The sequence below is a fragment of the Microtetraspora malaysiensis genome, assembly GCF_050947145.1.
Lineage (GTDB): Bacteria > Actinomycetota > Actinomycetes > Streptosporangiales > Streptosporangiaceae > Microtetraspora_A > Microtetraspora_A malaysiensis.
The window spans coordinates 5,078,947-5,136,617 of the sequence record NZ_CP191998.1 but is presented as its reverse complement, the minus strand read 5'-3'; the positions used below and the strand labels follow the sequence as shown (position 1 = coordinate 5,136,617).

The window sequence follows — 57,671 nt, the reverse complement described above, 5'->3', positions numbered from 1 at the left end:
CATCGCGTCCGCCGCCGGACTGCTGGCCGCCGTCTCCACGTCGGCCGCCCTGGTCCTGTCCGGCCCGGCGCACGCCACACCGGACCGTCCCGTCCCCGCCGCGGCCGAGGAGAAGGCCGCCGTCGCCCCGTTCATCTACGGAGAGGACATCTCCAACCACGAGCCCGACCACGACTGGAGCGCCAGCCCCGCGCAGTTCGGCATCGTCAAGGCCACCGAGGGCCTGACCTTCCGCGACGGCACCTTCGCCCGGAACTGGCGGCAGATCGGCGAGAAGGGCATCGTGCGCGGCGCCTACCACTTCGCGCACCCCAGCAACGACCCGATCGCCGAGGCGAAGCACTTCCTCTCCGTGGTGAACGCGCAGCCCGGCAAGCAGGGCGACCTGCTCGTGCTCGACCTGGAGGCGACCGACGGCATGTCCGTCGCGCACGTCAACAAATGGGCCAAGACCTGGCTCGCGTACGTGAAGGCGAAGACGGGCGCCACGCCGCTGATCTACAGCGGGTGGAACTTCGCCGACACCTACGGCCGTGGCCTGGCCGAGTACCCGCTCTGGGTCGCCCACTACAGCAAGGCGAAGGGCACCGTGACCCCGCCCGCCGACTGGAAGAGCTGGGCCATCCACCAGTACACCGAGGACCCCATCGACGAGAACGTCTCGGCGCTGAGCGTCGACCAGCTGCGCGCCCTGGGCCGCCCCGCCGCCAAGGCGTAGGGGGTCGTCGCAACACTGTGATCAGTTACCGGCGGTGAGAAACATAGCGAGACGCTCGGCTGGGGGTATCCCAGCCGAGCGTCTCTTGTCTGGCGCCGCCCGGGAGCGCCCCGAGCATGCGGTAACGGAAGGTGTTGCCTGCGAGCGGGAGAGGGTTGACCCGGCCGGGCGTTCCAGCCGAAGCGCGCGGACCCCGTGCCAAGATCCACGCGCCTGCGGCCTAGGCTGTCGATCATGAGCTTTTCTCTCAGTGATTTCGCCAGGAAGATCCTCAACGCCCCCAACATCGGCATCCTCGCCACTCTCAATCCCGATGGCAGCCCTCAGACCTCGGCTGTCTGGGTCGGCATCGACGGTGAGGACGTGGTCATCTCGTCCCAGGCCGGCAGGCGCAAGGTCCTGAACCTGCAGCGCGATCCGCGCGCCAGTCTCAGCGTGGTCGACCGTTCGGATCCCGAGAGATACGTCGAGGTCCGCGGGGTGGCGGCGGTCACCGAGGATGAGGGAAGGCGGCTGGCGGTGGAGCTGGCTGAGAAGTACGAGGGCCCCGGCGCTGGAGAAGAGTATCTGCGGCTGCCCCCGGAAGACGTACGCGTGGCGATCCGGATCACGCCGAAACGCGTGGTGGGCAACGCGGCGTGACGGAGTCGGGTAGAAGAGCGGAGGAAGACGACGCCCCCGCCCTTCCCCCGCCTCCCTGGGTCGTGTCTGACAAATCAAGCCCTGCTGCGCGCGGCCCAGACGGCGCCTCGCTGCGTTGACGCCCCACCCCACCCACGAAAAGTCCTCGCAGGCTCGGACTTTCCGCGGGGCCCGGGATTGTCGGCCGTAGGCTCCGCTACGGCCTCCTCCTCCGCCCTGCGATGCATCCGTCTGGGATCGCGCTCGCTACGGGCAGCATTTGTCAGACACTCCTTAGTGCCCTGGGTGCGTGGGGAGGGCGAGGTTCACCTGGCTCTCGGTGCCGGGTTCGACGATCACGAACTGCCCCATCATCCCGGAGTCCTCGTGGCCCGACGGGGTGCTGCGCCGCTGTGCGGACCGGGCCGAAGGCACCGGCGTTCGCGTGTCATGGGAGCGCGCGCGGTACCCCCTTGTCGTGGGGCGGCCCATGGGATAGAAATGCGCTCACCCTGAGTAGGAAAGTTTCCGACCTACTCGGCACCGGGACGGAGGGTGAGCGTGGGCGGCGACTACCTCGCGGGGCCGCAGGGCCTGCTCCGGTCGATCAACGCGCGCGCCGTCTTCGACGTCATCGAGCGCGAGGGGCCGCTGGGCCGACCCGAGATCACCAGGGCGACCGGCCTGTCCAAGACCACCGTCGCCCAGGCGCTGCGCGAGCTCATCGCGCGCGAGGTCGTCGACGAGGCGGGCACCGACACCGCGCGCAGGGGACCCGCCGCGACGCTCTACCGGATCGCCCCCCGCTGCGCGTTCGGCCTCGGCGTCGACATCGGGCACCTGCGGGTCCGCGTCGCGGTCGTGGACGCAACCGGAGAGGTCCTCGCCCGCGCCGAGGCCCCCGCGCCGCGCCGGGACGCCGCCGCCCTGGCGGACACGGTGACCGCCCTCGCGTCCGAGTGCGCCGGACGGGCCGGCATCGGCGTGGCCGCCGTGGGCCAGGCCGTCATCGGAGTCCCCGCCATCGTCGGCCGCGACGGCCGCACCATCCGACGGGCGTACGGCCTGCCGCAGGGCGGCAAGGGGCTGGTCGAGGCGATCGAGCGCGACCTGCCCATGCCGCTGCTCCTGGAGAACGACGTCAACCTGGCCGCCGTCGCCGAGCAGCGGTTCGGCGCGTGCGCGGACGTCGGCGACTTCGTCCTGCTCGGCGTCGGCGTCGGCCTCGGCGCCGGGATCGTGCTCGGGGGCCGGTTGCACCGGGGGTTCGCCGGAGGAGCGGGCGAGGTCGGCTTCCTGCCCCACCCCGCGACCGAGCTCGGCACCGAGGTGCTCGGCGCCCGGCGCATCGCCGAGCAGGCCAGGGCGGCCGGCATCGCGGGCCGGCCGTCCCCCCGCGAGCTCTTCGAGCGCGCCAGGGGCGGCGACGAGAAGGCGCTCGCGGTCGTGGACGCCACCGCCCGCCGGATCGCCCATGTCGCGGCATCCATCGCCCTGGTGATCGAGCCGGAGTTGTTCGTGCTCGGCGGGGCGGTCGGCGCCAACGCCGACCTGCTGCTCGGCCGGGTCCGCCACCACCTCGCCAAGGACGCCGCTCCGCTGCCGATCAGGGTCATCGCGAGCGGTGTGCCCGACGACGCCGTCCTGCGCGGCGCGGCCTGGCTCGCCCGCCATCACGCCAGGGAACGCGCCTTCGCCGCCGCCACGGGCGCGCCCCCGCAGGACGCCGGCCCCGGAGGCCGGCCGAACGACACCGACTCCGCCGGGTGACCGCGCGGCTCCAGGAAAGCGGCTCCAGGAAAGGGGACACCACGTGAACCTCGCACGACGGCTCGGCGCCCGGGAGGACGACCGGCTGTTGATCGTCAACGCCGACGACTACGGCATGTGCCGGGCGGCCAACACCGGCATCACCTCGCTGCTCGCCGCCCGCGCCATCAGCTCGGCGACCGTCATGACCCCGTGCCCGTGGGCCCCCGAAGCGATCCGTACCGCCGTCGCCGGCGGCTACGACGTGGGCGTCCACCTGACCTTCACCAGCGAGTGGGAGGGCTACCGGTGGGGGCCGGTGACCCGTGACCGCGGGGTGTCCTCGCTGGTGGACGAGGCCGGCTACTTCCCGGCCGACTGCCGGGCGGTCGAGGAGCGGGCCGACCCGGACGAGGTCCACGCCGAGATCACCGCCCAGATCCGCAGGGCCGTGACCCTCGGCCTGGACCCCTCGCACGCCGACAACCACATGGGCAGCCTGTACGGCCTGGTGACCGGCCGGGACTTCCTGGACGTCGTGTTCAAGGCGTGCGCCGAGCACGGCCTGCCGTTCCGGCTGCCCAGGACCCTGGACGGCATGGGCCTGCCCGAGGAGCTGGAGCCGATCGCGGCGGCGCGGGCGGAGGCGGCGGACGCGGCTGGGGTGGTGATCCTCGACCGGCTCTGGACGCTGCCGTTCGAGCTGGCCGAGGGTGAGACGTACGAGAGCGTCAGGAACGACATGATCGGGCTGATCCGGGCGCTGCGACCCGGCGTGACGGAGCTCTACATCCACCCGTTCGAGGAGACCGGCGAGCTGCGGCAGATCATGCCGCACCACGCGAAGCGCGCCATGGAGCTGCGGCTCTTCACCGATCCGGAGGTCCGCCGGGCGGTCGACGAGGAGGGCGTCCGGCTGATCGGCTGGTCCGACCTGCGCGCCCTGCAGAGGTCGCGATGACCGGCCGCGGCCGGATGCTCGCCTACGGGTCGGGCAACCTGTCGGTCAACCTGCTGGCGCAGGCGTTCGCGACCTTCGCCACCTTCTACTACGTGGACCACCTCGGCGTCGATCCGGCGCTGATCGGCGTCGCCATGGTCATCCACGGCATCGTGAACGCGCTGCTCAACCCTTTGGTGGGGCACGTCTCGGACCGGACGCGCACCCGCTGGGGGAGGCGGGTGCCGTACATCGCGATCGGGATGGCGCCGCTGGCGGCGGCGTTCACCATGATCTGGATCCCGCTCGTGGACGGCGGAACCGCCCGCTTCTGGTACTTCCTGATCGCGGTCCTCGTCTACGACGTGCTGTTCGTCGTCGTGGTGCTGAACTACGTGGCGCTGTTCCCCGAGATGTTCACCACCATCGCCGAGCGGGCCGCCGCCGCGTCCTGGCGGCAGATGTTCGCCATCGTCGGCATGATCGTCGGCGTCGCCGCCGCGCCCGTGCTGTACGGGCTCATCGGATGGCCCGCGATGGGCATGGTCTTCGGCGTCGTCGCGCTGGCCTTCTTCGCGTTGTCGCTGCGCGGGTCGGTCGAGCGGGTCCGGGCCGAACGCGAGAGCTTCGGGTTCCTGACCGCGGTCCGCTACACGCTCGCCAACCGGGCGTTCGTCACATACGTCCTGGGCAGCTTCCTGCTGCAACTGACCTTCGCCCTGCTGCAGGCGGGCATCCCGTTCTTCACCAAGTACGCCCTGGGCGAGCCCGACTCCGCCAACACCGTCATCCTGGGCGCGGTGTTCGTCACCGCGATCCCGCTCGTCTACGTCTGGAGCCGGGTCACCACCCGGATCGGCCCGCGCCGCGCCGTCCTCGCCGCGATCATCGTGTACGGCGCGGCCCTCGTGCCGTTCCTCTTCGTCGGCGGTCTCGCCCTCGCGGCCGTCGCCGGGGCCGCGGTCGGCGTGGGGATCGCGGGCATGCTGGTCCTCCTGGAGATCCTGCTCGCCGAGGTGATCGACGACGACGAGCGCAGGACGGGCGCCCGCCGCGAGGGGATGTATTTCGGGATGAACGGGTTCATCGTCCGCTGGGCGGTGTCGCTCCAGGCGGTGATCATCAGTGTGGTGCTGTCCCGGTCCGGTTACCAGGCGGGGGCGGCCGTGCAGCCCGGCTCCGTCGTGACCGGCGTCCGGCTGATGCTGGGCGGGGTTCCCCTGATCGTGCTGGCGGTGGCGTTCGGCTGCTTCCTGCTTTACCCGCTGCGGGCGGGCGTCCGCCCGGCCGGCGAGAGCGACCCGGTCCCGATCCCCGGCCGACCCGCTCCTTGAGGACCGTCATCACGGGGCGAGGCGGCGGCCGGGCTCAGATCGTGACGAGCATCTTGCCGATGTTCTCGCCCCTCAGCATGCCGAGGAACGCGTCCGGGGCGTTGCGCAGGCCGTTCACGACCGTCTGACGCTCGCGCAGCCGGCCGTCGCGCAGCCAGCCGCCGACCTCGTGCAGCAGGTCGGGCATGCGCCGGGCGCTGTCCCCGACGATGAAACCCCGCAACGCCAGCCGCTTGGTGACGATCTTGAACATGTTGTGCGGCCCCGGCGGCGGATCCGGGACGTTGTACTGCGCCACCGCGCCGCAGCAGGCGACCCGGCCGTGCTCGTTCAGCAGGTCGATGGCGGCCTCCAGATGGTCGCCGCCGACGTTGTCGAAGTAGACGTCCACGCCGTCCGGCGCGGCCGCGCGGAGCTGCTCCACGACCGGGCCGTCCTTGTAGTTGAAGGCGGCGTCGAACCCCAGCTCCTCGTTCAGGTAGCGGACCTTCTCCGCCGACCCGGCGCTGCCGATGACGCGGGGGGAGCCGCGCAACCTGGCCATCTGCCCCACCAGCGAACCGACCGCCCCGGCCGCCGCGGACACGAAGACGATGTCGCGCGGGGTGAAGCCCGCGACGTCGAACAGGCCGACGTACGCGGTGAGGCCGACCATCCCCAGCACGCCCAGGTACGAGCCCAGCGGCGCGACGTCCGGATCGACCACGCGGGCCGACTTGGCGTCCAGCAGCGCGTACTCGCGCCAGCCCAGGGGGTGGACCACCTTCTGCCCGACCTGGAACCGGCCGGAGGCGTCCGCGACCACCTCGCCCACGGCGCCGCCCTCCAGCGGTTTGCCGACCTCGAAGGACGGGACGTAGGACGGGCCGGCGTTCATCCGGCCGCGCATGTACGGATCGACGCTCATGATCTCGTTGTGGACCAGGAGCTGCCCGGGGCCGGGAGGCTCTACCGGGGCCTCGGCGATGTCGAAGTTCTCCGGGATGGGCCATCCCCGGGGCCGGGACGCGAGCCGCACCTCGAGGCCCCGCTCGGGCAACGGCCGGTGTGGCTGGTTCACGTTGATCGTCCATCCGTGCTCGGGGCGCTTCCCTGCTCAGGGCGCTTTCCTGCTCCTCTTCCTCCGGCCCGCCGGTGCAAACGTCACGGCCGCGAAACCGCCCGTGTCCGCCCGTGTCCGCCCGTGCCCGCCCGTGCCCGCCTGAACGGGGACGACGCGCCGAGCGGCCTTGCTTTGCGCCTCCGTTCTCTTCTATGCTCCGCGATTTAGTAGGACGTCCTAATAAATTGGCGCTCGGTAGGAGTGTGGTCCATGCATGTGCCGGTTCATCCCACGAGGTTCGTGACGGCGGCGGCCCTGTTCGACGGACATGACGCGGCGATCAACATCATGCGGAGGATCCTGCAGTCACAGGGCGCCGAGGTGATCCACCTCGGGCACAACCGGTCGGTCGAGGAGGTCGTCACCGCGGCCATCCAGGAGGACGTCCAGGGTGTGGCGATCAGCTCCTACCAGGGCGGCCACGTGGAGTACTTCACGTACCTCGTGGACCTGCTGCGTGAGCGCGGCGCCGGCCACATCAAGGTGTACGGCGGGGGCGGCGGCGTGATCGTGCGGGAGGAGATCGAGCTGCTGCACGCGCGCGGCGTGGCCGGCATCTTCTCGCCCCAGGACGGCCAGCGGCTGGGCCTGGCAGGCATGATCAACAAACTTGTCGAGACGTGCGACGTCGATCTCGCCGCGGGCGACGCGCCCGACATCGCCAAGGTGGTGGCCGGCGACCACGGGGCGCTCGCGCGCGCGGTTACCTTCGTCGAGGCGGGCCGGGCCGGCGCGGAGTGGCTCGGTGAGCTGCGCGCCGCCGCGTCCACCCGGGAGATCCCCGTGCTCGGCATCACCGGGACCGGTGGCTCGGGCAAGTCCTCGCTCACGGACGAGCTGCTCCGCCGGATCAGGATCGACTACGAGGACAAGCTGCGGGTCGCGGTGATCGCCGTCGACCCGACCCGCCGGCGCGGCGGGGGAGCGCTGCTGGGCGACCGCATCCGGATGAACAGCCTGACCGGGGGCTCGGTCTACTTCCGCTCCCTGGCCACCCGGGGGGCGCAGGAGCTGCCCCCGCACCTGGGGGACGTCATCGCCGCCTGCCGGGCGGCCGGGCACGACCTGGTGATCGTGGAGACCCCCGGCATCGGCCAGGGTGACGCCGCCATCGTGCCGTTCTCGGATGTTTCGCTGTACGTGATGACGCCGGAGTTCGGCGCCGCCTCGCAGCTCGAGAAGATCGACATGCTCGACTTCGCCGACGTGGTGGCGATCAACAAGTACGAGCGGCGCGGCGCGGAGGACGCGCTGCGCGATGTGCGCCGCCAGATGGTGCGCAACCGCGAGGCGTTCGGTGTCCCCCCGGAGCAGATGCCGGTCTTCGGCACGATCGCCTCCCGCTTCAACGACGAGGGGGTGACCGCGCTCTACCAGCGGCTGCGCGCCCTGCTCGGCGAGAAGGGGCTGCCCGCCTCGCCCGGGCTGGTCCCCGAGGTGCGGGGCAGCGCCTCCGAGGTGACCTCCGCGATCGTCTCGCCGTCTCGCGTCCGCTACCTGGCCGAGATCGCCGAGCACGTCCGCGGCTATCACGCCCGCACCGCCGCCCAGGCGGACGCCGTACGCCGCCACCAGGCGCTGCTCACCGCGCGCGAGGCGGTCGCGGCCGACGGGGCGGCGACCGCCGACCTTGACCGGATCGCCGAGCGCGCCGCGGGCGCGGTCGACGCCGACAGCCGCGGGCTCCTCGACGGATGGGCCGCCACGCGGGAGGCGTACGAGGCCGACGAGCTGGTGGTCCGGGTCCGCGACCGCGAGCTGCGCACGCCGCTGTGGCGCGAGACGCTGTCGGGCAGCCGCGTCCGGAGGGTGGCCCTGCCCCGGTACAGCGACCGCGGCGACCTGCTGAGCTTCCTGCGCTCGGAGAACCTGCCGGGCAGCTTCCCGTTCACCGCGGGGGTCTTCCCGTTCAAGCGGGACGACGAGGAGCCGACCCGGATGTTCGCCGGCGAGGGCGACGCGTTCCGCACCAACCGGCGATTCAAGCTGCTGTCCGAGGGCCAGCCCGCGACGCGGCTGTCCACCGCGTTCGACTCGGTCACCCTGTACGGCAACGACCCCGACCTGCGTCCCGACATCTACGGAAAGGTCGGCACCTCCGGGGTGTCGATCGCCACACTGGACGACATGAAGGCGCTCTACGACGGGTTCGACCTGTCCGCGCCGAACACCTCGGTCTCCATGACCATCAACGGCCCGGCCCCCACCATCCTCGCGTTCTTCCTCAACGCCGCCGCCGACCAGGCGCTCGACCGGTTCGCGGGCGAGCACGGGCGGGCGCCCTCGGCGGAGGAGGCGGCCGACCTGCGGGCCCGCACGCTGGCCACCGTACGCGGGACCGTGCAGGCCGACATCCTGAAGGAGGACCAGGGGCAGAACACCTGCATCTTCTCCACCGAGTTCAGCCTGCGCATGATGGCCGACATCCAGGAGTGGTTCATCGCCAACAAGGTGCGGAACTTCTACTCGGTGTCGATCTCCGGTTACCACATCGCCGAGGCCGGGGCCAACCCCATCACCCAGCTCGCGTTCACCCTCGCCAACGGCTTCACCTACGTCGAGGCGTACCTGGCGCGCGGCATGAATGTGGACGACTTCGCCCCCAACCTGTCGTTCTTCTTCTCCAACGGCATGGACCCCGAGTACGCGGTGCTCGGCCGGGTCGCCCGCCGGATCTGGGCGGTCGCGATGCGCGATCGGTACGGCGCGGGCGAGCGGGCGCAGAAGCTCAAGTACCACATCCAGACCTCGGGCCGTTCCCTCCACGCCCAGGAGATGGACTTCAACGACATCCGCACCACCCTGCAGGCGTTGATCGCGATCTACGACAACTGCAACAGCCTGCACACCAACGCCTACGACGAGGCCGTCACCACCCCGTCGGCGGAGTCCGTACGGCGGGCCATGGCGATCCAGCTGATCATCAACCGCGAGTGGGGCATGGCCGTCAACGAGAACCCGCTGCAGGGCGCGTTCATCGTCGAGGAGCTCACCGACCTGGTCGAGGAGGCGGTGCTGCGGGAGTTCGAGCGCATCTCCGACCGCGGCGGCGTCCTCGGCGCGATGGAGACCGGCTACCAGCGCGGCAAGATCCAGGACGAGTCGATGCTGTACGAGACCCGCAAGCACGACGGCTCGCTCCCGATCATCGGCGTGAACACATTCCGGAACCCGAACGCCGCCGTCGACGACCACCGGGAGCTGGAGCTGGCCCGCGGCACCGAGGAGGAGAAGCAGGCCCAGCTCACCCGGCTGCGCGCCTTCCACGAGGCGCACGCCGAGGAGGCCCCGGCCGCGCTCGCCCGGCTGCGGGAGGCGGCGATGTCCCGGGAGAACGCCTTCGACGCCCTCATGGACGCCGCCCGCGTCTGCTCGCTCGGGCAGATCACCGAGGCTCTCTTCGAGATCGGAGGCCAGTACCGCCGCAACGTGTGACCCCGTCCCCGCCGTCCGCGAGGTCCTCCCTCCGCCGGTACGCGACGCACCGCCGGTGAGCGGTGCGTCGCGGGAACCGGCGGGGCGGTGGGCCGCGTCGAACCGATCAACGATCATGGTCGGAAAAAGGGGCGAGGATGGCGCGGGGGATGGCGTCCGGCGCGGCGGCGGCGCTGCTGCTGGCCGGGCTCGCGGGCTGCGGTGGCGCGGGACTGGACGGCGCGCAGACGGTCGTCGCAGTAGCCGCCGAAACGGGGGCGGCCGGCGAGATCGTGATGTGCCATTTCCAGGAGGTGTCGCTGCGGGTCCTGGGGGAGGGGCGGCCGGCCACCGAACTCGGCCCGGACGGCCGCGCCGCGCTGAAGGGAACGGAGGTGCGCCGGATCGACGACCTGGACACGTGGACGATCGTGGAGGAGAGCGCCACCCGGCTGGCACTCATCCGGGAGCTCACCCGCCCCCAGGACCAGGGCGGCGGCATGGTCTTCACGCACGAGTTCCTGGACGTCGAGCGGTTCGGCGAGCCGGACGCGGACGGCCGCCCGGGCTGGCACCTGCGGGCCTCGAGCCACTGCGACCTGCGCCGTGACCTCGGCGAGCTGGGAGTGGCCGACGTGACGCTCGACCCCGCGGCGCCGCCGCCCGGCCCGGACTCCCGGCGGATATCCGTACTCGTGCACGAGCGCGAGTGCGCGAGCGGGCGGCGGGCGGACGGCCGGATCCGCCTCCTCGGGGTGGAGCCGACCGCGGAGGAGGTGCGGGTGGTCCTCGGCGTACGGCGGGTGGACGCCGGAGGCGGGGTGGTGACCTGCCAGGGGAACCCGGCCACGCCGTTCACCGTCGAGCTGGACGAGCCGCTCGGCGAGCGGGTTCTCACCGACGCGTCGGTCTACCCGCCCCGGCCGATCTCGAGTCCGACCGCCGCCGGACGGCCATGAGGCCGCTCAGCGTCCCGGGTCGATGGCGTCCCGCTTGCCGTTGAGGTGCTCGGTGCCGGGGACGCGCGGATAACGCAGGTCGAAGACGGGACGCTCGGACCTGATGAGCGGGAGAGAGATGAAGTTGTGCCGCGGCGGCGGGCACGACGTGGCCCACTCCAGGCTGTTGCCGAACCCCCACGGGTCGTCCACCTCCACCCGCCTGCCGTGCCGGGACGTCCGCCAGACGTTGTAGAGGAACGGCAGCGTCGACATGCCGAGGAGGAAGGCGCCCGCGCTGGAGACGCTGTTCAGGACGGTGAAGCCGTCGACGGGGGAGTAGTCGGCGTAGCGGCGGGGGAAGCCGATCACGCCGAGCCAGTGCTGGACGAGGAACGTCATGTGGAAGCCGACGAACAGCGTCCAGAAGTGGATCTTCCCGAGGAGCTCGTCGAGCATCTTGCCGGTGATCTTGGGCCACCAGAAGTAGAAGCCGGCGAACATCGCGAAGACCACGGTCCCGAAGACCGTGTAGTGGAAGTGGGCGACCACGAAGTAGGTGTCGGTGACGTGGAAGTCCAGCGGCGGGGAGGCGAGGATGACGCCGGTCAGGCCGCCCAGGAGGAACGTCGCCAGGAAGCCGACCGAGAACAGCATGGGGGTCTCGAAGGTCAGGTGGCCGCGCCACATCGTGCCGGTCCAGTTGAAGAACTTGATGCCGGTTGGGATCGCGATCAGGAAGCTCATCAGCGAGAAGAACGGCAGCAGCACCTGGCCGGTGGCGAACATGTGGTGGGCCCACACGGTCATGGACAGACCCATGATCGAGATCGTCGCGCCGATCATGCCGACGTAGCCGAAGAGCGGCTTGCGGCTGAACACCGGGATGATCTCGGTGACGATCCCGAAGAACGGCAGCGCGATCACGTACACCTCGGGATGGCCGAAGAACCAGAACAGGTGCTGCCACAGGATCGGCCCGCCCGAGTCCGGACGGAAGACGTGGCTGCCCGTCTTGCGATCGATCTCCAGCACGAGGAGGGCCGCCGCGAGCACCGGGAACGCCAGGAGCACCATGAGCGAGGTGAGCAGGACGTTCCACGTGAAGATCGGCATCCGGAACAGGGTCATGCCGGGCGCGCGCAGCCCGATGATCGTGGTGACGAAGTTGACCGATCCGAGGATCGTGCCCAGCCCGGACAGCGCCAGGCCCATGATCCACAGGTCGGCGCCGGTGGACGGGCTGTACTGCGCGAGGGACAGCGGGGCGTACCCGGTCCAGCCGTACGCGGCGGCGCCCTGGGCGGTTCCGAAGCCGGCCAGCACGATGAGCCCGCCGAAGAGAAAGAGCCAGTAGCTGATCGCGTTGAGACGGGGGAACGCCACGTCGTGGGCGCCGATCTGGAGCGGCATGACCGCGTTGGCGAAGCCGGCGAACAACGGCGTGGCGAACAGCAGCAGCATGACCGTGCCGTGGATGGTGAACAGCTCGTTGTAGACCTGGTTGTTCACGAACTGCAGCCCCGGCATGGCCAGCTCCGCCCGGATGATCATGGCCATGAGCCCGGCGATGAGAAAGAACGCGAACGACGTGACGAAGTAGAGGTTGCCGATCACCTTGTGGTCGGTCGTGGTGAGCCAGGGGACGACGCGGGCACCCAGCCGCGTCGATGCCGCGGGCGGTGGGCGGGTCGCGCGTGTGGTCATGACATCTCCTGTCCCCCGAGAGGAGCCTTCCAGGCGTCATGTACCCCTGCGTCAGTCGTCCTGCCCCCGCCTCACGGGCATCAGCGGTTCTCGTCCTGCCGCCCGGCGTCGCTCTTGGCCAGGAACGGAGACCGGCCGAGGATGACGATCCCCACGACGAGCGCGACCAGGCCGGCGACCGTCCCCGCCAGCGCGTAGACGTCGACCCGTAGCTACCGCGATCCAGGTCAGCGAGGTGGGGTGCGGCACCCTGCCGCCCCGGGGTTGCGCGGACGCGAGGAAGACCGCCACCCCGCCGCTGACCAGCACCGCCCCCAGCCACTCCCCGCGTCCGAGGCGCTCCTGATAGACCAGGGCGGAGACCGCGAGCGCGAAGATGAGGTTGGTCGCGAGCAGCGGTTCGATCTGGGCCACGCCGGCCCGCCGCCATGAGACCGAGCAGCACCGTGAGGATCATGTCGCGTGAGCCGGGTAGGCCCGGCCCCGTCGCTGACGGGCGAGCACGGAACGGTAGACGTCCACCACGCGGTGGACGAGCGTGTCCCAGGTCAGCTCCGCGGCCTGACGCCGGGCCCGGGAGGCGAGCGCCGCCGCAAGCGCCGGGTGCGCCGTCAGCTCGCGCAGCGCCCCGGCGATCTCGTACGGCGAGCCCGGCGGGACGAGCAGGCCGCTCTCCCGGTGCCGGACGAGCTCGGGGACGCCTCCCGTCGCGCTCGCCACGACCGGCACCCCGGAGTACATCGCCTCGACCAGCACCGAGCCCAGCTCCTCGTAGCGGGACGGGAGCACCAGGACGTCCACGTCCCGGAGCACGGCCGGGATTCGCTCGTGCGGGAGGAACCCGAGGAAGAGGGTCCGCCGCTCGACGCCGAGCCGCGCGGCCAGGCGGCGCAGCCGCGCCCGCTCCGGCCCGTCGCCCACCAGGACCAGGTGCCCGGGCGCGGTGGCGGAGAACAGCGCGAAGCCGCGCAGCAAGGTGTCGACGCCCTTCTGCGGGTGCAGCCGTCCCACGTACGCGATGCGCGGCCGGGGCAGTCCGGCGGGCAGGCCGGGGCCGAGATCGGCCGGGTCGGCCCGGAACTCCCCGCCGACCCCGGACGGGATGACGTGGACGTCCGGGTGCGCCAGCTCGCGCCGGAGCCGGTCCGTCAGCGCGATGACCGCGGCCGCCCGGTCCACGCCGTACCCCTCCAGCGCGCCGCCCAAGGTCTTCAGGAGGAGCGAGCGCGGGCCGGTCACCCGGAGGGTGTGGCGCAGGCTGCAGTGGACGGTCAGCACGATCGGCGCTCCGCTCAGCCGGGCGGCCCGCAGCGCGAGCGGCACGATGGCGAGGTCCTCCCCGAGGTGGGCGTGGATCACGTCGGCGCCGGGCGCGAGGCCGGGCAGCCGCCACCACGCGTACAGGCTGTAGCACTGGCGGAAGACGCCGATCGGGAGGCCGAGCCGGATCACCCGGCCGTGCCGTCCGAGCGGCGCGACGGCCGGGGCGGTCGGCGGCCGGCTGGTGATGACGGTCTGCGCGATCCCGAGGGCGTCCAGCGCGCGGCTGAGGTGCCCGGTGTGGTTCTGCATCCCGCCGATCGGGTCGAAGGCCGCCGCCGACTCGGCGGCCAGGGCCGAGGCCGGCGGCTCGAAGACGGAGCACAGCCGTAGGACGCGCATGTTCACCTCGCCGGAGCCGCGGGCCCGACACGCCTCGCGGCGCGAGACGGCGGACGGCGCGCCGCCCGGAGACGACGCCGGTCGGCTGCCCGGGCAACTCCACACATCTACCCGCCCGACCGCACCTCATGTGCCCGCCCACCGCGCCTCGCCGGTCCGCCGCGGGCCCGGCTTGCCCGACGCCCGCGCCCGCACCGCGCCCCCGCAGTGACACGCCGGTAGGCTCCCGCCCATGCGGACCCCCACGGACGGACAGATTCGCGCGCTCCACGCGAAGCACGCGCCCACGCGGGACGCCTTCGAGCTCGTGTACACCCACTGCGAGATCGTCTGGGGGATCGCGGAACAACTCCTCGCCCGCGACGGCCTCGCCGTCGACGCGGACCTGGTCCGGGCGGGCTGCCTCCTGCACGACATCGGCGTCTACCGGCTGTACGACGAGGACGGCGTCCTCGACCAGGCGGGCTACCTGCGCCACGGTGTCCTCGGTCACGATCTCCTCCGTGAGGAAGGCATCCCGGAGGAGATCTGCCGCTTCTGCTCCCGCCACACTGGGGTGGGCCTCACCAGCGACGACGTCCGCGAACAGGGGCTGCCGCTGCCGCCCGCCGACTACGTTCCGGAGACGGGCGAAGAGGAGCTCGTCATGTACGCGGACAAGTTCCACAGCAAGACGGACCCGCCGACCTTCGTCTCCGCCGCGTCGTACGCCACGCGAGTCCGCCGCTTCGGCGCGGCCAAGGCGACGATCTTCGCGTCGATGTGCGAGCGTTTCGGGCTTCCGGACCTCGCGCCGCTCGCCCGGGCGTACGGGCACGCGACGGTGTGACGCGTGCCGCAACGCGGGCGGTGTGGCGTCTCATGATGTGGTCAGGAAATGGTCACGGGTGGCCCGGCCGGGACGTACTTGGCTCCTGGTCGTAATCTGCCGACATGACAGAAAATCGGGCACTGACCCCCGGCGACGCCTTCGCGACGCTGCTGGCCGGCAACGAGCGGTTCATCACGGGACGCCCGCAGCACCCGAACCAGAACGCCGTCCGCCGCGCCGAGATCGCTCCCCTTCAGAGCCCGTTCGCCGTGCTCTTCGGCTGCTCCGACTCCCGCCTGGCCGCTGAGATCATCTTTGACCGCGGCCTCGGAGACCTGTTCGTCGTCCGCACCGCGGGGCACGTCATGGGGCCCGAGGTGCTCGGCAGCATCGAGTACGGCGTGAGCGTGCTGGGCTGCCCGCTGGTCGTCGTCCTCGGCCACGACTCCTGCGGCGCGGTCGCGGCCACCTGCGCCGCGCTTGAGGAAGGCCTCGCCCCCACCGGCTACGTACGCGACGTCGTCGAGCGGGTGACCCCGAGCGTGCTCGCCGCCCGCGCCGCCGGGCGCACCCAGCCCGACGAGATCGTGGACGAGCACATCCGCAACACTGTGGATCTCCTGGTCGACCGCTCGCGGGTGCTCGCCGACAGCCTCGCGGCGGGCCGGGTGGCCGTGGTCGGCCTGTCGTACCGGCTGGCCGAGGGCACCGCGCGGCTCGTCGCCGACCACGGTCTCGGCGTCCCCGTCCGCACGCCCGGCGTCGAGGAGGAGCCGGCCCGTCCCGCCTGACCGGGCGCCGGTCCGCCGCGACCTTTACGGCGGAGTGGGGGTTTTCTATGCGCTTCCTGACGTTTGCGAGGTGCTGGTGGTGAATCTTCCGTTGTGCGGCAAGGAGTTGTCCTAAGGGGCACGCCTGCCAAGCGAGGGGTGATCAGCGTGACCGCATGGCGTCGATGCTCCATCAGGACCCGCCTGACCGTGGCGGCGAGCGCCGTCATGGCGGCGATCTGCGCCATCGGCACGGTGCTCACCCTGCTGTCCGCGCGCGGGCGAGACCTGGAGTACCAGAAGGCCTCCCTGGTCGTCTGGGCCATGAGGGTCATCGAGCAGATGGTGATCCAGGGCCCCCTGACCGCCTTTCCCGACGGACCGGGCAGGGCGGCCCAGCTCTTCGACCCCAACAAGCGGCTGGTGGCCTTCTCCGGTGACATGGCGGGCAAGCCGCCGATGGCGGACTTCGGCTCCGACTCGACGACGTACCGGATCAAGGAACTGTGCGACCTGCCCGACGTCCCGGGCCAGTGCCGGATCGTCATCGACGCCCCGGTCCACCTCGCCGACGGGACCTGGCGGCTGTACGCCGCGGCCCCGTCGCCTCCGTGGTTCGGCAACCCGCTGCTGCTCGTCCTGCTGGTCGGCGGCTCGGCCCTGGTCGTCGCGGTCACCGCGCTCGGCACGTACCGAACGGTGGGCAAGACCCTCGAACCCGTCCAGGCCATCGGCGCCAAGCTCGACCAGATCACCGCCACCGATCTCGGGCATCGCGTCCCGCTCCCGAAGTACCAGGACGAGCTGGAAGATCTCACCCGGATCGCCAACCGGACCCTGGACCGGGCCCAGGCGGCGGTCGAGCAGCAGCTCAGGTTCGCCTCCGACGCCTCACACGACCTGCGCAGCCCGCTCACCGCCATGCGCGTACGGATCGAGGACGCGCTCGTGTGCCCGGAGGAGACCGACTGGCCCAGGACGGCCGCCGCGCTCCTGGACAGCGTGGAGCGTCTCCAGGAGCTGGTCACCGACCTGCTCCAGATTTCCCGCCTGGACGCGGGGGTGGGCGGACGGCACGAGCCCGTGGACCTCACCACGCTCGTGGCGTCCGAGCTGGACCACCGGCCGCGCCGGGTCCAGGTGGTCCGCGACCTCGCCTCCCAGGTGATGGTGAGCGGGGACCGGATCGGCCTGGGCCGGCTCCTGACCAACCTCCTGGACAATGCCGAACGCCACGCCGACGCCACGATCACCGTCACGGCCCGCGCGGAGCCGGGCACGGCGGTGCTGGAGGTGCGCGACGACGGCGAGGGGGTCCCGCCCGAGCAGCGGGACGCCGTCTTCCAGCGGTTCGTCCGCCTGGACGCCTCCCGGCGGAAGGATCCGGGCGGCACCGGACTCGGCCTGCCCATCGCGCGGCAGATCGCCGAGAACCACGGCGGCACCCTCACCATCGAGGACAGCCCGCGCGGCGCCCGGTTCGTGCTGCGCCTCCCGCGCCGCGTCCCTCAGCCGGAACCCGCGCTCGCCGGAGATGAGCACGGCGGCCGCGAACCCGCGGAGCGCTCCGCCGACCGGGGTGGCGGGCGCCCTCCGCGCTGAGCCGGGCTCCGTCCGCGCGAGTCCGAAGCGCGTAGCCGCGCGGGGCGACGCCGGGACGTCCGCGTACGTTCCGGTGATGTCGAGCGCGTGAATATCGGCATTGCCGATGGCACCGCCCCCTCTTCGCGAGCAGCCGCGAATGATCAATTTGAACAGGCGACGTGGACGATCGCCCCAAAGTGAACTTTCTACCGACTCGCCTGTCAATGGCGGCACAGCGCATAAAACGTGGGGTTGTTTCCCTCAATCGGCTCTCCGGCGGGTTCGCGCCGCTCACCGGCATTGCCGGCCTCGACCGAAAACCCTCCGGTTCGAGGGGGCTTCGTCCGTAAAATCGACAATTTTTTCCCGTATATTGACATGTTTGTCATATTAGAGTCAGACTTCGCTCGTTCTGTTCACCCCCAGGTGATGCACCCCCCAAACGCGTCACGACTCAGAAGGAGCGTCGTGTGAAACGCACTGCTGCGTTAGCGCTCATCACCACGGCCGCGGGCGTCCTCGTCGGACTGTCCCCAACCAGCGCGGTGGGCGCGAGCCCCGCCGCAGATCCGGTGCAGGCCGCCCGCGGCGCCGACCGCATGGTCGACGCCAAGCCGGCCGCCCTGCGGCCCTCCGCCAAGGACGCCTTCCACCGCGAGACGGTCGTCGGGCAGGGCGACCTCAACTACGTCTCCTACACCCGCACCTACAGCGGCCTGCCGGTGTACGGGGGCGACTTCGTCGTCGTCACCGATGCCAAGGGCGGCGTGCTGAGCACGTCCGTCGCCCAGGAGAAGGCGCTGGACGTCGGCACCACGCCGAAGATCTCCGCCGAGAAGGCGGCCGAGGTCGCCCGCGCGCAGGTGACCGACGCCACCGGCACCTCGACCCCCCGCCTGACCGTGATGGCCGAGGACACCGGCCGGCTGGCGTACGAGGTCGTCGCGGAAGGGACGAACAACGGCCGCGAGAGCAAGATGCATGTCTTCGTCGACGCGCTGACCGGCGATGTCGTGGAGAAGTCCGACGAGGTCATGGACGGTACGGGCAACAGCTACTACAACGGCAACCCGGTCACCATCGGTACCACGGCGGGCTATTCCATGGCCGACCCCACCCGGACCGGCATCCGCTGCGGTGGCCAGAACGGCACGACGTACACCAAGAGCACCGACTCCTGGGGTAACGGCTCCGGCACCGACCTGGAGACCGCCTGCGTCGACACGCTCTTCGCGGCCGGCCAGGAGTGGGACATGCTGCGCGACTGGCTGTCGCGCAACGGCATGGACGGCACCGGCGGCAGCTTCCCCGCCCGGGTCGGTCTCGGCGATGTCAACGCGTACTGGAACGGCAGCTACACCAACTTCGGTCACTCGCAGGACAACCAGCGTCAGGCCACCTCGATCGACGTCGTGGCCCACGAGTACGGCCACTCGGTCTTCCAGTTCACCCCAGGCGGCTCGACCGGCAGCAACGAGAAGGGTGGCCTCAACGAGTCCACCGGCGACATCTTCGGTACCCTGACCGAGCACTACGCCGCCGAGCACGGGGGCACCCACACCCCGGACTACGCCGTGGGTGAGCAGGTCAACCTCGTCGGCAGCGGCCCGATCAGGTACATGTACAAGCCGTCCCTCATCTCCGGCGACCCCGACTGCTACTCCGCCTCCGTGCCCCCCATGGAGGTCCACTCCGCCGCCGCCATCCAGAACCACTGGTTCTACCTGTTGGCCGAGGGCTCGAACCCGACCAACGGCAACCCGGCCAGCCCGACCTGCAACAGCTCCACCGTCACCGGCGTCGGCATCCAGAAGGCCGGCAAGATCTTCATGGGCACGCTGAACCGCAAGACCTCCACCTGGACGCACACGCTGGCGCGTAAGGCATCCCTGGCGGCCGCGATCGAGCTCTTCCCCGGATCCTGCACCGAGTACAACGCCACCAAGGCGGCGTGGAACGCGGTGAGCGTGCCGGCCGACTCGACTGAGCCCAGCTGCAACACCAGCGGGAACGACTTCTCCGTGTCGCTCAACCCGGCCTCGGCGACCGTCACGGCCGGCCAGCAGACGACCACCACGGTCGCCACGCAGACCACGTCCGGAAGCGCGCAGAGCGTCGCGCTCACCGCGAGCGGCCTGCCGGCCGGCGTGACCGCCTCCTTCAACCCGTCGTCGGTCACCTCGGGCGGCTCCTCAACCCTGACCCTCACGACGTCGACGACCACGGCCTCCGGTCAATACTCGATCGCGGTGACCGGCACCGGCACGGCGACGCACAGCGCGACCTTCACCCTGAACGTGACCGGCGGCACCGGTCCGTGCAGTGGCAAGCAGCACACCGCCACCGGCACGCTCAGCTCCGGCGCCAGCGCCTACCAGCCGGGCACGTCCGGCTTCCAGGTCACCAAGTCCGGAACGCACATGGCCTGCCTGGCCGGGCCCAGCGGCACCGACTTCGACCTCTACCTGCAGAAGCAGGGCGTCCTGGGCTGGACGACCGTGGCCAGCAGCCTCTCGACCAGCTCGAACGAGTCCATCACCTACAACGGCACCAAGGGCACCTACCGCTACCGCGTCTACTCCTACAGCGGCAGCGGCTCCTACACCCTGGGCTACGACAACCCGTAACCCCCTCTCTGGAGTAGACCCCTCCAGCGGGCCCCGGCACAGCGCTCATGCCGGGGCCCGCCCCGCTGTCCGGGGGGCGCCTTCCCCCCTCGGACGTAACTCCCGCAGGGGCGGAACCGGCGTTCGCTCGGAGACTCCCTCAAACCCCGCCAGGCGGCCTGGCGGGGTTTGAGCAATTTGCGGGTTGTATAACCTTCAAGTCCGGGTTGGTGATAGGAGCGCCCTTTTGTCCGATGCCGCGCGTAGACGTGACCTCCTGGTCGTGTTGCTCTCCCTGAACAGCGGCGCGACCGACGCCATCGGCCTGCTCGCCCTCGGCGGCGCCTTCACCAGCGTCATGACCGGGAACATGGTGCTGCTCGGGGCGTCGGGAATCCAGGGGGACGCGGCGCTGGCCCTGCACGCGGGCGCGGCGATCGTCTGCTTCGTGATCGGCTGCGCTGTCGGCCACCGGCTCGCGGGCGGCGCCCGCGACGGCGACCCAGTCTGGCCCGCCGAGGTCAGCCGCGCGCTCGCGGTCGAGTTCGCGGTGCTCGCGATCTACGCGGCGATCTGGACGGCCCTCGGCGGAGAGGTCTCGGACACGGCGGCGCTCGGCCTGCTCGCGCTCAACGCGTGCGCGCTCGGCATCCAGAGCAGCAGCGTGCAGCGGTTCGGGGTCCCCGGCCTGTCCACGACGTACCTCACCGGCACGCTCACCACGCTCGTGACGCGGCTGACGGCGGGCAAGCCGCTGCGCGACGTGCGGCTGAGCGCACTGCTGCTGCTCGGCCTGATCGGCGGCGCGGCGCTCGGCGCGCTGCTCAGCCTGAACGCGGCCCCCTTCGCGCCGCTCCTCCAGCTCGCCTGCGTCGGCACGGTGCTGCTGGCCGCGCGCTCGCTCGTCCCCGCGCCCGTCGCCGCCTGACCCGACACCCGCGGCGCGGTGACTCAGATCTCCCCGACCGCCTCGCACTCGCCCTTCTTCATCGCCGGCGCGTTGTCGTCGTACGCGTCCGACGTGGCCACGACGTTCGGCATGCCCTCGTAGTCCGGGCGCAGGAACCCGTCGGGGGAGTCGCACTCCGTCCAAGCCGACCACATGTCGACGCTGGGGCCGGCCCAGTGCCGCAGCGGTCCGTCCGGCTTGTCCCGCCAGTACTCGTGCCGGGCCTTGACGAAGGCCATCACCCGGAGCACCGGGCCGGGCACTCCCTTCGGGCGTACCGGATAGACCGCCCGGAACATGTAGCTCACCCACAGCTCCGGCTTGCCCTGATCGTCCTGGCCCGCCTCGGCGGACATCGCGGCCTTCACCTTGATCACATCGCCGACCAGGTCCACCGAGCCCGGCGCGAAGCTCGTCACCCAGCTACGCGTGTTGTTGTCCTGGTCCTTGCTGTCCAGGTACTTCAGGAAGTGCTTGCGCTGCTCCCGGTCGAGCAGCGTGGTGAACGCCTCCGGCGCACCGCCGAGCAGCGTCTGCCGGTCGAGGTGGGCGGCCACCAGCATCCGCTTAGTGGCCTGGTACGCGGCCTCGACATCCGCTGCCGGATATTTCCCGACCTGGGGGGCCGCGGGGATCACGATGCCGTCGGCTCCGTCGGCGTAGCTCTCAGAGGGCGACCCCCGGAAAGGCCGGCTGGGATCGATCACGGAGGGGTCCGCCAGCGCGTCCCGCATCGCCGCGCATCCGGAGAGCGCCGTCACGGCCAGGCATCCCGCCAGGAGGGTACGCACCACACCACGTTCAGACATGCCAGGAATTATTCAGGTAATCTCCAGCATTTTGTTCACCCCGGACGCACCCGAACCCGGTGCACGGAAGGCCGGAGTTCACGGGTGAGCGGCGCGGCCCCGTTGACCGGAACCGCGCCCCCGGCTGCCCGGCGGTTACGGCCGGTGGATGGTGGTGAAGGTGCCGCCGCCGTCGGTGGACTCGTACACGCTGCCGTCCATGGAGGCGGCGAGCAGGCGTTCGGCGGAGACGGCGGTGAAGGCCACGGCCTGCATGGGCAGCCGGCCGCGCGGCGTCCACGCGGCGCCGTCGGCGGAGACCTGCACCCGCCCGTCGGGAGCCACGCCGAGCAGGCCGCCTCCGTCGGTCACGTCCAGGAAGGACAGCAGCGGTGCGCCCTTGAGCAGGCGGAAGGCGCGGCCTCCGTCCGCGCTGACCTTGACGCCGTCGGGGGTCGTGGCGTAGACGGTCTCCGGCTTGCCGGCTCCGGCGGCCAGGTCGAGCAGGTCGAGCCTGGCCCCCGGGGTGAGGGTCCCGCCCTCACCGCGCCACACCTGCCCGGTCTGCGTGTCGTAGCCGTACACCCTTGTGCCGGCGACCTGGAGCGCGTGGAAGTCCGCCTTCCCGGCGAGCGCCACCTGCTCCCACGTCGCCCCGGCGTCCGCCGAGCGGATCAGCCCCAGGTGCGGAGGCTGCCCGGCCGCGATGTCCTGGGCGGACGGGTGGCCGCTGGCGTAGAAGGTGCCGGGGCCGGCGACGGTGAAGCCCATGTGGTCGGCGTCCCGGTCGCCCACCCGGACCAGCTTGCCCGCCTCGAGGGTGAACAGGCCGAAGTGCCCCGCGACGTACACCGTGCCGGTGGCCGGGTCGACGCCGAGCCCGTGGACGTGCCCGACGCCCGGATCCGCGTCCGCGTCCGTGGCGGCGGCGGGAGGCGCGTCCCGCTCCGCCGTCCCGCCGGAGCCGCATCCGGCCAGCCCCGCCGCGAGCAGCAGCGCCCCGGCCGCCAGGCCGAACTTCTTGATCACTTCGGCTCTCCCTTCCCGGCCCGGTAGCCGAGCAGGCTCATCATCCCGGCCTCGGCGTGGTACACGTTGTGGCAGTGGATCATCCAGATGCCCGGATTGTCGGCGTCGAAGTCGGCGTGCACGGTCGCGCCGGGCAGCACGATCGCGGTGTCCTTGCGCACGCCGCTCGCCCCGAGGGCGAAGGTGTGGCCGTGCAGGTGCATCGGGTGCCACATCAGGCTCCGGTTCGCGAAGGACAGCCGCACCCGCTCGCCCGACCGGACCGGCTCGATGACCTTCGGGTCGTACCGCCTGCCGTTGATCGCCCAGTCGTACTTCGCCATGCTGCCGGTGAGCGCCAGCGTGATCGTGCGGTCCGGCGTCTTCCCGGGCAGTCGTACGGCGTCCGCCGGCACGAGCGCGTCGTAGGAGACGAGCCGGCCGTCCAGTTCGGTGGGCCGGACGTCGGGCTTCGGCGCACGGGCGCCCGCCGAGGTGCGCACCAGCGCGCGGGCGACGGCGCGCTTGCCCTCCGCCAGCGCGACCAGGGGGAACACGCCGTCCTTGAGGGTGACGAGCACGTCGTATCGCTCGCCCATACCGATCAACAGGGCGTCGGTCTCGACGGGGACGACCGGGTAGCCGTCGGTGTGCGTCACCGTCATGGCGTGGCCGCCGAGCGCGACCCGGAACGCGGTGTCGCCGCCCGCGTTGATCAGCCGGATCCGCAGCCGGGAGCCCGGGCGGGCGGTCCGGGTCTCCGGCGCGGTGGCGACCCTGCCGTTGACCAGGAAGTGCGGGTAGTAGACGTCCCCGGCGTCGCCGCCGAGGAGGTCGCTCTCCGCGTTCATCATCATGTGCGGCCACTTCGACGAGGCCGAGGGCGACGGGGTGGGCATGGCCATGTCGCCGTGGCCGCCGTGCCCGCCGCCCTGATCACCGTCCGGGGCGGTCGCGCCGTGGTCCATCCCCGGCATGTCGTGGTCCATGTTCGCCATGGAGGTGAGCTCCGCGAGCACCTCGTCGGGGGTGCCGCTGACGCCGTCCAGCCAGTCGTCCAGGACGACGACCCACTCCTCGTCGTAGCCGAGCGGCTCGTCCGGGTCCTCCACGATCAGTGGCGCGTAGAGCCCCCGGTCGAGCTGCGGCCCGTGGTGCGGGTGGAACCAGTACGTGCCCGGATGGGCGGCGGTGAACTCGTAGACCAGCTCGCCTCCGGCGGGTACGGGCGGCTGCGTGACGCCCGGCACGCCGTCGGCGTCGTTGCGCAGGGCGAGGCCGTGCCAGTGGACGGTGGTCTCCTGGGGCAGCCGGTTGGTCAGGCGAGCCCGGACCACCTCGCCGGCCCTGACCCGGATCGGCTCTCCGGGGAGGCGGTCGCCGTACATCCAGGTGCGTACGGCGGGGCCGCCCAGATCGGCCTGCCCCTCCTGGGCGATCAGCTGGAACTCGCGCACCTGGCCGGGACGGCGGGCGGCCTCGGCGGCGCGTACCTCGGCGCCGGTCGGCCGGACGAAGGGGGCGCTCTCGCTGACGCGGGAACACGCGGTGAGTAGGGCTCCACCGGCGCCGGCCAAGCCGGCGCGCAGGAAGAGCCGTCGATCGATCGAAGGCATGGGAAATTCCGCTCACGGTTCACTGATGGGAAGAGGACCAGGAGGAACCGGGCAGGTGGCGGCTTGAGGGCCGCCGACCTCCGCCCGGCCCGGGAGCCTCTATACGCGCAGGACCGTGACGCGCCGCAGTGAGAGAGCGAAGGACGGCGGCGACCCGCGGACGGCGGGCAGCCGGGAGGGCCGCTCGCTCCCGCCGGTGACGCCGCCGGAAGAGCGGCACCGGAAAACCAGGCTCAGCACCGCCGCGGCCAACACGGCGGCGACCGCGGTCAGGCACAGCACGAAGGGGGTGGCCTCGCCGGCCCCCTCCGCCTGGGAGGCCGCCACCTGGTGCGGTGCTTCGATGTGCGCCTCCGCCACCGTGGCTGTCATCGTGGCCGCCGCCTGGTGGGCCGACGCGATCGGGGGCGCCGCCATCGGGCCGCGCGGCGCGTGCCGCTCGGCGGGCGCCGTGACCATGCCGTGCATGGGGCCGTGCATGGGGCCGGGCGACAGGGGCGAGCCCGCCATGGGCATCCCGCACAGGTGCGCGGTGGCCTGGCTCAGGCCGACGCCGAGCAGCACGGACGCGAGCAGAACCAGCTTGGGCAGCACCGCCGCGACCGCGCTCCTGGTGGTCCCCCGCCGAGTGCGCACGGGCTCACACTACCGGCGGCACACCCCACCCCCGTATCCGGCGGGTCAGGATGCGCTCTCGTCACCGAGGTTCGTGCGGTGGCCGGCGGAGTCGCCGGTGAACTTCCTGGCGAGCGGATCGGGCGGATCGGGCGAATCCGGGTGGCCGTCGAGGGCCCGAGTTGGTACAGGTGACGACCCGCCGGCCGCCCGGAACCGGTCATCCGAGGACGTTTCGCGGTTGGATCTCGCTCTTCCCCGAGGCGCTTCCCGTTGCTACATTCGCGGTAACAAGAATTCATTTCAGTTTTGGCCAGGAGGACTCCATGACCGCTCCCAGTCCTTCAGCACAGGCCGCGGCATCGGCGCGCCGGGAGCTCCCCCCGTCCATGGTCGAGCGGATGACTCTGATCATGGACGCCTTCGCCGGCCGCTCGACCCGGCTCACCCTGGAGGACGTGGCGCGCTGCACCCACCTCCCGCGCTCCACCGCGCACCGCATCCTCGACCAGCTCGTCCGGCTGAACTGGCTGGAGCACACCACGTTCGGCTACCGCCTCGGGCAGCGGGCGCTCGGCCTCGGCGGCCGGGACGGCAGCCACGGGGAGATCCGCGAGGCGGCCGCACCGCTGCTGCACGAGCTGCAGATCAGGACCGGCATGGTCGTCCACCTCGCGGTGCTCGACGGCGCCCAGGTGTTCTACCTCGACAAGGTCGGCGGCCGGTTCGCCACCTCGGTCCCGTCCCGCGTGGGCGGTCACGCCCCCGCCCACTGCACCGCGCTGGGCAAGGCGATCCTCGCCTGGCTGGAACCCGAGCAGGTCGAGGCGCGGATCAGCGGCTCCATCAGCCGGATGACCAACCGGACCATCGGCGAGATGGGCATCCTGCACCAGGAACTGCACCGGATCCGGCAGCGGCACGGGCTGGCCTTCGAACGGGGGGAGTGCTTCCCGACCATCGCCTGTGTCGCCGCGGCGATCCGCGGCTACGAGGGCCCCGTCGCCAGCATCTCCCTCGTCGGCGAGCCCCGCGCCCCGCTGGAGAAGGTCGCGCCGCTGGTGATCGACGCCGCGCGGCAGGCGTCGCTGGCCCTCTTCCCCGATCTCACGGCCCCGCGCCGGGCCCGCCTCATGGTGGCCGTGCCGGACCAGACCTGGTCGTCCGAGACCATGAACCGGCTCATGGAGACCGGCCAGAACGGCGACTGGCTCTGACCGCCCCCGCGCGGGGGCCTACCCCCAGTGGTCGCCCCAGCCCCACACGTTCGGCGCGATCTGCGGCTCGTCCTCGTCGATGCCGAACCGGCCCTTGAAAAAGATCATCGGACGCTGCTCGGCGACCGTCTCCACCTGGAGCACCCGGCCGATCACCACGTCGTGGTCCCCGGCCACATGCACGTCCTCGACCTCGGCGTGCACGCGGAGCAGCACGTCGCGCAGCGCCGGCGAGCCCCACCGCGAGAGGTCCCAGTCCAGGTCCTCGAACTTCTGGCCCTTGCTCGAACCGAACCGGCGGCAGACGTCGACCTGGTCCTCGCCCAGGACGTTGACGCAGAACCGCCCGGACTTGCGGATCCGGGGCCACGCGCGGCCGTTGTGGTCGGCGCAGAACAGCACGAGGGGCGGCTCCAACGACACCGAGGAGAACGCCTGGCAGGCGAAGCCCACCGGCTCGCCCTCGTCGATCCCGGTCACCACGGTGACACCGCTGGCGAACGCTCCCATCGCGCGGCGCAGCTCCAGCGGCGTGGGCGGAGCGACATCGGCGGGCTCCGTCGAGAGCGGCTCGGTCGTCATGGCTTCCCCTCATTCGGTCAAGGCCATTGTGATGGCTCTGGAAACGAACGTAAGACGCGGTACCCCCCGGGCAGAAGTCCGTCTCAATCAGTGGAAGGCCGGTCCGGCCGCCGAACACCCCGCGAAGGCGCGCCGTACGGACCGGCCCCGGTCTCGCTCATCGGGATCGGCCCGCGCGTAGGAAACGACCGCTGGCTTACCGTCCCAGCAAGCTGACATTCCTATGACCGGAGCGGACGATGACCACGGAACTGACCTACGAGTCGACGATGCGTGAGCTCGCGACGGACAAGGGCGTCCTGCGATATCACGAGGCCGGCGACGGCCCGCCGCTGCTGCTCCTGCACGGCTCCGGCCCCGGTGTCACCGGCTGGCGCAACTACCGCGGCAACCTCGCCGTCTTCGCCGAGCACTTCCGCTGCCTGGTCCTGGAGTTCCCCGGCTTCGGCGTGAGCGACCCGGCCGACGAGCACCCGATGCTCGCGGCGAACGCGGCGGTGATCCGCTTCCTCGACGGGCTCGGCCTCCACCAGGTCGACGTGATCGGCAACTCGATGGGCGGCATCGTCGGCACCCAGGTCGCGATCGCCCACCCCGACCGCGTCCGCCGCCTCGTCACGATCGGCGGCATCGGCCGGAACCTCTACAGTCCCGGTCCGGGCGAGGGCATCAAGCTGCTGATGGAGTTCACCGAGGAGCCCACCCGCGAGCGGCTCGTCCAGTGGCTGCACTCCATGGTGTACGACCCGTCCCTGGTCACCGAGGAGCTGATCGAGGAGCGGTGGACCCAGGCCACCGACCCCGGCACGCTCGCCGGCGCCCGCCGCATGTACGGCAGGGCCGCGTTCGCCGCGACCCAGGCCGCCGCCGCGGCTTCCGGCGCCCCGCCGTACTGGGCGATGCTGCACAAGCTCAAGGCCAAGACGCTGATCACCTGGGGCCGTGACGACCGGGTCAGCCCGGTGGACATGTCGATCGTGCCGATGCGCACCATCCCCGACGTCGAAGTGCACATCTTCCCCAACTGCGGGCACTGGGTCATGATCGAGCAGAAGGCCGCCTGGGAGAGCGCCGTGCTCGCCTTCCTCACCCGCAAGGACAACGCATGAGCGCGGAGTGGGACGACGAGTACGACCTGATCGTCGTCGGCAGCGGCGGCGGCGGCATGACGGCCGCGCTGACCGCGGTCGAGTGCGGGCTTTCCGTCCTGGTCGTCGAGAAGGGCCGGATGTTCGGCGGCAGCACCGGCATCTCCGGCGGCGGCGTCTGGATCCCCAACAACCCGACCCTGCGGGCGAAGGGCCACGCCGACAGCCGCGAGTCGGTCCGGCGCTACCTCGACCTGCTCACCGCGGGCCGGGTGCCCGCCGCGCGGCTCGACGCGTACGTGGACAACGGCCCGGCGGCGATGAAGCTGCTCGGCCGGAGCCGGTGGATGCGCTTCTTCTGGACGAAGGGGTACGCCGACTACCACCCCGAGCTGGAGGGCGGCCGCCCGCTCGGCCGCTCGGTCGAGCCGAAGCCGTTCGACACCCGCGAGCTCGGCGACGACGAGAGGTACCAGCGGCCCAACAGCATGAAGGGCCCGCTCGGCCTCTGGATCACCAGCAAGGACTACCACGACCTGGCCATGGTCAAGCGCACCTGGCGCGGGCGGTGGGCCTCGGTCGTGGCCGCCTGGCGGGTGTCCTCCAACATGGTCCGCCGCCGCCACATGGCGACCGGCGGGCGCGCGCTCGTCGCCCGGCTGCGGATGGCACTCAAGGACGCCGGCGTCCCGCTGTGGCTGCGCACCGCCATGACCGAGCTGGTCGTCGACGAGCGCGGCGCGGTCACCGGGGTCGTCGCCGAACGCCGGGACGCGAGCGGCGGCGCCCGCACCGTGCGGCTGCGCGGCAGGAAGGGCGTGCTGCTGGCCACCGGCGGGTTCGAGCACAACCCCGAGCTGCGCGCCAAGTACCTGCCGGAGGGCGGCCGCGACGATCACAGCATGGGCGCGCGGGAGAACACCGGCGACGGCATCCTGGCCGGCGAGCGGCTCGGCGCCGCCCTCGACCTCATGGACGACGCCTGGTGGATGCCCGCCGTACGGCACCCGGCCGGGGCGACGATCCCGCTCGTCTCCGAACGCTGCATCCCGCCGTCGATCATCGTGTCGTCGGAGGGGAAGCGGTTCACGAACGAGTCGTCGCCGTACGTGAACTTCGTCCACGACCAGCTCGCGGGCGGGCACGTCCCGGCGTGGTTCGTGATGGACGCCAAAGCGCGCGCCCGCTATCCCTTCGCGCAGATCCTGCCCGGCATGCCGATCCCGAAGGGGTTCTACGACGCGGGCATCGCGTTCCACGCCGACACGCTCGAGGAGCTGGCCGGGAAGATCGGCGTCCCGCCGGGCGCCCTGTCCGAGACCGTCGAGCGCTTCAACGGCTTCGCCAGGAGTGGCGAGGACGCGGACTTCGGCCGCGGAGACAGCGCGTACGACCGCTACTACGGCGACCCCACCCTCAAGAACCCGAACATCGACGTGATCGACCGGGCGCCGTTCTACGCGTTCCGTGTCGAGGCCGGTGACCTCGGCACGAAGGGCGGCCTCGTCTGCGACGAGCACAGCCGGGTGCTGCGCGAGGACGGCACGGTGATCGACGGCCTGTACGCCACCGGCAACACGTCGGCGTCGGTGATGGGCAACGAGTACGCCGGGCCCGGCGCGACCATCGGCCCGTCCATCGTCTTCGGCTACATCGCCGCCCGGCACGCCGCCGGAGTCACCGGGGCCCGCGCATGACCCAGCCGGGCCCCCTGCGGGTGCGTGTCGTCGAGGTCATCCGGGAGACCGCCGACGCGCACTCGCTCGTGCTCGAACCCGACGAGGACGGCCGGGACCGGTTCGCCTACCGCCCCGGCCAGTTCCTCACCGTCCGGGTGCCGGCCGATGGGGAGCGTACGGGGGAGGGCACGGGGGAGGGCGCCGTCGCGCGCTGCTACTCCCTGTGCAGCTCCCCGGTGCGCGGCGAGAAGCTCAAGGTGACCGTCAAGCGGGTGCGGGACGGCTACGCGTCGAACTGGATCTGCGACAACGTCGCCGAGGGCGACACGCTCGACGTGCTGCGGCCGTCGGGCACGTTCACCCCCGACTCGCTCGACCAGGACTTCCTCCTCTTCGCGGGCGGCAGCGGCGTCACGCCGGTCATGTCGATCCTCAAGTCCTGCCTGTACGGCGGGGCCGGCGCGGTCACCCTGATCTACGCCAACCGGGACGAGCACTCGGTGATCTTCCGGGACGAGCTGATCACGCTTTGCGCCGAGTACGGCGACCGGCTGACCGTCGTCCACTGGCTGGAGTCCGTGCAGGGCCTCCCGACGGCCGCCGGGATCGCCGCGCTGGCCCGGCCGTACACCGATCGGCAGGCGTTCGTCTGCGGCCCCGAGGCGTTCATGGACCTTGCGGTCGCGGTGCTGGCCCGGCTCGGCGTGCCGGAGCGCCGGGTGCACGTGGAGCGTTTCACCTCGCTCGCCGGGGACCCGTTCGCCGACCCCGGCGTCGTCATCGACGACGAGGGCCCGGTGAGCGAGGTCGAGGTCGAGCTCGACGGAGAGACGCGCACCGTCACCTGGCCCAGGGGGAACAAGCTGCTCGACGTGCTGCTCGACGCGGGCCTGGACGCGCCCTTCTCCTGCCGCGAGGGCTCGTGCAGCGCGTGCGCCTGCGTCCTCCTGGAGGGCGAGGTCACGCTGGAGCACAACACGGTCCTCGACCGGCAGGACCTCGCCGACGGCCTGATCCTGGCCTGCCAGGCGATCCCGGTAAGCGAGCGGCTCCGGGTCACCTTCGACGCGTGACCTCCCGGACGCGCGCCGCGCGACTCCCACTCAGCGGGAGAGGCGGCGCGACCGGCGAACCACGACTGGAACCTTTGACACAGGAGCCCGCCCGGACGGGCCCGGCCCGACGATCCCCGACGATCCAGGAGGAAGCGGATGCTGGAGGCGGCACAACGCGTGGCCGCGGCCGAGCGACTGTGGGCCGCTGAGCGGGACCGGAGACCGATCGCCCCGCTCACCGAGTCGTTCCCGGGCATCGACGTCGTCGACGCGTACGAGATCCAGCTCGTCAACATCCGCAGGCGCCTCGCCGGCGGGGCCCGCGTGTACGGGCACAAGGTGGGGCTGTCCTCCCTGGTCATGCAGCGCATGATGGGCGTCGACGAGCCCGACTACGGGCACCTGCTCGACACGATGGTGTTGTCGGAGGACACGCCCATCCAGGCCGCCGCGTACTGCTACCCGCGGATCGAGGTCGAGATCGGCTACGTGCTCGGTGCCGGGCTGCCCGGCGAAGGATGCACCGAGGAGGACGTGCTCGCCGCCACCGAGTACATCGTGCCGAGCATCGAGCTCATCGACAGCCGGATCACCGACTGGAAGATCGGCCTCGCCGACACCATCGCCGACAACGCGTCCTCGGCGGGCGTGCTCCTCGGCGCGGCCCGGGTCAGCCCCAAGGACCTGGCCCCGTCCGGCATCGAGGCCGTGCTGTACGCGATGGACGGCTCCCCGGCCGGGACCGAGATCGCGCGCGGCAACACGGACGCGGTCCTGGGAAACCCGACCACCGCGGTGGCGTGGCTGGCCAGGAAGGTGGCCTCCTTCGGAGTGAAGCTCGAAGCCGGGCACGTGATCCTCCCCGGATCCTGCACACGCGCCGTGGACGCCCGCCCCGGCGACACCTTCCGCGCCGAGTTCGCCGGCCTCGGCTCCGTGACCGCTCGATTCGAATGAGGGTGAGACAGTGACCAAGGCGACCGCCGCCATCGTCGGCTCGGGCAACATCGGGACCGACCTGATGTACAAGCTGCTGCGCTCCGACCTGATCGAGCCGCGCTGGATGATCGGGGTGGACCCCGACAGCCCCGGCCTCAAGCGGGCGGAGGCACACGGGCTGATCGCCTCGGCCGAGGGCGCCGACTGGCTGCTCGCCCAGGACGAGCGTCCCGACATCGTCTTCGAGGCCACCTCCGCGTACATCCACAAGGTCAACGCGCCGAAGTACCAGGCCCTCGGCATCCAGGCCGTGGACCTGACCCCGGCCGCGCTCGGCCCCGCCGTCGTGCCCGCGGTCAACCTCGGCGCCCACCTGGACGCGCCCAACGTCAGCCTGATCACCTGCGGCGGCCAGGCCACGATCCCCGTCGTGCACGCGGTCTCCCGGGTCACCGAGGTCGCCTACGCCGAGATCGTGGCCAGCGTGGCCTCTCCGTCGGCCGGCCCCGGCACTCGGGCGAACATCGACGAGTTCACCAAGACCACCAGCCGCGGCATCGAGACGATCGGCGGCGCGCGGCGGGGCAAGGCGATCATCATCCTCAACCCGGCCGAGCCGCCGATGCTCATGCAGGACACCGTCTTCTGCTCGATCCCCGAGGACGCGGACCGCGACGCCGTCGCCGCGTCCGTCCACGACGTCGTCGCCTCGGTCGCCTCGTACGTGCCCGGCTACCGGCTGCGCGCCGAGCCGCAGTTCGACGACCCGACGCCGGTGAGCGGCGGGCTGGCCCGGGTGGCGGTCTTCCTGGAGGTGGAGGGCGCCGGGGACTTCCTCCCGCCGTACTCCGGCAACCTCGACATCATGACCGCCGCCGCCACCAAGGTCGGCGAGGGCTTCGCGCAGCGCGTCGTCTCCGCACGAGTGCCGTCCTAGTCCGCCTCACCCGTCCAAGGAGGCCCTTCCATGCCCTACAGCGCCGACCTCGACATCCGGGTCACCGACTCGTCGTTGCGCGACGGGTCGCACGCCAAGCAGCACCAGTTCACCGTCGAGCACGTCCGCTCCATCGTCGCGGCCCTGGACGACGCCGGGGTGCCGGTCATCGAGGTCACGCACGGCGACGGCCTCGGCGGCTCGTCCTTCAACTACGGCTTCAGCCACACGCCCGAGCAGGAGCTGATCAAGGCGGCGGTCAAGACGGCGAAACGCGCCAAGATTGCCTTCCTGATGCTGCCCGGCCTCGGCGTCCAGGACGACATCCGCGAGGCGGCCGGCAACGGCGCCGCCGTCTGCCGGATCGCCACCCACTGCACCGAGGCGGACATCTCGGTCCAGCACTTCGGGCTGGCCAGGGACCTCGGCCTGGAGACCGTCGGATTCCTGATGATGGCGCACAGCCAGCCGCCGGAGGTCCTCGCCAAACAGGCGCGCATCATGGCCGACGCCGGCTGCCAGTGCGTGTACGTCGTCGACTCCGCCGGCGCGCTGATCATGGAGCAGACCGGCGACCGCATCGCTGCCCTGGTCGCCGAGCTGGGGCCGGACGCCCAGGTCGGCTTCCACGGCCACGAGAACCTCGGCCTCGGCGTCGCCAATTCGGTGCTCGCCGTACGCGCCGGGGCGCTCCAGATCGACGGCTCGACCCGCAGGTTCGGGGCCGGGGCCGGCAACACCCCCGTCGAGGCGTTCGCCGCGGTCGCCGAGAAGCTCGGCATCCGCACCGGCATCGACATCCTCAAGATCATCGACGCCGCCGAGGACGTCGTACGCCCGATCATGGACGGCGAGTGCCTGCTCGACCGGCTCTCACTGACCATGGGCTACGCCGGGGTCTACTCCAGCTTCCTCAAACACGCCGACCGCCAGGCCAGGAAGTACGGCGTCTCGGGCGCCGAGATCCTCATCGAGGCCGGGCGGCGCAAGCTCGTCGGCGGACAGGAAGACCAGCTCATCGAAATCGCAGTCGCACTCGCGGGGAAGCGGGAGAAAGCATGACCAACCAGGTACTCGAGGCGATCAACCAGCGTGCCGAGGAACTGCGCGCCCTCGGCACCTCGAACGAGGCCCTCGGCAGACTCGACGACCAGGCGGCCAAGGTGCTGCGCGAGTCGAACGTCATCCGGATGCTCCAGCCGAAAACCCACGGCGGCCTCGAGTTCCACCCCCGGGACTTTGCCGAGACCGTGATGAAGATCGCCAGTCTCGACGGCTCGACCGGCTGGGTCGCCGGCGTGGTGGGCGTCCACCCCTGGGAGATGGCGTTCGCCGACCCCAGGGTGCAGCAGGAGGTCTGGGGCGAGAACCAGGACACCTGGATCGCCTCCCCGTACGCGCCGATGGGCGTCGCCCGGCCCGTGGACGGCGGGTACGTCTTCAACGGCCGCTGGCAGTTCTCGTCCGGCACCGACCACTGCGACTGGATCTTTCTCGGCGGCTTCCTCGGCGACGAGGAGGGCAAGCCCGCCCAGCCGCCCGTCTCCATGCACCTGATTCTGCCCCGGTCCGACTACCAGATCGTCGACGACTCCTGGGACGTCGTCGGCCTGCGCGGCACCGGCAGCAAGGACATCATCGTCAAGGACGCCTTCGTCCCCGAGTACCGCACCCTGCAGTACACCAAGGTCGTGGACGGCTCCGCGGCCAAGGAGGCCGGGCTGACCAACCCCATCTACCACCTGCCGTTCTCCGCCGCGTTCCCCCTCGGCATCACCGCCTCGGTGATCGGCATCGCCGAGGGCGCCCTCGCGCACCACATGGCGTACCAGCGGGGCCGCGTGCAGGTCACCGGCACCAGGATCAAGGACGATCCGTACGTGCTGTACGCGATCAGCGAGGCGGCGGCCGAGATCGCGGCGGCCCGCTCGGCGCTGCTCGACAATGCCTCCCGGATGTACGACATCGTCGCCTCCGGCCGCGAGGTCACCTTCGACGAGCGCGCGGTCGGCCGGCGGACCCAGGTCGCGGCGGCCTGGCGCGCGGTGCGCGCGGTCGACGAGATCGTCGCCCGCTCGGGCGGCAACGCCATGCGTATGGACAACCCCATCCAGCGCTTCTGGCGGGACGCGCACATGGGCCTGGCGCACGCCATCCACGTGCCCGGCTCGGTCTTCCACGTGTCCTCACTGACCCAGCTCGACATCGAGCCGCCGCACGGCCCGATGCGTTCCATGATCTGACCCCTCCGCAACGCTCGGCGGGAAAAGGCCGACGGCTCCCATAACCGTCGGCTCGAACCTTGGACCTGTCGGCAGCCATAACGGCAGCTCAGAGCCCCTCCGGGGGCTCTTTTGCTTTCCGGGCCCATGCAGCCATGTGTCGCTGGCAGCCGTATTTCTATGCATGCGATGACCTTGGCGACGTTTTCCCACATCGCAGGGCACTTTCGGCCGGTCTCGTGGGCCGGAGGCAGCCGGAGAAATGCCAAAGGGCTCCGGATGGCTTCCGGGACGACCCCGTCTGTTCGGCTTGCACGTCACGCCGCCATCCACCGGCTCACCTGGAACTCAATGGCGACCGACTGGCGACCACGCCATGATGTCCCGATGCGCAAGGCGACCGCTTACCATGACGCACTCGGCGATCACTTCGCCGAACATGCGGAGACGAGCCCTTACAACGCCTACACCGACAGACCGGCAATGCTTCAACTCGCGGGCGATGTCTCCGGGGCCAGAATCCTGGATGTCGGCTGTGGAGCAGGCCACTACGCGGCCGAGCTCTTGGCCCGCGGTGCCCAGGTAGTCGGAATCGAAGGCAGCGCCACCCTGCTGCGCCACGCGCGAGCGCGCGTGAACGGCCACGCAGAACTACTTCTCCATGATCTGGAGGAGCCACTCGGTTTTACCGCTGACGCATCCTTCGACGGGGTGGTCTGCGCCCTCGTGTACGAGCACGTCAGGAACCGTGTTCAACTGCTGGGTGAACTACGCCGCGTCCTGCGGCCAGGTGGATGGCTCTTGGTGTCGACCACCCATCCCACAGCCGATTGGCGCCACTTCGGAGGTTCGTACTTCAGCCACGACTGGAGAGACCTGCCTCTCGGAGACGGCAAGCTCTCGATCCATTACCAGCGCCTGCCCCTGGAGACCTTCCTGGGCGAGCTATTGGCCGCAGGGTTCGTGCTGGAGCAGCTGATCGAGCAGCGCCCCACGGCCGGCCTTCGGGAGATCGACGAAGCCGCCTACAACAAGCTTCACCAAGCGCCGTCTTTCCTCGCGGTAAAGCTAAAACGCTCTTGATCGCAATCTACGAACTCCATCCCACGTCATAGAAACAATCGCCTTCGGCGGGGCGTTCGGCTCCGGGGCGCCACACTGACCGAACGCCCCGGCCAAGGTCGCCCTGTCGCTGCACAGATACAGCCCTTACGTGTGTGGACGTCACGAAACTGATGCCAGAGCCCGTTTTTGAGCGTTGTTGACAACCGCCCAAAAGGCACCGAGCCGTGGCCACGAGGTACGACAAACTCGCGGTCCGGTACGAGGCGATCGTTCGCATCGCAGCCATCAACGAGTGGCGGTGACCAGCAGCCATGCGAAACCGGCCAGGATGGCGCGTGAGCTTCAGGAACTCGTCGCGGCTCGGTCGGAATCGCTGCGAAGAACACAGAATTCGTTGCCTTCAGGGTCGGCAAGGACTGCCCAGCCAGAGCCATCAGGATTCCGGTGATCGGTGACAAAGGTGGCACCGAGGCCCAGCAGCCGTTCGACCTCCTGCTCACGCGAGGTCTCAGGGCGCAAGCACAGATGGATCCGATTCTTGATCTTCTTAGGCTCGGGCACCTGGTTGAAGTACAGCACTGGGCCCTCCGCCAGCAGTACCTGAGTCTCCCGGTCGCCCGGTTTGTCCTCCGGATGCAGTGGACGGCCGGTCACTCTGCTCCAGAACCGGGCCAGCTCGTAGGCATCCGCACAGTCAATCGCCACGTTCTGCAGTACCGAAACCATGCGGGCAAGCCTTCCTGACTTCCACTCCAGACGCCACCGAGTTGCACTCAGCCTTCGCGCACACACTCAGGCGCATGGTGGCACTTTCGATACGCGCCCTGGCTACAGGCAAGAGCACCGCACGCGAGCAAGATCTTCAGTGGCCTTCTAGTACTCCAGTGACACTTCGCGATCTTCGCTGTTGAGGTGGCATGCGAACGGCCACCACGTGATCATTCGGAGTTTGTGAAGACACCTGAAGATCGCGTGATGGCCGTGGCCGCCAGCGTAGACCCTGACCGCTGGATCGTCACCTTCAACGACCTGATGAAGCGGATCGCACACCGGTTCAGCCGGATCGAGCCGCGCCGCGCAGCGAATGCCTACGTACGGGGCCTGCTGTCCGACATCGAGCGGAAGAACTGCTGGAACCTGGCCGAGCAAGCAGGGCTGACCGGCCCTCAAACCATGCAACGCCTGCTGCGGACCGCACGCTGGGACGCCGACGCCGTACGCGATGACGTACGCCACTACGTGAGCGAACACCTCGGCGGCAATGGAGTCCTGATCGTCGACGAGACCGGCTTCCTCAAAAAGGGCTTCCGATCGGCCGGAGTGCAACGTCAATACACCGGTACGGCAGGCCGGATCGAAAACAGTCAGGTCGGCGTGTTCTTGGCCTATGCCACCCCACGCGGGCGGGCATTGATCGATCGCCGTCTTTACCTGCCCGAGCAGTCCTGGCTGGCCGACCAGCCCCGCTGCCGATCCGCCGGTGTACCGGGCGAGATCGCGTTCGCCACCAAACCCGCCCTGGCCGCGCACATGATCGCCGCCGCGTTGGACGCCGGGATCGACGCACCCTGGGTGACCGGTGATGAGGTCTATGGCCAGGACCCGAGCCTGCGTGCGCTGCTGGAAGAGCGGCAGTCCGGGTATGTGCTGGCGATCGCGGGCACGTTACGGGTGAGGTGCGAGGGCATCGACTGGGAGGCTGCCGCGATCGCCGCGCACGTCCCCGATGCGCATTGGCACCGCTACAGTGCCGGGCACGGCGCCAAGGGACACCGCTGGTACGCCTGGGCCTGGACACGCATCGACACACACCGGCCCGGTCACCGATGGCTGCTGATCCGCCGCAACCTGACCACCGGTGAACTGGCCTTCTACCGCTGCTACGCACCCCGGCCGACGCCACTGCTCACCCTGGTGCGCATCGCCGGCACCCGGTGGGCGGTCGAAGAAGCCTTCCAGACCGCCAAAGGCCAGGTCGGGCTGGACCACTACCAGGTCCGCAGCTGGGAAGGCTGGCACCGCCACATCACTCTGGCAATGCTCGCCCTGGCCTTCCTCGCGGCCCTGGCCGCATCCCAGCCCGACGGCAACGAAGAGCACCTTCCCTTGACGATGCCCGAGATCCGCCGCCTATTGGCCGCCACCCGACACCATCGGATCGAGGAGATCCTGCATTGGTCCCACTGGCGGCGCCGCCATCAAGCCATTGCCCGCCGATGCCACTACCAGCGCAGATCCCAGCCATGATCTCAATGTGTCACTGGAGTACTAGAAGGCGCCCACTCCGGTACCTGTCACCCTTTGCGGGCTCTTCGGTGGGGCTCCCGAGCCGAGCGCGTCCGGCGTCCGGGCCGCACGTCGACGCCTTCCGCCCCTTCCGGCCCGCGGCTATTGCCTTCACCCCTCCGCACTGCGGCCATTGCCTCCGCCGTCACCGCCTTCCTCGGCCTCTTCCGGCGAGGCCCGCGTGCGCCTCGACGAATGCTGTCGCTCCGCCTCTCGCGAATACCAGCCAAACGGAATGTCGTCCGCAGTGCTCACAAATAGTACATCAGTGACTACTTAAAGTTGCCTATCGAACGCGTGAGCGATATTCTCGCAGAGGGTCGTCCGTCAGACCGGGAGCGGAGGTGCGAAGAGATGATGCTTTCGGGTGGCGTGCTGCTGTCGCGCCGACCGGAGGACTCACCTCCGTCCCGCTCATCCGACGCGCCTTCCACGTCCCCGCGACGCCGCGGGTCCAGGCGGCACACGCCGCTCATCGGATCCGATCGCTTCTCCGGTGACTCCTACGGTGCGGTGCTCCTCGACCGCGCTCGCAGCGGCGGGTTCCTCGATCACGCCCGCGGTTTCGGTGGCCGCGAAGGAGCCCCTGATCCCGCCCCACACGACCCGGCGCGCCCCGAGGGGCGAACTGTGCGACGCGGTCAGCCGGACGCCACGGCGCGCGTTGACGGGCAAGCTGCGCGACGCGAGCCGGACGAGGCGCACTCCTGGGCACGTCGGCTGCTCGGCCTCCCGGACGCGCCGGGAGAGCAGAAGCCTGACGGCGGGGAGGGGTCGCAGCGCCTCGGAAGCGATGGCGGTGCTCTTTCCGGTCGGGACGAGCTACCGCGGCCCGGATGCAACCGTGACGACCTGTCGGCCTGGGACGGAATCTGGCAAGGCCGCCGCCCCACCCTCGATGAGTCGTCCGTGAACCGTCCCTTGCGGGCTGGTCGGGATGATCGGCAGCAGAACGACTCGGGCCGACAGGGCAAGGACCGGCGGGGCCGGGATCAGCTGGGCGTGGGCCGCGTTCGCGAGGACGAGCAGCGTCCGGGCCGCGCCCCGCAGGACACAGACGCACAGGGTTCGGGTCGGCGTGGCGGTGACCGGCGGGCCGGTGGCAATGCTGCCGCCGATGGCCGGGGCACTGATGACCGGGGCGCTGGCCAGGGCTTCGAAGGTGACGGCCCGGCCGCTGGTGGTGACCGCCGGGGCGCTAGTCGGGATGGCCAGGACGCAGTTGGCCGGGGCGCTACCACCGACCGCCGACGCGCTGGTGCAGGCAGCGCTGGCAGTGACGGCCAGAACCCCACAGGCCCGGATGCTGCTGGTGGTGATAGCCGGGTAGCGGACTGGCCCGATCTGAACCTGGCCGGACGCGACGTCATCGAGTTGCTCGCTCGTGCCGAGCGGCTGGCCGCGGCTGCGGGAAAGGTGCCGGGCGAAACCAAGACCGGGGCTGGAGCCGAGGCCGAGGCTGGCGCTGGGGCCGGTGCCGGTGCTGGTGTTGGCGCAGGGGCCGAGGCCGGTGCTGGTGTTGACGCTGGCGCCGGGGTCGAGACTGGTGCCGAGGTTGAGGTGGCGATGGCGGAGATCGTCGCCCTGGCCCGGGCGATCGATCTGGCCGAAGCCGCGATCGCCGCCCGCCTCCCGATAGCCGAAGCGGGTAAAGGCCACCACCTGTTCGGGCGGCGGTCGATCGGAGCATGGCTGGCAGCAGCCACCGGGTCACGCACCGCCCGCGCAGGGGAACGTGTCACACTCTCGCGGCAGCTGCCGCGCCTGCCCCGCACCGCTGGTCTGTTCGCCTCGGGTCGCCTGTCGTTCGGGTATGCGGCGACGATCGCGTCCGCCACCCGGCATCTGGATGACGCCGAAACCGAACTGGCGGAACCGATCCTGGTGGAGTTGGCGCAGGCGTCGGCGTCGACGGTGGAGGACGTGGCCCGCGCCGGTCAGACCATCATCGAGACGATCGACCCGGACGGGAGGCTGGCGCGGGCGGCGGCCAAGACCGAACGCCAGCACCTGACGATCTCCGACACCGCCGATGGGATGGGCCGCCTGCGCGGGCTGCTCGACCCGGAGTTGAAGATGCAGCTGAAGACCTGGCTGGAACCTTTGGCGGTGAAGACCGACAGCACCGACCTGCGCAACCACGGCCGCCGCATGGCCGACGCCCTCGCCATCCGCCTATCGCAGGGCGGCAGGCGCACCGTGATGCACGTGTCGGTCACCGAGCAGACCCTGACCGGCCAATCGGAAGAACCAGCCTTTCTGGAGGACGGCACGGCTGTCCCGGCCGAGGATGCGCGCAGGATGGCCTACACCGCTGAACTACGGCGGGTGCTCCGCGACGCCGACGGGATCATGCGGGACTTCGGGCGGGCACGTCGGCTGGCCTCGGCCGACCAGCGGGAAGCGATCCTGGCCATGTACCGGACCTGCTGCCGTGAAGGCTGCGACGTCCCCGCCTACCTGGCCGAGATCGACCACATCGAACCCTGGTACCCGACCGGCCGCACCGACCTGGACAACCTCGCACCGTTGTGTGCGGCGGACAACAAGTGGAAGTCCCGCCACCCCGACCGGGTAGAGGTGATCGATCAGGGGGACGGGACCGTGTCGATGCGGTTCTACCGGTATTCCAAGCTCCGCCCCCGACGCTGGACCGACAGACAGTGACCAACAATTCCGCGAACAGCCATCCTCGACCGGCGACCAGCGAGCCGTGATCGGCGAGGTTGATCGTGGTGGCCACCCGATGATCTGGCCCCTCCCGCGGGCCGGCCCCGCAGCATGCCCGAACTCCACGCGCCGGGGTCCCACACGCCAAGGCCCCACACGCCGGGGCGTCCGCATGCCGGAACTTCCACGTACTGGGATTCCACGCGCCAGAGTCGCACGCGTCGGATGTCAGCGTGCCGGAGCTCCGCCCGAGTGGCCCCGGGCCGCCCCAGACAATGCGCGAACAGGCAATAGCCCAGCGCAGCGATCGATCACCAGTGATTAGGCCCCGCCCACCAGACGGCCCGACAGCATGCCGAACTGTGCGTGCCAGAAGTCCACGTGCCGGCGCTTGACGCGCCGGACATCGGCGGACGGAGCCCCGCTCGCCGCCGCTCCCGGCGCCGCGTGGATAGAGGGTGATCCCGTCCACGCTGCTCTTGCCCATCCTCGGGCAAGACGGGCAGGCGAAAGGCGACGCGGACGCTCGCAGCTCGCACGGGTGTGCTCGGGAGCGCACGGGTTCGCGGGTGCGCGGGTGCGCGGGTTTGTGGAGTCGCGCGGGTTCGTGTGGGTTTGCCCAGGCTTGTCCGTCGGGACGATCGTCGATCGTGCTCTACTGGTGCCCTTCGCATCCGCATTTGCCGCCATCATCGGAGGCTGCCGTGGCCCGGCTCTGTATCTGTCCTGGCGTCAACCCGGACGAGCCGGACGTGCCTGTCGTGACGCTCGTCGTCGACCCCGATGGCACCCGGGGTGAGCGCGCAGTCGCCCGGCTCGGCGACTACTGCTATGAGGGGAACGGCGTGTTCTTCCTGCTGCGGACGGACGGCTGGGCCGAGCACACACTCGACGACAACCGCTTGGTGGTCGATATCGCCGTGTACCCGTTTGCGCTGGGGCAGATAGGTGTGGACTCGGCGGAATTCCCCGGCCGGTCGGCGATAGATCCCGAGGCGGCACTGGTGCTACGCGCGGAGGGTGTGGTGGACCCGGATCTGTACGCGCGGACGGCACCCGCAACCGCCGTGTTCGTCGCAAGTCCGGAGCGCACGCTCGACGAGGTGCTGACCTGTGAGGACGACTGGCCGGTGCTGCTCGCCCTCCCGCCCGAGCTGTAGCTTCCTGTCCGAAGGGGGAGATCGTCAGCTTCCCATCCGAGGGGTGGAGGTCGCCGCCCGAGGCGTGAACTCGGCGTGCTTGGCGGAGGCCCTCGCCCGGCCCAACTGTCAATCCGCCCCGGGCGTCCGTACGCCGAAGGCCTCGATCCGCTTCCGGGTCGCGACCAGGACGCACCGGGATCTCCGCCCGCACCTCGCCGCTGAAGCGGGATGGGAGCACCTCCTGGCCCTCCTCCTCCATGCGCGTTGTGAACGTGGTGGCGTTGTGCGCGTTGTGAGCGGGACCTTGTGCGGGTCGTGAACGTGGTGGCGTTGTGCGCGTCGTGAACGGGACCTCATGCGGGTCGTGAACGCGACGTCGTAGCCGGTGCGGGCCGGGGCCAGCGCGGTCTCGCGGCCGATGTCCGGCTCGTCCCGGTGGCCAGCGCCGTCGGACGTCCTTTCGGGTGCGGTTCGCGGGGGCCGGGTGGCCGGTGCCGTCGAGTTGTGCATCTCGTCCCCGGTCGCGGGTGGCTTTCCCCACATCGTGGGGCCCGTCCGCCGCGTCGGCGGGGGATCTCACTGAGCGGGAGGCCGGGGGCTTTCGCGCGGCGGCTCTGTCACCTTGGGGGCAGAGAAGAGCGTCCCGCGCGGACCGGAGGGTTACCACGCCCCAGCGGGGCACCGGCAGATGGGATTGAGGACTGTGACGCAGATCCGAGGGCTGGGCTATCTCAAGGTCCAGACACGGGACATCAAGCGCTGGCGCGAGCTGGTGATCGACGGCCTCGGGTTCGCCGAGGGGAGCGGGCCCGACCCCGACGGCCTGTATCTGCGGATGGACGAGCGCCAGGCGCGGCTGATCGTGCTGCCCGGCGAGTCCGACCGGGTGCTCGCCGTCGGCTGGGAGGTGCGCGACCAGTTCGCGCTCGCCGCCGTCGGACGCGCGGTGGAGGCCGCGGGTGTCGCCGTCAAGGTGCTGTCGGAGGCGGAGGCCGTGGAGCGGGCCGCCGAGCAGGTCATCGCCTTCGAGGACCCGGCCGGTACGCCGGTCGAGGTCTTCTTCGGCCCCGTGCTCGACCACAGCCCGGTGATCACCGGGCTGGGCCAGCGGTTCGTCACCGGCCCGCAGGGGATGGGCCACGCGGTCCTGCCGACCACCGCGATGCAGGAGACCTTCTCCTTCTACACAGAGGTGCTCGGCTTCCTCCCTCGCGGCGCCATGAAGGTCGGCGGTGGCCAGGGCGGCGTGCCGGTGATGCGCATCCGCTTCATGGGCGTCAACCAGCGTCACCACAGCCTCGCCGTCTGCCCCGCGCCACACGGCGAGGAGCCCGGCCTGATCCACCTCATGGTCGAGGTCGACACCCTCGACGCCGTCGGCATGGCCCTGGACAAGGTACGCAAGCTGGGCTTCTCCATCTCGTCCACGCTGGGCCGGCACACGAACGACAAGATGGTGTCGTTCTACGTCCGCGCCCCCGGAGGCTGGGACATCGAGTACGGCTGCGACGGGATGCTCGTGGACGAGACGTACTACACCGCCGAGGAGATCACCGCCGACAGCTACTGGGGGCACGACTGGTCCGGCTCCGAGCCGCTCGCCGCCTTCATCCCGCGTTCCTGAGAGGCGGCCGGTGAGATCCCTTCCCTCGGTCGAACCGGTCAAGGCGTCGTCCGTCGCCCGGTTCGACCATGAATGCGAGGTACTCGTCGTCGGGTTCGGCTGCGCCGGCGCCTCCGCCGCCTTCGAGGCCGCCGCGGCGGGCGCCGACGTCCTCGTGCTGGAACGCGCGAGCGGGCCGGGCGGCTCGTCCGCGCTGTCCGGCGGCGAGCTGTATCTCGGCGGCGGAACGAGCGTGCAGAAGGCGTGCGGGTTCGAGGACGACGCGGACAACATGTTCGCCTACCTCGCGGCGGCCCTCGGCCCGCACGCCGACGAGGAGAAGCTGCGGCCGTACTGCGACGGCAGCGTCGAGCATTTCGAGTGGTTCCTCGCGCGTGGCATCACTTTCAACGAGTCGCTGTTCGACGCCCCGTCCTGGATGCCGCTGACCGCGGACGGGCTGATGTGGCTGGGCGAGAACGCCTGGCCGTACAACACGATCGCCCGGCCGGTGCCGCGCGGCCACCGGCCCGCCACCGAGGGCTTCGGCGGTTGGCTGATCATGGAGAAGCTGGTCGAGGCGGCGAAGGGCGCGGGCGCGGCCTGCCACACCGACACCGTCGCCACCGCCCTGGTGGTCGGCGACGAGGGCCGTGTCGTCGGCGTGACCGCCCGCCGGTACGGCGAGACCGTGACCTACCGCGCGCGCAAGGGCGTCGTGCTCACGACCGGCGGTTTCGTCGACTCCGAGGAGATGCTCCGGCAGCACGCGCCGGTGCTTCTCGGGCACGGGAAGGTCAGCGCCGGGCTCGACGACGGCGGCGGCATCCGCATGGCGGCGGCGCTCGGCGCGGCCACCCGCCACATGGCGGAGGCGGAGATCGCGCTGACCGCCCTGCCCGCGATGGTCACCCGGGGGATGCTCGTCAACGGGCTCGGCCAGCGGTTCGTCAACGAGGACGTGTACCCGGGGCTGTTCAGCGTCGCCGCGGTCCGGCACCAGCCCGGACCGTACTGGGTGATCATCGACGAGGAGGGGTACGAGGACATCCCCGAGCGCGACCGGTGGGGCGTACGTCCCGAGATCGTCGCGGAGACCCTCGCTGAGCTGGAGGAGACGCTCGGGATGCCCGCCGGCGCGCTGGAGACCACGATCGGCGTCTACAACCGGTACGCCGAGCGCGGCGAGGACCCCTACTTCCACAAGGACGCCAAGTGGCTCCGGCCGCTGAGGGCGCCCTTCGCCGCGATCGATCCGCGGCTCGGGTTCGTCCCCGGCGACGGGGACGCCGCCGTCCGGGGCACCGGCGCGGCCGGCTTCACCCTCGGCGGCCTGCGCACCACCGTGGACGGCGCCGTGCTCGACCAGTCGGGCCGCCCGATCCCCGGCCTGTACGCGGCGGGCCGGGCCAGTTCCGGCATCCACGGCGAGGGCTACATCAGCGGCACCTCGCTCGGCGACGGCACGTTCTTCGGCCGCCGGGCCGGGCGCGCGGCGGCGGGGGAGGCGTGACGGGCCGATGAGCGCGACGCGGCGGACGCTGGAGGAACGCGTCGCGGACCAGGAACGGATCGCGGCGATCACGGCGCTCAAGTACCGGTACTGGCGCGCCTGCGACTCGAAGGATCCGGAGGCGTTCCGGGACTGCTTCGTCCGTGAGGGCGCGTCCATCCGGTTCGGCCGGATGGGCGACTACGACGACGCGGCGGGGCTGGTGGCGACCTTCGAGAAGATCGCGCTCCGCACGGTGGACGGCAGGCACGTGATCCTCGACATGCACCACGGCATCCACCCCGACATCACGCTGGTCTCGGAGACCGAGGCCGTCGGCCGGTGGACGCTGCGCTTCCGCCAGGTCAACCTGGCCGACAACACCGAGAAGATCGCCACCGTGGAGTACGACGACGCGTACGTCGTCGAGGACGGCCGGTGGAAGAAGTCGAAGTGCCACGCGCGGGAGCTCTGGTCGATCACCCGGCCGCTCCCCGAGGGCACCGTCGTCACGGAGGATTTCTGAAATGGGCACGGGCAGCGGGCCGGGCGCGGGGAAGGTCGCCGTCGTCACCGGCGCGAGCCGCGGCGTCGGCAAGGGCGTCGCCCTCGCCCTCGGCGAAGAGGGCTGGACGGTGTACGTCACCGGCCGCGGCCCGATCGAGGAGAACGACCGTCTGCGACGCTCGGCCGACGAGGTGACGTCCCGGGGCGGCGCGGGCGGCGCGGGCGTCGCGGTGGCCTGCGACCACCGCGACGACGCGCAGATCGCCGCCCTCTTCGACCGGGTGGACGCGGAGCGGGGCCGGATCGACCTCCTCGTCAACAACGTCTGGGCCGGGCCGGCCTACGACCGCGCCGCCGAGCCGTTCTGGCGGCGCCCGCTCAGCGACTGGGACAGCCTCATCACGGTGGGGCTGCGCGCCCACTACGTGGCGAGCGTGGCCGCGACCGCCCGGATGGTACGGCGCGGCAGCGGGCTGATCGTGAACATCTCGTCCTTCGGTACCCGCCGCCACCTGCACTCGGTGCTGTACGGCATGTCCAAGGCGGCGATCGACAAGATGACCGCCGACATGGCGGTGGAGCTGGCCGGCCACGAGGTCACGGTCCTCTCGCTGTGGCTCGGCCTCGTGCGGACCGAGCGGGTCCTGGCGAAGGGTGTCGAGACCATCGCCGGGTTTCCGATCGCCGAGGCGGAGACCCCCGAGTTCGAGGGGCGGGTGATCGCCGCGCTCGCCGCCGACCCGAAGGTGCGCGCCCGCAGCGGGCAGACGCTCATCTCGGCGGAGACGGCGGCCGAGTACGGCGTGACCGAGCGGGACGGCCGGCTACCGGCCTCGCACCGGGCCGCGTTCGGCGGCGGCCCGGTGTTCCCCGTTCCGTGACCGCTCCGGGGAGCGGCCCTCAGCCCTCGGTCCGCTCGTGCACATTCCGCTGCTCCTTCGCGGGAGTGTCACTGCCTTCCGGCTCAACGAGGACGAAGCGATGGGATGAGCGCGGCGAGGGCGTCGAGGATGCGGTCGAGCCCCTGCCGGAAACGCTCCTCGGGGGTGAGATGGGCGGTGCGGGAGTCGAGAACTGATCGGCTGAACAGGGGGAAGGCGCCGGATTCGACGACCTGGCGGACGTACGGTCCCATGTAGTCCCGCTTCCAGCGCTCGGAGTCCAGGCCGGTGCGGCGCGCCTCCTCCAGCCAGCTGATCTCGCGACGGACCGCACTGTGCAGATAGTCGTTCAGCATTGCGACCAGGCCGGTGATGTCGTCGATGTGGAGCCCGAGCCCGTCGAAGGCACCCAGCGCGAACTCGTGCACGCGCAGCAGGTGGGGGCCCAGCGTCGGCCGGCTGGTGAGCAGCGCGATCAGCCATGGATGGCGTAGGCCCGTGGCACGGAGCTGCCGGGCCAGCAGTGTCAGGTCGTCTCGCCAGTCACCGGACGGGCCGCCGGGGAGTTCGACCTCGGCCATCGCCAGGTCGATCATGAGGTCGAAGAGGTCGTCGCGCCGGGGCACGTAGCGGTAGAGCGACATGGCGCCGGTGCCCAGCTCGCCCGCGATCCGCCGCATGGTTGCGGCCTCCACCCCTTCGGCGTCGGCGATCTGGACGGCCGTCCGGGTGATCTGCTCGCGGCTGTAGCCGGGGCGCCGCCCCGGTCCGGAGCGTTCCTGCCGCTCCGGTTGCATCCAAATGCTGGTCGGTTCCGCGTCGGCCACCGGTTCCCCTCTCCTTATTTGCGTACATGGTACCTGAATAGCTATGGTCCATTTCACGTACAAGGTACGCGAATTGGAGGACGCATGGACCGAACTCTTCGCATGGGCGTGACCGGCGTGATGCTGGGCATGATCACAGCCCCGCTGGACGGCATGATGCTCGGACCCGCGCTGCCGGCGATCATGAAAGATCTCGGCGGTCTGGAGTACTTCTCCTGGGTGGCGACGGCCTATCTGATCTGCATGGCCGCCTCGACGCCGATCTGGGGAAAACTCGGCGACCTGTACGGCCGCAAGGCGGTGTACATGGCCGCGATCGTGATCTTCCTGCTGGGGTCCGGGCTGTCAGGGGCCGCGCAGGACATGATTCAGCTCGTCGGCTTCCGGATGGTGCAGGGGTTGGGCGCGGGCGGCCTGATGACCGGGGCTCTAGCGCTGATCGGCGAGCTGGTGCCGCCCCGGCACAGCGGCAGGCTCATGGGGCTGTTCGGGGTCATGATGCCGATCGCCTTCATCGCCGGGCCGTTGCTCGGTGGCCTGTTTGCCGAGCAGCTGGGCTGGCGGTGGGCGTTCTTCGTCAACCTTCCCATCGGCGCGGTCGCCTTGCTGCTCATCGGTGCCGCCGTGCGGCTGGAGCGGCGCCGGATCAGGGCGCGGATCGACTATCTCGGGGCGCTGCTGCTGACGGTGGCGCTGGTGGCGCTGAGTCTGGTCGCCGGCTGGGGCGGCACCCAGTACGCCTGGGGCTCGGCTCCGATCCTCGTCTTGGGTCTGATCGGGCTGGCCGCGCTGGCCGTCCTGCTCCTCGTGGAACGGCGCGCGGCCGAGCCGATCGTCCCGCTGCGACTGTTCGCCGACCGCAACTTCACCCTCGCCCAGGTCATCCGCTTCCTGGGCGGCGTCGGCATGGTGGTGGCGGCCACCTTCCTGCCCCAGTACATGCAGCTGGTCCACGGCGCCTCGCCGGTCGCCAGCGGCCTGCTGATCCTGCCCTCGATGCTCGGGATGGTCGCCGTGCTGATCGGCACCGGCCGGCTCATCAGCCGCACCGGCCGCTACCGGATCTACCCGATCCTCGGCGGCGCCACCGTGGCGGCCGGCATGCTCGTGCTGCTCATGCTGCGGCCCGGCACCAACCTGCCGCTCGCCTCCGGTCTGACGCTGATCGGCGGGCTCGGAGTGGGCCTACTGATGCAGTCCACCACGATCATCACGATCAACAGCGCCGAGCCGCGCGACATGGGGGCGGCCAGCGGCTCGGTCACCCTCTGGCACACCATGGGCGCCTCGCTGGGCGTGGCCGCGCTCGGCGCCCTGTACACCGCCCGGCTGAGAGATACCCTCATCGACCGCCTCGGCGCGGCAACCGGCGCCCGGATCGCCTCCGGCCAGCTGACGCGCGGCGCGCTCACCCAGCTCCCGCCCGCCGCGCGGGAGGCGGTTCACCTCGCCGTCTCCCGCGGCATTCACGCCATGGCCCTCGGCGCGGCCGCGCTGGGCGTTCTCGCCTTCGCGCTGGCCTGGTTCATCCGCGAGGTCCCGTTGCGCGACCGGACCCCGTCGGCCGAGCCCGCCACTGCGGCCGCGTGAGGCAGGCACCCATGCCGCACAGCGTGAAAGCCCAGCTCGTGATGGACGTCATCTGCGCACACTCCTATCTCGGCAGCCGAGGTTGGTGTCACCACCGGCGTTGTGCCTGCCGCCGCGGTGCGTACCCGGCTGGAGCAAGTGCGCCGCCTCGGCATCACCGGCATACCGGTCTTCCTCATCGAGAACCTGCCCCCGCTCATCGGATCCCAGACCGAGACCACACTGCTGGCGGCCCTGCGCCAGGCCGCCACCACGAAGGAGAACACCATGACCAATGACCCGCTAAGGCTGGCCGTCATCGTCGGCAGTATCCGCGACGGCCGGTTCGGACCCACCGTGGCCGCCTGGTTCGCCGGCCAGGCCACCACACGCCCAGATCTGGACGTTGATGTGATCGATCTGGCCGACATGCCGATCGGGGCGGCGGCCCCGTCGATGTCAGCGCCGGAGCCGGTGCTGAAAGCGCTGGGTGAGCTGACGCCACGGCTGGCGGCCGCGGACGCGTTCGTGGTGGTGACACCCGAGTACAACCACAGCTACCCGGCCGCGCTGAAGAACGCGATCGACTGGCACAACCAGCAGTTTCATGCCAAGCCGGTGGCGTTCGTGTCCTACGGCGGCATCTCCGGAGGTCTGCGGGCGGTGGAGCACCTGCGCGCGGTCTTCGCCGAGCTGCACGCCGTCACCACCCGCGACACCGTCAGCTTTCATGGCGCCTGGGAGTGCTTCGACGGCAACGGACAGCCGAAGGACCCCGCCGGCCCGGCCGCGGCCGCCACGACCCTGCTGGACCAGGTGAGCTGGTGGGCGCGGGTTCTGCGCGACGCCAAGGCCGCCACCCCCTACACCGCATGAACCAGAAAGGCATGATCATGAGGAGATTGACCGAAAAGACGGCGTTGGTGACCGGCGCGAGCCGGGGCATCGGCCGCGCGATCGCCACCCGGCTGGCCTGCGAAGGCGCCTGGGTCGCCGTGCACTACGGCAGCAACCACGTTGCCGCCAAGGACACCGTCGCCGCCATCGAGGCGGCCGGCGGGCGGGCCTTCGCCGTCCAGGCCGAGCTGGGCGCGCCCGGCGACGCCGAAGCCCTGTGGACCGCCTTCGACGCGCACGCCGACGGGCTGGACATCCTGGTCAACAACGCGGGCATCCTCGGCGGCCAGAGCGAGATCGACGGCGTCACCCGGGACGGCTTCGAGCGCCTGTTCGCGGTCAACACCACCGCCCCGTTCTTCATCACCCAGCTCGCCCTGCCACGACTGCGCGACGGCGGGCGGATCATCACCGTGGGCACCATGCTGACCCGGGGAGCGGCCATGCCCAGGGCGATCGACTACGCCATGTCCAAGGCCGCACTCGACGTCCTCACCACCGCCCTGGCCAAGCAACTCGGGCCGCGCGGCATCACGGTCAACACCGTGGCCCCCGGCGTCATCGACACCGACATGCACCAAGGACGCCTGGTCGGCGAGGCCCTGGCCTGGCTGTCGTCCCAGACGCCTGTCGGTCGGCTGGGTACGCCTGCCGACGTGGCCGACACCGTCGCCTTCCTGGCCTCTGACGACAGCCGCTACATCACCGGACACCGCCTCGACGTCTCAGGCGGGACGACCATGTCCTAGGTCCACGCGACCGAGCCGCGCAGGTCGAGCCCGCCGCCGACTGGAGGGCCACCCTGCGCGACGCGGCCCGTCTACCGGCGAAGAAACGGAAATCGCCTCTCTTTTCAAGATCTGGGTGGAACACTCCTTGGCATCCGGACACGTACGAGTGTGAAGGAGCACCTGGCGAGAGGGAGCACAGTGGGCCGTCCAGAGGCGGGACAGCGCTTCGAGGAGATCTATCTGGCGTACTACGCCGACCTCCTCGCCTACATCCGGCGGCGCGTCGACTCGCACGACGACGCCGCCGACGCGCTCGCCGAGACCTTCGCCACCGCGTGGCGCCGGCTGCCCGACGTCCCGGACGGCCACGCCGCGCGGCTCTGGCTGTACGGCGTGGCCAGGCGCGTGCTCGCCAACGGCCACAGGACGGCGACGCGCCGGAGCGCCCTGGTCGAGCGGCTGGGCGGGCAGCTCGCCCGCTGGGCCGAGAGCACGGCCCCGCCCGACGACGACCTCGAGGCGGTCCGGGCGGCCTTCGGGCGGCTGTACGCGGACGACCGCGAGGTGCTGGCGCTGGTGACGTGGGAGGGCCTGACCTCCGACGAGGTCGCCGTCGTCCTCGGCTGCTCGCCCGGCGCCGCCCGCTCCCGGCTGCATCGGGCCCGCAAGCGCCTGGCGCGGGCGCTGTCCCACGCGGGCGTCGACGTTGCGCGATACGGCGTGCGCGCCCTCGCGCTGGCGGGGAGGAAGGTATGACCGACGCCCGGATCGACCGCCTCGTCGAGCAGATCGCCCCCGACCCCGGGCCGGGGATGACGCCGCTGGCCCGCGAGCTGCTCGACGAGATCACCTCGACCCCTGCGGCCGTCGCCCGGTCGTCCCGGTGGCGTCCGCGCCTCATGTGGAGCCGCGGCACGTGGGGCCGTGCCGTACGGACCCGGCCGGCGGGGGCGGCCGGGGCGATCGCCGTCCTGCTGGCCGCCACGGCCTGGCTCGGCTCCGCGCCCGCCTCCGCCGCGCTCGACATCGAGCGCGAGGGCGACCAGTACGTGGTCACGGTCAAGGACATGTTCGCCGAGCCCGCGATGTACGAGCGCGAGCTGCGCGCCCGGGGCCTGAAGATCGAGCTGCAAGTCGTCCCGGTGCCGTCGAGCATGGTGGGCGAGACCCTGGTCCTCGATGGCACGCCCAGCTCGAGCGGCGTCAGCCGCATTCCGGCGCCGGGCGAGTGTCGCAACCCTTTCAGCTTCTGCTCGATCGGCCTGCGCATCCCGGTGAACTATCGGAAGCAGGTGGTCGTCTTCCTCGGCCGACCTGCTCGCCCGGGCGAGCGCTACGGCCTGATGACCCCGATCGACCTTCCGGGCGAGCCGTTCCAGTGCGTGGACTTCATCAACAAGACCGTGGCCGACGTCGAGCCGATACTCCGGGAGCGCGGCCTGAAGGCGACGTTCACCGCGTACGGCGTGGAGGGGCCGGTTCCCCGCGACTGGTACGTCTACGACGGGACGCTGACCGCCCCCGGCGAGGCGCTCATGGCGGTCAACCGGGTGCCCAACCCCTCGCCGCGGCCGAAGGGAACCTTCTGCCCGAACGACCGCTGACCGCTCCCGCTCTTCGCTGACGGGTCCCCCTCACGGGGCCCGGCCGTTCGCTCCGCGTACGGCCTCCTGGAGTGCGGACGCCCGCGTCCGCACTCCGCCCGCCGCGCCGCCTGGGCCGCGCGGGTTTCCTCCTGCCAGATCGGATTCGCCTTGCCAACCGAACTACGCGGCGCGCCTACGCCCACGCCCGCCCGGCCCGCCGCCTGGTGGCGCCGGGCCGCCGCGCCGCTCGGGCGCCACCGTGCCTTCACCGTCGCGATCGCGCTCGCCGCCGCGCTCAGGGTCGTCACCATGCTCGGCTACCCGCCGGCCCGGCTGTACTGGTACGACTCCTTCACCTACCTGGACAACGCCGTCCACTTGCAGCCGTCGGCCACGTTCCACCCGATCGGCTATCCGCTGCTGCTACGCGCTCTCCTGCCGTTCCACAGCGTGACGGTGGTCGTCGCGGTTCAGCACGCGATGGGCCTGGTCACCGGCCTGATCGGGTACGCGCTGGTCCGCCGCCGGGGGTTGCCCGCCTGGGTGGGGGTGCTCGCCGCCGCGCCGGTCCTGTTCGACGCCTCGTTCCTCCGGCTGGAGCACGCGGTGCTGTCCGACGCGCTGTTCATCCTGCTCGTCGTGTCCGCGGTCGCCGTCCTCGGGTGGCGGGAACGGCCGACCACGCGGGCCGCGCTGGCAGCCGGGCTGCTGCTCGCGGGGGCCGCGCTCACCCGCACGATCGGGCTGCCGCTGCTCGGGCTCATCCTGCTGGTGCTCGTGCTGCGCCGCGTGTCCTGGCGCCCGCTGGCCGCCCTTGCGGTGGCGGGCGCGCTGCCGCTCGCCGGATACGCCGCCTGGTACGGGTCGGTCCACGGCCGGGTCGCGCTGAGCGGCGCCGACGGGGTGGCGCTGTGGGCGCGCACGATGACCTTCGCCGACTGCGCGGTCGTCCAGCCGCCGCCGGAGCTGGCCCCGCTCTGCCCGAACGGCGCCGTCCAGGACGCCGCCTCGGAGTACGTGTGGGACCCGAAGGCCTCCATCAACCTGCTGCCCGGCGGCCGGTTCGCGCACAACGAACAGGCGCGCGAGTTCGCGTTGCGCGCCATCGCCGCCCAGCCGCTCGACTACCTCCGCGACGTCCTCGCCGACACCTCCATCGCGTTCCACTGGACGCCCGTCGCGCATCCGGCCCGGACCGTTCCGGCGTTCGGGTTCGCCCACGGGACCTGGCCGCTGCCCGACCAGCCCCTCGTGGCCGAGGTCCGCCGGACGTACGACTCCGACATCACGGCCATGCGCTCGGTGCGGCCGTGGGCCGACGTGCTCATCGCGTACCAGCACCTCGCCTACCTGCGCGGCCCGGTGCTCGCGGCGATCCTGCTGCTGGGCGCGGCCGGCGCGGTGCGGCGGCCCGGCCGGGCGGCGCTGCCGTGGGTGGTGGCCGTCGGGCTCCTGGTCGGCCCGGTCGCCGCGCTCGACTTCGACCACCGTTACGTGCTGCCCGTCGTGCCCGTGGCCTGCGTCGCCGCCGCCCTCGCCGTACGGCCGCGCGAGGTTCAGCCAGCCGGGTCGGACAGGACATGCCGGAGGTAGAAGTCCGGCCTGGCCAGGTAGCGGCGCCAGTGGTCCACGAGCTGCAACCCCTCCCACTCGGCCGTGCGGATGCCGTCGCCGTCGAGCTCCAGGATCTGCGCCCCGGGGAGACCGGCCAGGACCGGCGAGTGGGTGGCGCAGATGATCTGGCCGCCGTCGCGGGCCACCTGGTCCATGAGGCCGATCAGCCGCAGGCACGAGGTGAACGACAACGCGGCCTCCGGCTCGTCCATCAGGTACAGCCCCGGCCCGGACACCATCCGGTCCAGGACCGTGAAGAAGCCCTCGCCGTGCGACTGCTCGGTCAGGTCGTCCTCCCAGAAGCCGTACCGGCCGGAGACGTTCTGCCCGAGGGTGAACAGCGTCTCGGCGCGGAAGAAGAACGCCCGGCGCCGGAGCCGGGGGCCGTGGAGCAGCCGCAGCCCGGCCGCGGTCAGGTCGGCGTCGATGACCCGGCCGAGTGGGGTGGCGGGGCCACGGCTGGCGTACTTCGTGCCCGCCTTTCCGCCGTGCGCGTTGATGCCGCACACGTCGGCGATCGCCTCGACGATCGTGGACTTCCCCGAGCCGTTCTCCCCGACGAGGAACGCCACGGGGGCGGTGAGCCGGACGCCGCGTCCGGCCAGGTGCCGTACGGCGGGGAGCGTGAACGGCCACTCCGCGGGCACCCGGCCGGGAACGCGCAGGCGGCTGAGCAGCACGGGAGACCTCCTCCACGCGGGTGTCGCGGCCGATCCGCGGGCCGCGGCCGGGGCCGTGCCCCCGCGAGCGGCGATCCCACATCGGTGGCCGCCGCGACGAGGGCGCCGTACGCCCGAGGCTAGCCGCACGCGCCCCCGTGGGCGAGCGTCAGGGCGCTTCCGGGACGGTCGCCACCGGGCCGTAGCGGTCGTCCGGCACGGGGACGTGGCCGTTGAGCGCGGCCCGCGCGATGGTCTCCCGCAGCGCCTCGCACGCGGTGAAACGGCCGCCGTCCGGGCCGGCGCGCCGTTCCAGGCAGGTGTCCATGGCCTCGGTGTCCCACTGGATGCTGGTCTGCTGCCAGCTCGACTTGCGCACCTGGACCCGGGCGCCGCACTGGCGGCACCCCACCGGCACCATCGGCGCGTCCAGCAGCCGGTTGTCCTGCCGGACCGTCATGCCGGCCGGCTCTCGGCGGCCCTGCGGGCGATGTTCTCCTCGACCTCCTTGCGCCACGCCTCGACCGGGCGTGTGGTGTCCAGCTCGTGCTCGAAGCGCTCGACCATCTCCGGCGTGACGTCGGCGACGTCCACGTAGAACTGTTCGTACCAGCGGCGGAGCTGGTAGACCGGGCCGTCCTCCTCGCACAGCAGCGGGTTGTCGATCCTGGTCTTGTTCTTCCAGATCTGGATGTCCTGGTCGAAGCCCTTGAGGATGAAGTCGCTCATCTTGCGCGCCATCGCGTCGGCGGCCTCACCCGGAAGCGCGTCCGTGCGCTGCACGATGATGCCCGAGTGCAGCACGAACGAGTTCGCGTCGATCGGGTAGTGCGCGTTGATCAGCACCGACTTGATGTCCAGGCCCTCGTAGTGGTACGTCAGGTCGTCGATCATGAACGACGGCCCGTGGTAGGACGCCACCGAGGTGTTGCCCAGCAGCTGCGGCTCGCCGTTCCTCGCCGGCGGGCGGGTGTCCGGGCGGCCCATGCCCTTCATGATCTGGGTCGCCGTGTGCCCCTCGAAGATGTTCTTGAAGTACGTCGGGAACGAGTAGTGGACGTAGAAGAAGTGCGCCATGTCGACGACGTTGTCCACGACCTCGCGGCAGTTCGTGTTGACGATCGTCTCGGACCAGACCCAGTCGGTCCAGTCGTCGCGCGTCGCCCCTTCGATGACCGGGATCGTCACGTCCGGGGGCGGCGGGTTGCCCTCCGGGTCGTTCCAGACGAACAGCAGGCCGTCCTGCCGCATGGTGATCCAGGCGGCGGTACGGGCGCGCAGCGGCACCCGGCGCGAGTACGGGATGCTCTTGCACTTGCCGTCGCCGCCCCAGCGCCAGTCGTGGAACGGGCAGGCGATCTCGTTGCCCTTGACGGTGCCCTGGGACAGGTCGCCGCCCATGTGCCGGCAGTACGCGTCGAGGACGTTCACCTTGCCGTCGCCGCTCTGGAAGACCACGAGCTTCTGGCCGAAGGCGTTGACGGTGTGCGGCTTCCCGTCCGCGAACGTGCTGGACAACCCCAGGCAGTGCCATCCGCGGGCGAACCGTGCCGGCGCGGCCTCGGCCTCGATCGCGCGCACGTCGTCGTGTCGGGAATCCACTGCGGTCACTGTTGACCCCACCCTTCGGAACGCGGGTTCTCTCCATGGGAAAGGTAGGTCGCCCGGACCGGCGGCGGACGGGGAGTCCCAGTGGGCGGGATGCCCCGGGTCGTGGTCGCGAACCCGGAAGGACCATCATGGAGGCACTCATCACGAACACCCCATTCGATGAAAGTGACACGGAGACGCCCCCATGAGCAACGAGGTCCTGGAGTCGGTTCGCACGCTGCTGCCGTCCATCGCGGGACGGGCCCCGTCCACCGACGAGAACGGACGCGTCCCGGCGGAGAGCATCCGGGAACTCGTCGAGGCCGGCGTCTTCCGGATGCTGCAGCCCCGCAGGTACGGCGGCGCCGAGAGCGACCCGGTGCGGTTCTACGAGGTCGTGCGCGAGATCTCCGGCGTGTGCGGCTCGACCGGCTGGGTGGCCGCGGTGCTCGGCGTCCACCCCTGGCAACTCGGCCTGTTCGCCGAGGCCGCCCAGGACGACGTCTGGGGCGCGGACCCCGACACGCTGGTGGCCTCGTCGTACGCGCCGGTGGGGCGGCTGACCCCGGTCGAGGGCGGCTACGAGCTGTCCGGGCGGTGGAAGTTCTCCTCCGGCTGCGAGCACGCGTCGTGGGCGCTGATCGGCGGCCTGATCGTGGGCGCCGAAGGGCGGCCGGTCGACTTCATGACCGTGCTGGTCCCGCGCGCGGACTACCGGATCGAGGAGGTCTGGGACGTCATCGGCCTGCGCGGCACCGCCAGTAACGACATCGTCGTCGAGCGCGCGTTCGTCCCCGAGTACCGGACCATGCGCAACTACGAGCAGGCGCAGCTGCGCGGCCCCGGGCAGAAGGTGAACACCGGCCCGCTGTACCGGATGCCCTTCGCGACCGTCTTCACCTCCGCGATCACGGGCGCGGTCGTCGGCGCGGTCGCGGGCTGCTACGCGTCCTACATCGCCGCGATGCGCGACCGGGTCCGGCTCAGCCTCGGCGGCGGCCGGTTCGCCGAGGACCAGTTCGCGCAGGTGGCGGTGGCCCGGGCCGCCTCCGAGATCGACGCGGCGATCCTGCAGATGGACCGCAACGTCCGCGAGGTCTACCAGCACGCCGTGGACGGCGTGGAGATCCCGATGGAGCTGCGGCTGCGGGCCCGCCGGGACCAGGTGCGCGCCACCGAGCGGGTGCTTGAGGCGATCGACATCCTGTTCAAGACCGCCGGGGGGATCTCGCTCCAGCGCGGCAACCCCATCGAGCGCGCCTGGCGGGACGCGCACGCCGGCAGCGTCCACGTGGCCAACGACGTCGAGCGCGCCCTGGCCATGTACGGCAAGGCCGAGTTCGGCCTCGCCGTCGAGGACAACATGATCTGAGACCGGCCCCCTGACGGGGCCGCGGTCTGGTCAGGAGCCGGTCAGGGGGCCGTCGCGAACCAGTCGGCGAACCCGCTCGGGTCGTGGCGGCCCACGTTCGCGTGCTCGAACATGCCCCACCCGACCGCCCCGCCGCAGGTGGCCCGCGCGACGTGGTCCACGGTGGCGAAGGGCAGCCGGGAGGTGATCGCCGGGTCGTCCAGCCGGTACGTGGAGGAGCTCGTCCAGTCGCGGCCCCGCCACTGGCCGTGCGTCCAGTCCGGGTCGCCGCCGTACCCGGCGCCGACGCTCAGGGCGACCGACGTGAGGGTCTCGACCTCGACCACCACCGGCTCCCCGCCGGGCGTCGTCAGGTGCAGGCGCGCGGACTCCGGGTGCCGGGTCCCGCTCGCGTACGCGATCTCCACGCGGGGCCAGCCGAGCTGCTCCACCCGGCCGTCCGGGAAGACGCGGGTGGCGTGGTTCAGGGTGCGGGTCCCGTCGGCGGACTCCTGCGCGATGACGAGCAGGCCGAAGTCGTCGAACCGCA

At 71.1% G+C, this 57,671-nt stretch carries 50 protein-coding genes (2 of these 50 only partly in view); 36 read left to right on the top strand and 14 right to left on the bottom strand.

What is annotated here, in order from left to right; genetic code table 11:
• The 5 genes from ACQP1V_RS24365 to ACQP1V_RS24345 all read left to right on the top strand — a co-directional run.
• On the top strand, positions 1-718 hold the 3' portion of the coding sequence (locus ACQP1V_RS24365) for a glycoside hydrolase family 25 protein (RefSeq protein WP_433412026.1). It extends 23 nt beyond the left edge of the window; only the last 718 of its 741 coding nucleotides appear in the window; its start codon lies beyond the left edge, outside the window; its stop codon occupies positions 716-718.
• Positions 719-952: 234 nt separating this feature from the next.
• Complete coding sequence (locus ACQP1V_RS24360) at positions 953-1,360, top strand: PPOX class F420-dependent oxidoreductase (RefSeq protein ID WP_433412024.1); 408 nt, start codon at positions 953-955, stop codon at positions 1,358-1,360.
• A 540-nt stretch (positions 1,361-1,900) separates the two neighbouring features.
• Positions 1,901-3,109: an ROK family protein gene (locus ACQP1V_RS24355; protein ID WP_433412022.1), complete on the top strand. Its 1,209-nt coding sequence runs from the start codon at positions 1,901-1,903 to the stop codon at positions 3,107-3,109.
• A 43-nt stretch (positions 3,110-3,152) separates the two neighbouring features.
• Positions 3,153-4,049 (top strand): polysaccharide deacetylase family protein, encoded by an 897-nt coding sequence (locus tag ACQP1V_RS24350; protein ID WP_387416940.1) that lies wholly within the window; start codon positions 3,153-3,155, stop codon positions 4,047-4,049.
• A complete protein-coding gene (locus ACQP1V_RS24345; RefSeq protein ID WP_433412020.1) occupies positions 4,046-5,362 on the top strand; it encodes an MFS transporter in 1,317 nt (438 codons plus the stop codon). Before ACQP1V_RS24350 ends, ACQP1V_RS24345 begins: the two co-directional genes overlap by 4 nt.
• Before the next feature lie 34 nt (positions 5,363-5,396).
• On the opposite strand, the gene ACQP1V_RS24340 is transcribed toward ACQP1V_RS24345, so the two are convergent.
• Positions 5,397-6,422, bottom strand: coding sequence for an NADP-dependent oxidoreductase (locus tag ACQP1V_RS24340; RefSeq protein ID WP_433412018.1), 1,026 nt, complete (start codon positions 6,420-6,422; stop codon positions 5,397-5,399).
• Between the two features lie 252 nt (positions 6,423-6,674).
• On the opposite strand from ACQP1V_RS24340, the gene icmF reads away from it, so the two are divergent.
• Together icmF and ACQP1V_RS24330 are read left to right on the top strand one after the other, a co-directional pair.
• Complete coding sequence (gene icmF / locus ACQP1V_RS24335; protein ID WP_433412016.1) at positions 6,675-9,899, top strand: fused isobutyryl-CoA mutase/GTPase IcmF; 3,225 nt, start codon at positions 6,675-6,677, stop codon at positions 9,897-9,899.
• A 137-nt stretch (positions 9,900-10,036) separates the two neighbouring features.
• Positions 10,037-10,837, top strand: coding sequence for a hypothetical protein (locus tag ACQP1V_RS24330; RefSeq protein WP_433412014.1), 801 nt, complete (start codon positions 10,037-10,039; stop codon positions 10,835-10,837).
• Between the two features lie 6 nt (positions 10,838-10,843).
• Here the strand turns inward: ACQP1V_RS24330 and ctaD are convergent, their stop codons facing one another.
• Positions 10,844-12,523, bottom strand: coding sequence for an aa3-type cytochrome oxidase subunit I (gene ctaD / locus ACQP1V_RS24325; protein ID WP_433412012.1), 1,680 nt, complete (start codon positions 12,521-12,523; stop codon positions 10,844-10,846).
• Between the two features lie 453 nt (positions 12,524-12,976).
• Positions 12,977-14,185 (bottom strand): glycosyltransferase, encoded by a 1,209-nt coding sequence (locus ACQP1V_RS24320; RefSeq protein ID WP_433412010.1) that lies wholly within the window; start codon positions 14,183-14,185, stop codon positions 12,977-12,979.
• Positions 14,186-14,417: 232 nt separating this feature from the next.
• Here ACQP1V_RS24320 and ACQP1V_RS24315 point away from each other — a divergent pair, with 232 nt between their 5' ends.
• The 5 genes from ACQP1V_RS24315 to ACQP1V_RS24295 all read left to right on the top strand — a co-directional run bounded on the left by ACQP1V_RS24315 (position 14,418) and on the right by ACQP1V_RS24295 (position 20,884).
• Positions 14,418-15,014 (top strand): HD domain-containing protein, encoded by a 597-nt coding sequence (locus tag ACQP1V_RS24315; protein WP_433412008.1) that lies wholly within the window; start codon positions 14,418-14,420, stop codon positions 15,012-15,014.
• Between the two features lie 104 nt (positions 15,015-15,118).
• Positions 15,119-15,787, top strand: a complete 669-nt coding sequence (locus ACQP1V_RS24310) for a carbonic anhydrase (RefSeq protein ID WP_433412006.1) — start codon at positions 15,119-15,121, stop codon at positions 15,785-15,787.
• A gap of 147 nt (positions 15,788-15,934) precedes the next feature.
• On the top strand, positions 15,935-17,368 hold the full coding sequence (locus tag ACQP1V_RS24305; RefSeq protein ID WP_433412004.1) for a sensor histidine kinase: 1,434 nt from the start codon (positions 15,935-15,937) through the stop codon (positions 17,366-17,368).
• A 452-nt stretch (positions 17,369-17,820) separates the two neighbouring features.
• Complete coding sequence (locus tag ACQP1V_RS24300) at positions 17,821-19,977, top strand: M4 family metallopeptidase (RefSeq protein ID WP_433412002.1); 2,157 nt, start codon at positions 17,821-17,823, stop codon at positions 19,975-19,977.
• A gap of 262 nt (positions 19,978-20,239) precedes the next feature.
• Positions 20,240-20,884: a DUF1275 family protein gene (locus tag ACQP1V_RS24295; protein ID WP_387416951.1), complete on the top strand. Its 645-nt coding sequence runs from the start codon at positions 20,240-20,242 to the stop codon at positions 20,882-20,884.
• Between the two features lie 23 nt (positions 20,885-20,907).
• Here ACQP1V_RS24295 and ACQP1V_RS24290 read toward each other — a convergent pair whose 3' ends face one another.
• From ACQP1V_RS24290 to ACQP1V_RS24275, 4 genes are all read right to left on the bottom strand, one after another.
• Positions 20,908-21,714: a hypothetical protein gene (locus tag ACQP1V_RS24290; protein WP_433411999.1), complete on the bottom strand. Its 807-nt coding sequence runs from the start codon at positions 21,712-21,714 to the stop codon at positions 20,908-20,910.
• Positions 21,715-21,849: 135 nt separating this feature from the next.
• Positions 21,850-22,722: a F510_1955 family glycosylhydrolase gene (locus tag ACQP1V_RS24285; protein ID WP_433411997.1), complete on the bottom strand. Its 873-nt coding sequence runs from the start codon at positions 22,720-22,722 to the stop codon at positions 21,850-21,852.
• Entirely contained in the window at positions 22,719-24,317 is a 1,599-nt protein-coding gene (locus tag ACQP1V_RS24280; protein WP_433411995.1) for a multicopper oxidase family protein, read from the bottom strand. Before ACQP1V_RS24280 ends, ACQP1V_RS24285 begins: the two co-directional genes overlap by 4 nt.
• 99 nt (positions 24,318-24,416) lie before the next feature.
• A complete protein-coding gene (locus tag ACQP1V_RS24275; RefSeq protein ID WP_433411993.1) occupies positions 24,417-24,953 on the bottom strand; it encodes a hypothetical protein in 537 nt (178 codons plus the stop codon).
• 380 nt (positions 24,954-25,333) lie between these two features.
• On the opposite strand from ACQP1V_RS24275, the gene ACQP1V_RS24270 reads away from it, so the two are divergent.
• Entirely contained in the window at positions 25,334-26,149 is an 816-nt protein-coding gene (locus ACQP1V_RS24270) for an IclR family transcriptional regulator (RefSeq protein WP_433411991.1), read from the top strand.
• A gap of 18 nt (positions 26,150-26,167) precedes the next feature.
• Here the strand turns inward: ACQP1V_RS24270 and ACQP1V_RS24265 are convergent, their stop codons facing one another.
• Entirely contained in the window at positions 26,168-26,731 is a 564-nt protein-coding gene (locus ACQP1V_RS24265) for a flavin reductase family protein (RefSeq protein ID WP_433212612.1), read from the bottom strand.
• Between the two features lie 239 nt (positions 26,732-26,970).
• Here ACQP1V_RS24265 and ACQP1V_RS24260 point away from each other — a divergent pair, with 239 nt between their 5' ends.
• The 8 genes from ACQP1V_RS24260 (at position 26,971) to ACQP1V_RS24225 (ending at position 35,734) form a co-directional block, all read left to right on the top strand.
• Entirely contained in the window at positions 26,971-27,840 is an 870-nt protein-coding gene (locus ACQP1V_RS24260) for an alpha/beta fold hydrolase (protein WP_433212609.1), read from the top strand.
• Positions 27,837-29,516, top strand: a complete 1,680-nt coding sequence (locus ACQP1V_RS24255; protein WP_433411989.1) for an FAD-binding protein — start codon at positions 27,837-27,839, stop codon at positions 29,514-29,516. The genes ACQP1V_RS24260 and ACQP1V_RS24255 overlap by 4 nt, the downstream gene beginning before the upstream one ends.
• Positions 29,513-30,571 (top strand): 2Fe-2S iron-sulfur cluster-binding protein, encoded by a 1,059-nt coding sequence (locus tag ACQP1V_RS24250; RefSeq protein ID WP_433411988.1) that lies wholly within the window; start codon positions 29,513-29,515, stop codon positions 30,569-30,571. The genes ACQP1V_RS24255 and ACQP1V_RS24250 overlap by 4 nt, the downstream gene beginning before the upstream one ends.
• A gap of 138 nt (positions 30,572-30,709) precedes the next feature.
• Entirely contained in the window at positions 30,710-31,510 is an 801-nt protein-coding gene (locus tag ACQP1V_RS24245) for a 2-keto-4-pentenoate hydratase (RefSeq protein ID WP_433411986.1), read from the top strand.
• A gap of 10 nt (positions 31,511-31,520) precedes the next feature.
• Positions 31,521-32,429, top strand: coding sequence for an acetaldehyde dehydrogenase (acetylating) (locus tag ACQP1V_RS24240; RefSeq protein WP_387416961.1), 909 nt, complete (start codon positions 31,521-31,523; stop codon positions 32,427-32,429).
• A 30-nt stretch (positions 32,430-32,459) separates the two neighbouring features.
• Entirely contained in the window at positions 32,460-33,491 is a 1,032-nt protein-coding gene (dmpG, locus tag ACQP1V_RS24235) for a 4-hydroxy-2-oxovalerate aldolase (protein ID WP_433212594.1), read from the top strand.
• A complete protein-coding gene (locus tag ACQP1V_RS24230; protein WP_387416963.1) occupies positions 33,488-34,672 on the top strand; it encodes an acyl-CoA dehydrogenase family protein in 1,185 nt (394 codons plus the stop codon). Before dmpG ends, ACQP1V_RS24230 begins: the two co-directional genes overlap by 4 nt.
• Positions 34,673-35,038: 366 nt before the next feature.
• Positions 35,039-35,734, top strand: a complete 696-nt coding sequence (locus tag ACQP1V_RS24225; protein WP_433411984.1) for a class I SAM-dependent methyltransferase — start codon at positions 35,039-35,041, stop codon at positions 35,732-35,734.
• Between the two features lie 324 nt (positions 35,735-36,058).
• On the opposite strand, the gene ACQP1V_RS24220 is transcribed toward ACQP1V_RS24225, so the two are convergent.
• A complete protein-coding gene (locus ACQP1V_RS24220) occupies positions 36,059-36,442 on the bottom strand; it encodes a VOC family protein (protein ID WP_387416965.1) in 384 nt (127 codons plus the stop codon).
• 249 nt (positions 36,443-36,691) lie between these two features.
• On the opposite strand from ACQP1V_RS24220, the gene ACQP1V_RS24215 reads away from it, so the two are divergent.
• From ACQP1V_RS24215 to ACQP1V_RS24180, 8 genes are all read left to right on the top strand, one after another.
• Positions 36,692-37,963 (top strand): IS701 family transposase, encoded by a 1,272-nt coding sequence (locus tag ACQP1V_RS24215; RefSeq protein ID WP_433425931.1) that lies wholly within the window; start codon positions 36,692-36,694, stop codon positions 37,961-37,963.
• Between the two features lie 976 nt (positions 37,964-38,939).
• Positions 38,940-39,332 carry a hypothetical protein gene (locus tag ACQP1V_RS24210; protein WP_433411981.1) on the top strand — a complete coding sequence of 131 codons (393 nt, stop codon included), beginning with the start codon at positions 38,940-38,942 and terminating at the stop codon, positions 39,330-39,332.
• A gap of 236 nt (positions 39,333-39,568) precedes the next feature.
• Positions 39,569-40,669, top strand: a complete 1,101-nt coding sequence (locus ACQP1V_RS24205; protein WP_433411979.1) for a DUF222 domain-containing protein — start codon at positions 39,569-39,571, stop codon at positions 40,667-40,669.
• A gap of 755 nt (positions 40,670-41,424) precedes the next feature.
• A complete protein-coding gene (locus ACQP1V_RS24200) occupies positions 41,425-41,832 on the top strand; it encodes a hypothetical protein (protein ID WP_433411977.1) in 408 nt (135 codons plus the stop codon).
• 685 nt (positions 41,833-42,517) lie between these two features.
• Positions 42,518-43,438, top strand: a complete 921-nt coding sequence (locus ACQP1V_RS24195; RefSeq protein ID WP_387416970.1) for a VOC family protein — start codon at positions 42,518-42,520, stop codon at positions 43,436-43,438.
• A 10-nt stretch (positions 43,439-43,448) separates the two neighbouring features.
• Positions 43,449-44,930 (top strand): FAD-dependent oxidoreductase, encoded by a 1,482-nt coding sequence (locus ACQP1V_RS24190; RefSeq protein ID WP_433411975.1) that lies wholly within the window; start codon positions 43,449-43,451, stop codon positions 44,928-44,930.
• Between the two features lie 7 nt (positions 44,931-44,937).
• Positions 44,938-45,435 (top strand): nuclear transport factor 2 family protein, encoded by a 498-nt coding sequence (locus ACQP1V_RS24185; protein WP_387416972.1) that lies wholly within the window; start codon positions 44,938-44,940, stop codon positions 45,433-45,435.
• Position 45,436: 1 nt separating this feature from the next.
• Positions 45,437-46,297, top strand: a complete 861-nt coding sequence (locus ACQP1V_RS24180) for an SDR family NAD(P)-dependent oxidoreductase (protein ID WP_433411973.1) — start codon at positions 45,437-45,439, stop codon at positions 46,295-46,297.
• Positions 46,298-46,380: 83 nt separating this feature from the next.
• Here the strand turns inward: ACQP1V_RS24180 and ACQP1V_RS24175 are convergent, their stop codons facing one another.
• A complete protein-coding gene (locus ACQP1V_RS24175; RefSeq protein WP_433411971.1) occupies positions 46,381-47,124 on the bottom strand; it encodes a TetR/AcrR family transcriptional regulator in 744 nt (247 codons plus the stop codon).
• A gap of 84 nt (positions 47,125-47,208) precedes the next feature.
• On the opposite strand from ACQP1V_RS24175, the gene ACQP1V_RS24170 reads away from it, so the two are divergent.
• The 6 genes from ACQP1V_RS24170 (at position 47,209) to ACQP1V_RS24145 (ending at position 53,500) form a co-directional block, all read left to right on the top strand.
• On the top strand, positions 47,209-48,714 hold the full coding sequence (locus ACQP1V_RS24170; protein WP_433411969.1) for an MDR family MFS transporter: 1,506 nt from the start codon (positions 47,209-47,211) through the stop codon (positions 48,712-48,714).
• A gap of 102 nt (positions 48,715-48,816) precedes the next feature.
• Complete coding sequence (locus ACQP1V_RS24165) at positions 48,817-49,569, top strand: NAD(P)H-dependent oxidoreductase (protein WP_433411967.1); 753 nt, start codon at positions 48,817-48,819, stop codon at positions 49,567-49,569.
• A gap of 17 nt (positions 49,570-49,586) precedes the next feature.
• Positions 49,587-50,339: an SDR family oxidoreductase gene (locus ACQP1V_RS24160; RefSeq protein WP_433411964.1), complete on the top strand. Its 753-nt coding sequence runs from the start codon at positions 49,587-49,589 to the stop codon at positions 50,337-50,339.
• A gap of 180 nt (positions 50,340-50,519) precedes the next feature.
• Entirely contained in the window at positions 50,520-51,077 is a 558-nt protein-coding gene (locus tag ACQP1V_RS24155; protein WP_433411962.1) for an RNA polymerase sigma factor, read from the top strand.
• Positions 51,074-51,925 (top strand): hypothetical protein, encoded by an 852-nt coding sequence (locus ACQP1V_RS24150; protein WP_433411959.1) that lies wholly within the window; start codon positions 51,074-51,076, stop codon positions 51,923-51,925. Before ACQP1V_RS24155 ends, ACQP1V_RS24150 begins: the two co-directional genes overlap by 4 nt.
• Before the next feature lie 150 nt (positions 51,926-52,075).
• Positions 52,076-53,500 carry a hypothetical protein gene (locus tag ACQP1V_RS24145; RefSeq protein ID WP_433411957.1) on the top strand — a complete coding sequence of 475 codons (1,425 nt, stop codon included), beginning with the start codon at positions 52,076-52,078 and terminating at the stop codon, positions 53,498-53,500.
• Here the strand turns inward: ACQP1V_RS24145 and ACQP1V_RS24140 are convergent.
• From ACQP1V_RS24140 to ACQP1V_RS24130, 3 genes are all read right to left on the bottom strand, one after another.
• A complete protein-coding gene (locus ACQP1V_RS24140) occupies positions 53,464-54,201 on the bottom strand; it encodes an AAA family ATPase (RefSeq protein WP_433411954.1) in 738 nt (245 codons plus the stop codon). The genes ACQP1V_RS24145 and ACQP1V_RS24140 overlap by 37 nt on opposite strands.
• Positions 54,202-54,349: 148 nt before the next feature.
• Positions 54,350-54,640, bottom strand: coding sequence for a ferredoxin (locus tag ACQP1V_RS24135; RefSeq protein WP_433411952.1), 291 nt, complete (start codon positions 54,638-54,640; stop codon positions 54,350-54,352).
• The gene (locus ACQP1V_RS24130) at positions 54,637-55,782 is read right to left on the bottom strand and encodes a Rieske 2Fe-2S domain-containing protein (RefSeq protein WP_387416987.1); all 1,146 of its coding nucleotides are present in this window, start codon (positions 55,780-55,782) and stop codon (positions 54,637-54,639) included. Before ACQP1V_RS24130 ends, ACQP1V_RS24135 begins: the two co-directional genes overlap by 4 nt.
• Positions 55,783-55,975: 193 nt before the next feature.
• Here ACQP1V_RS24130 and hsaA point away from each other — a divergent pair, with 193 nt between their 5' ends.
• Positions 55,976-57,142 carry a 3-hydroxy-9,10-secoandrosta-1,3,5(10)-triene-9,17-dione monooxygenase oxygenase subunit gene (gene hsaA, locus ACQP1V_RS24125; protein ID WP_387416988.1) on the top strand — a complete coding sequence of 389 codons (1,167 nt, stop codon included), beginning with the start codon at positions 55,976-55,978 and terminating at the stop codon, positions 57,140-57,142.
• Between the two features lie 41 nt (positions 57,143-57,183).
• On the opposite strand, the gene ACQP1V_RS24120 is transcribed toward hsaA, so the two are convergent.
• Positions 57,184-57,671, bottom strand: partial view of a DUF7064 domain-containing protein gene (locus tag ACQP1V_RS24120; protein ID WP_433411950.1) — the 3' portion only. Its footprint extends 619 nt past the window's final position; only the last 488 of its 1,107 coding nucleotides appear in the window; the start codon falls outside the window, past its right edge; the stop codon is at positions 57,184-57,186.

Coding starts and splice junctions, on each gene's coding strand:
- ACQP1V_RS24220 (WP_387416965.1), bottom strand. CDS start 36,442: ATGGTTTCGGTACTGCAGAACGTGGCGATTGACTGTGCGGATGCCTAC.
- ACQP1V_RS24180 (WP_433411973.1), top strand. CDS start 45,437: ATGGGCACGGGCAGCGGGCCGGGCGCGGGGAAGGTCGCCGTCGTCACC.
- ctaD (WP_433412012.1), bottom strand. CDS start 12,523: ATGACCACACGCGCGACCCGCCCACCGCCCGCGGCATCGACGCGGCTG.
- ACQP1V_RS24230 (WP_387416963.1), top strand. CDS start 33,488: ATGACCAACCAGGTACTCGAGGCGATCAACCAGCGTGCCGAGGAACTG.
- dmpG (WP_433212594.1), top strand. CDS start 32,460: ATGCCCTACAGCGCCGACCTCGACATCCGGGTCACCGACTCGTCGTTG.
- ACQP1V_RS24310 (WP_433412006.1), top strand. CDS start 15,119: ATGACAGAAAATCGGGCACTGACCCCCGGCGACGCCTTCGCGACGCTG.
- ACQP1V_RS24210 (WP_433411981.1), top strand. CDS start 38,940: ATGATCGGCAGCAGAACGACTCGGGCCGACAGGGCAAGGACCGGCGGG.
- ACQP1V_RS24330 (WP_433412014.1), top strand. CDS start 10,037: ATGGCGCGGGGGATGGCGTCCGGCGCGGCGGCGGCGCTGCTGCTGGCC.
- ACQP1V_RS24265 (WP_433212612.1), bottom strand. CDS start 26,731: ATGACGACCGAGCCGCTCTCGACGGAGCCCGCCGATGTCGCTCCGCCC.
- ACQP1V_RS24290 (WP_433411999.1), bottom strand. CDS start 21,714: ATGTCTGAACGTGGTGTGGTGCGTACCCTCCTGGCGGGATGCCTGGCC.
- ACQP1V_RS24270 (WP_433411991.1), top strand. CDS start 25,334: ATGACTCTGATCATGGACGCCTTCGCCGGCCGCTCGACCCGGCTCACC.
- ACQP1V_RS24170 (WP_433411969.1), top strand. CDS start 47,209: ATGGACCGAACTCTTCGCATGGGCGTGACCGGCGTGATGCTGGGCATG.
- ACQP1V_RS24245 (WP_433411986.1), top strand. CDS start 30,710: ATGCTGGAGGCGGCACAACGCGTGGCCGCGGCCGAGCGACTGTGGGCC.
- ACQP1V_RS24255 (WP_433411989.1), top strand. CDS start 27,837: ATGAGCGCGGAGTGGGACGACGAGTACGACCTGATCGTCGTCGGCAGC.
- ACQP1V_RS24320 (WP_433412010.1), bottom strand. CDS start 14,185: ATGCGCGTCCTACGGCTGTGCTCCGTCTTCGAGCCGCCGGCCTCGGCC.
- ACQP1V_RS24345 (WP_433412020.1), top strand. CDS start 4,046: ATGACCGGCCGCGGCCGGATGCTCGCCTACGGGTCGGGCAACCTGTCG.
- ACQP1V_RS24185 (WP_387416972.1), top strand. CDS start 44,938: ATGAGCGCGACGCGGCGGACGCTGGAGGAACGCGTCGCGGACCAGGAA.
- ACQP1V_RS24225 (WP_433411984.1), top strand. CDS start 35,039: ATGCGCAAGGCGACCGCTTACCATGACGCACTCGGCGATCACTTCGCC.
- ACQP1V_RS24360 (WP_433412024.1), top strand. CDS start 953: ATGAGCTTTTCTCTCAGTGATTTCGCCAGGAAGATCCTCAACGCCCCC.
- ACQP1V_RS24160 (WP_433411964.1), top strand. CDS start 49,587: ATGAGGAGATTGACCGAAAAGACGGCGTTGGTGACCGGCGCGAGCCGG.
- ACQP1V_RS24205 (WP_433411979.1), top strand. CDS start 39,569: ATGGCGGAGATCGTCGCCCTGGCCCGGGCGATCGATCTGGCCGAAGCC.
- ACQP1V_RS24260 (WP_433212609.1), top strand. CDS start 26,971: ATGACCACGGAACTGACCTACGAGTCGACGATGCGTGAGCTCGCGACG.
- ACQP1V_RS24150 (WP_433411959.1), top strand. CDS start 51,074: ATGACCGACGCCCGGATCGACCGCCTCGTCGAGCAGATCGCCCCCGAC.
- ACQP1V_RS24135 (WP_433411952.1), bottom strand. CDS start 54,640: ATGACGGTCCGGCAGGACAACCGGCTGCTGGACGCGCCGATGGTGCCG.
- ACQP1V_RS24215 (WP_433425931.1), top strand. CDS start 36,692: ATGGCCGTGGCCGCCAGCGTAGACCCTGACCGCTGGATCGTCACCTTC.
- hsaA (WP_387416988.1), top strand. CDS start 55,976: ATGAGCAACGAGGTCCTGGAGTCGGTTCGCACGCTGCTGCCGTCCATC.
- ACQP1V_RS24315 (WP_433412008.1), top strand. CDS start 14,418: ATGCGGACCCCCACGGACGGACAGATTCGCGCGCTCCACGCGAAGCAC.
- icmF (WP_433412016.1), top strand. CDS start 6,675: ATGCATGTGCCGGTTCATCCCACGAGGTTCGTGACGGCGGCGGCCCTG.
- ACQP1V_RS24280 (WP_433411995.1), bottom strand. CDS start 24,317: ATGCCTTCGATCGATCGACGGCTCTTCCTGCGCGCCGGCTTGGCCGGC.
- ACQP1V_RS24250 (WP_433411988.1), top strand. CDS start 29,513: ATGACCCAGCCGGGCCCCCTGCGGGTGCGTGTCGTCGAGGTCATCCGG.